52 protein-coding genes, 1 other RNA gene and 1 pseudogene (2 of these 54 cut by a window edge) are annotated in these 56233 nt (G+C 67.5%); 26 read left to right on the top strand and 28 right to left on the bottom strand.

Annotation, left to right across the window (positions count from 1 at the left end; genetic code table 11):
• The 4 genes from LGN10_RS18695 to LGN10_RS18680 all read left to right on the top strand — a co-directional run.
• On the top strand, positions 1 to 773 hold the 3' portion of the coding sequence (locus tag LGN10_RS18695; protein ID WP_059581144.1) for a THUMP domain-containing class I SAM-dependent RNA methyltransferase. Its footprint begins 529 nt before the window's first position; 773 of the gene's 1302 nt are visible here — the last part of the coding sequence; the start codon falls outside the window, past its left edge; the stop codon is at positions 771 to 773.
• Between the two features lie 314 nt (positions 774 to 1087).
• On the top strand, positions 1088 to 1492 hold the full coding sequence (locus LGN10_RS18690) for a VOC family protein (protein ID WP_104012433.1): 405 nt from the start codon (positions 1088 to 1090) through the stop codon (positions 1490 to 1492).
• Positions 1493 to 1565: 73 nt separating this feature from the next.
• Entirely contained in the window at positions 1566 to 2252 is a 687-nt protein-coding gene (locus LGN10_RS18685; RefSeq protein WP_059581139.1) for a helix-turn-helix transcriptional regulator, read from the top strand.
• A 544-nt stretch (positions 2253 to 2796) separates the two neighbouring features.
• A complete protein-coding gene (locus tag LGN10_RS18680; RefSeq protein WP_226224543.1) occupies positions 2797 to 3069 on the top strand; it encodes a T6SS amidase immunity protein Tai4 family protein in 273 nt (90 codons plus the stop codon).
• 108 nt (positions 3070 to 3177) lie between these two features.
• Here LGN10_RS18680 and LGN10_RS18675 read toward each other — a convergent pair whose 3' ends face one another.
• From LGN10_RS18675 to LGN10_RS18665, 3 genes are read right to left on the bottom strand one after another with little or no spacing between them, the layout of a single operon-like run.
• Positions 3178 to 4632 (bottom strand): NAD(P)(+) transhydrogenase (Re/Si-specific) subunit beta, encoded by a 1455-nt coding sequence (locus tag LGN10_RS18675; RefSeq protein ID WP_059581136.1) that lies wholly within the window; start codon positions 4630 to 4632, stop codon positions 3178 to 3180.
• A complete protein-coding gene (locus tag LGN10_RS18670) occupies positions 4629 to 4955 on the bottom strand; it encodes an NAD(P) transhydrogenase subunit alpha (RefSeq protein ID WP_006476884.1) in 327 nt (108 codons plus the stop codon). The genes LGN10_RS18675 and LGN10_RS18670 overlap by 4 nt, the downstream gene beginning before the upstream one ends.
• An 11-nt stretch (positions 4956 to 4966) precedes the next feature.
• Positions 4967 to 6106 (bottom strand): Re/Si-specific NAD(P)(+) transhydrogenase subunit alpha, encoded by a 1140-nt coding sequence (locus LGN10_RS18665; protein ID WP_059638152.1) that lies wholly within the window; start codon positions 6104 to 6106, stop codon positions 4967 to 4969.
• 282 nt (positions 6107 to 6388) lie between these two features.
• Between LGN10_RS18665 and LGN10_RS18660 the strand changes: the two genes are divergently transcribed.
• The 3 genes from LGN10_RS18660 (at position 6389) to LGN10_RS18650 (ending at position 9840) form a co-directional block, all read left to right on the top strand.
• Positions 6389 to 6898 (top strand): NUDIX hydrolase, encoded by a 510-nt coding sequence (locus LGN10_RS18660; RefSeq protein WP_059501004.1) that lies wholly within the window; start codon positions 6389 to 6391, stop codon positions 6896 to 6898.
• Entirely contained in the window at positions 6895 to 8100 is a 1206-nt protein-coding gene (gene mnmA, locus LGN10_RS18655) for a tRNA 2-thiouridine(34) synthase MnmA (protein WP_059581128.1), read from the top strand. Before LGN10_RS18660 ends, mnmA begins: the two co-directional genes overlap by 4 nt.
• A gap of 120 nt (positions 8101 to 8220) precedes the next feature.
• Positions 8221 to 9840, top strand: coding sequence for an FMN-binding glutamate synthase family protein (locus tag LGN10_RS18650; protein WP_059581124.1), 1620 nt, complete (start codon positions 8221 to 8223; stop codon positions 9838 to 9840).
• Between the two features lie 116 nt (positions 9841 to 9956).
• Here LGN10_RS18650 and LGN10_RS18645 read toward each other — a convergent pair whose 3' ends face one another.
• Positions 9957 to 10568: a glutathione S-transferase family protein gene (locus LGN10_RS18645; RefSeq protein WP_060313532.1), complete on the bottom strand. Its 612-nt coding sequence runs from the start codon at positions 10566 to 10568 to the stop codon at positions 9957 to 9959.
• A gap of 188 nt (positions 10569 to 10756) precedes the next feature.
• Here LGN10_RS18645 and LGN10_RS18640 point away from each other — a divergent pair, with 188 nt between their 5' ends.
• The 10 genes from LGN10_RS18640 (at position 10757) to LGN10_RS18595 (ending at position 21311) form a co-directional block, all read left to right on the top strand.
• Entirely contained in the window at positions 10757 to 12142 is a 1386-nt protein-coding gene (locus tag LGN10_RS18640; RefSeq protein ID WP_124861594.1) for an aminopeptidase P N-terminal domain-containing protein, read from the top strand.
• A gap of 37 nt (positions 12143 to 12179) precedes the next feature.
• On the top strand, positions 12180 to 13367 hold the full coding sequence (locus LGN10_RS18635) for a UbiH/UbiF/VisC/COQ6 family ubiquinone biosynthesis hydroxylase (RefSeq protein ID WP_089464545.1): 1188 nt from the start codon (positions 12180 to 12182) through the stop codon (positions 13365 to 13367).
• A 137-nt stretch (positions 13368 to 13504) separates the two neighbouring features.
• Entirely contained in the window at positions 13505 to 14572 is a 1068-nt protein-coding gene (gene dusB / locus LGN10_RS18630) for a tRNA dihydrouridine synthase DusB (protein WP_060312656.1), read from the top strand.
• The gene (locus LGN10_RS18625; RefSeq protein WP_006476892.1) at positions 14569 to 14802 is read left to right on the top strand and encodes a Fis family transcriptional regulator; all 234 of its coding nucleotides are present in this window, start codon (positions 14569 to 14571) and stop codon (positions 14800 to 14802) included. Before dusB ends, LGN10_RS18625 begins: the two co-directional genes overlap by 4 nt.
• A 44-nt stretch (positions 14803 to 14846) precedes the next feature.
• Positions 14847 to 16412, top strand: coding sequence for a bifunctional phosphoribosylaminoimidazolecarboxamide formyltransferase/IMP cyclohydrolase (gene purH / locus LGN10_RS18620; protein ID WP_089464543.1), 1566 nt, complete (start codon positions 14847 to 14849; stop codon positions 16410 to 16412).
• Positions 16413 to 16568: 156 nt separating this feature from the next.
• Entirely contained in the window at positions 16569 to 17111 is a 543-nt protein-coding gene (gene ruvC / locus LGN10_RS18615) for a crossover junction endodeoxyribonuclease RuvC (RefSeq protein WP_059638140.1), read from the top strand.
• A gap of 183 nt (positions 17112 to 17294) precedes the next feature.
• Positions 17295 to 17876: a Holliday junction branch migration protein RuvA gene (gene ruvA, locus LGN10_RS18610; protein WP_031402135.1), complete on the top strand. Its 582-nt coding sequence runs from the start codon at positions 17295 to 17297 to the stop codon at positions 17874 to 17876.
• A gap of 108 nt (positions 17877 to 17984) precedes the next feature.
• Positions 17985 to 19055 carry a Holliday junction branch migration DNA helicase RuvB gene (gene ruvB / locus LGN10_RS18605; RefSeq protein WP_059581103.1) on the top strand — a complete coding sequence of 357 codons (1071 nt, stop codon included), beginning with the start codon at positions 17985 to 17987 and terminating at the stop codon, positions 19053 to 19055.
• 24 nt (positions 19056 to 19079) lie between these two features.
• A complete protein-coding gene (locus tag LGN10_RS18600) occupies positions 19080 to 20033 on the top strand; it encodes an oxygenase MpaB family protein (protein WP_059638138.1) in 954 nt (317 codons plus the stop codon).
• Between the two features lie 153 nt (positions 20034 to 20186).
• The gene (locus LGN10_RS18595) at positions 20187 to 21311 is read left to right on the top strand and encodes a ParB/Srx family N-terminal domain-containing protein (RefSeq protein WP_226224556.1); all 1125 of its coding nucleotides are present in this window, start codon (positions 20187 to 20189) and stop codon (positions 21309 to 21311) included.
• Between the two features lie 61 nt (positions 21312 to 21372).
• Here the strand turns inward: LGN10_RS18595 and LGN10_RS18590 are convergent, their stop codons facing one another.
• From LGN10_RS18590 to tyrS, 3 genes are read right to left on the bottom strand one after another with little or no spacing between them, the layout of a single operon-like run.
• Positions 21373 to 22038 carry a histidine phosphatase family protein gene (locus tag LGN10_RS18590; RefSeq protein WP_226224542.1) on the bottom strand — a complete coding sequence of 222 codons (666 nt, stop codon included), beginning with the start codon at positions 22036 to 22038 and terminating at the stop codon, positions 21373 to 21375.
• A gap of 23 nt (positions 22039 to 22061) precedes the next feature.
• A complete protein-coding gene (gene dtd, locus LGN10_RS18585; RefSeq protein WP_226224541.1) occupies positions 22062 to 22520 on the bottom strand; it encodes a D-aminoacyl-tRNA deacylase in 459 nt (152 codons plus the stop codon).
• The gene (gene tyrS, locus LGN10_RS18580) at positions 22517 to 23758 is read right to left on the bottom strand and encodes a tyrosine--tRNA ligase (RefSeq protein ID WP_059581097.1); all 1242 of its coding nucleotides are present in this window, start codon (positions 23756 to 23758) and stop codon (positions 22517 to 22519) included. Before tyrS ends, dtd begins: the two co-directional genes overlap by 4 nt.
• Before the next feature lie 142 nt (positions 23759 to 23900).
• Here tyrS and LGN10_RS18575 point away from each other — a divergent pair, with 142 nt between their 5' ends.
• The gene (locus tag LGN10_RS18575) at positions 23901 to 25049 is read left to right on the top strand and encodes an anhydro-N-acetylmuramic acid kinase (RefSeq protein WP_089464541.1); all 1149 of its coding nucleotides are present in this window, start codon (positions 23901 to 23903) and stop codon (positions 25047 to 25049) included.
• 107 nt (positions 25050 to 25156) lie between these two features.
• On the opposite strand, the gene erpA is transcribed toward LGN10_RS18575, so the two are convergent.
• From erpA to rplM, 4 genes are read right to left on the bottom strand one after another with little or no spacing between them, the layout of a single operon-like run.
• The gene (erpA, locus tag LGN10_RS18570) at positions 25157 to 25528 is read right to left on the bottom strand and encodes an iron-sulfur cluster insertion protein ErpA (protein ID WP_034187117.1); all 372 of its coding nucleotides are present in this window, start codon (positions 25526 to 25528) and stop codon (positions 25157 to 25159) included.
• A 19-nt stretch (positions 25529 to 25547) separates the two neighbouring features.
• The gene (locus LGN10_RS18565) at positions 25548 to 25748 is read right to left on the bottom strand and encodes a hypothetical protein (RefSeq protein ID WP_185723027.1); all 201 of its coding nucleotides are present in this window, start codon (positions 25746 to 25748) and stop codon (positions 25548 to 25550) included.
• Between the two features lie 9 nt (positions 25749 to 25757).
• Positions 25758 to 26150 carry a 30S ribosomal protein S9 gene (rpsI, locus tag LGN10_RS18560; RefSeq protein ID WP_011883283.1) on the bottom strand — a complete coding sequence of 131 codons (393 nt, stop codon included), beginning with the start codon at positions 26148 to 26150 and terminating at the stop codon, positions 25758 to 25760.
• A gap of 11 nt (positions 26151 to 26161) precedes the next feature.
• The gene (rplM, locus tag LGN10_RS18555) at positions 26162 to 26590 is read right to left on the bottom strand and encodes a 50S ribosomal protein L13 (protein WP_009687896.1); all 429 of its coding nucleotides are present in this window, start codon (positions 26588 to 26590) and stop codon (positions 26162 to 26164) included.
• A 311-nt stretch (positions 26591 to 26901) separates the two neighbouring features.
• Between rplM and LGN10_RS18550 the strand changes: the two genes are divergently transcribed.
• Together LGN10_RS18550 and LGN10_RS18545 are read left to right on the top strand one after the other, a co-directional pair.
• On the top strand, positions 26902 to 27207 hold the full coding sequence (locus tag LGN10_RS18550) for a DUF1090 family protein (RefSeq protein ID WP_059581090.1): 306 nt from the start codon (positions 26902 to 26904) through the stop codon (positions 27205 to 27207).
• Positions 27208 to 27617: 410 nt separating this feature from the next.
• Positions 27618 to 28082 (top strand): OsmC family protein, encoded by a 465-nt coding sequence (locus LGN10_RS18545; protein WP_012492957.1) that lies wholly within the window; start codon positions 27618 to 27620, stop codon positions 28080 to 28082.
• 66 nt (positions 28083 to 28148) lie between these two features.
• Here LGN10_RS18545 and rnpB read toward each other — a convergent pair.
• The 3 genes from rnpB to pyrC form a co-directional block, all read right to left on the bottom strand.
• Positions 28149 to 28560, bottom strand: an RNA gene (gene rnpB, locus LGN10_RS18540) — RNase P RNA component class A.
• Between the two features lie 12 nt (positions 28561 to 28572).
• Positions 28573 to 29463 carry a DUF3025 domain-containing protein gene (locus LGN10_RS18535; protein WP_226224540.1) on the bottom strand — a complete coding sequence of 297 codons (891 nt, stop codon included), beginning with the start codon at positions 29461 to 29463 and terminating at the stop codon, positions 28573 to 28575.
• Positions 29460 to 30524: a dihydroorotase gene (gene pyrC, locus LGN10_RS18530; RefSeq protein WP_226224539.1), complete on the bottom strand. Its 1065-nt coding sequence runs from the start codon at positions 30522 to 30524 to the stop codon at positions 29460 to 29462. The genes LGN10_RS18535 and pyrC overlap by 4 nt, the downstream gene beginning before the upstream one ends.
• Positions 30525 to 30728: 204 nt before the next feature.
• Between pyrC and LGN10_RS18525 the strand changes: the two genes are divergently transcribed.
• Together LGN10_RS18525 and LGN10_RS18520 are read left to right on the top strand one after the other, a co-directional pair.
• Positions 30729 to 31643, top strand: a complete 915-nt coding sequence (locus LGN10_RS18525) for a class II glutamine amidotransferase (protein ID WP_179231711.1) — start codon at positions 30729 to 30731, stop codon at positions 31641 to 31643.
• Positions 31644 to 32260: 617 nt separating this feature from the next.
• Positions 32261 to 37492, top strand: a complete 5232-nt coding sequence (locus LGN10_RS18520; RefSeq protein WP_226224538.1) for an autotransporter outer membrane beta-barrel domain-containing protein — start codon at positions 32261 to 32263, stop codon at positions 37490 to 37492.
• A gap of 82 nt (positions 37493 to 37574) precedes the next feature.
• Here the strand turns inward: LGN10_RS18520 and LGN10_RS18515 are convergent.
• The 5 genes and pseudogenes from LGN10_RS18515 to LGN10_RS18495 all read right to left on the bottom strand — a co-directional run bounded on the left by LGN10_RS18515 (position 37575) and on the right by LGN10_RS18495 (position 42224).
• A pseudogene (locus LGN10_RS18515) lies at positions 37575 to 38298 on the bottom strand (amino acid ABC transporter ATP-binding protein).
• Positions 38295 to 38972 (bottom strand): glutamate/aspartate ABC transporter permease GltK, encoded by a 678-nt coding sequence (gene gltK, locus LGN10_RS18510; protein WP_059581074.1) that lies wholly within the window; start codon positions 38970 to 38972, stop codon positions 38295 to 38297. The pseudogene LGN10_RS18515 and the gene gltK overlap by 4 nt, the downstream one beginning before the upstream one ends.
• Positions 38972 to 39712, bottom strand: coding sequence for an amino acid ABC transporter permease (locus tag LGN10_RS18505; protein WP_059581071.1), 741 nt, complete (start codon positions 39710 to 39712; stop codon positions 38972 to 38974). The genes gltK and LGN10_RS18505 overlap by 1 nt, the downstream gene beginning before the upstream one ends.
• Before the next feature lie 84 nt (positions 39713 to 39796).
• Positions 39797 to 40690, bottom strand: a complete 894-nt coding sequence (locus LGN10_RS18500) for a glutamate/aspartate ABC transporter substrate-binding protein (protein ID WP_059581206.1) — start codon at positions 40688 to 40690, stop codon at positions 39797 to 39799.
• 247 nt (positions 40691 to 40937) lie between these two features.
• Positions 40938 to 42224: a Glu/Leu/Phe/Val family dehydrogenase gene (locus LGN10_RS18495; protein ID WP_059581070.1), complete on the bottom strand. Its 1287-nt coding sequence runs from the start codon at positions 42222 to 42224 to the stop codon at positions 40938 to 40940.
• 93 nt (positions 42225 to 42317) lie between these two features.
• Here LGN10_RS18495 and LGN10_RS18490 point away from each other — a divergent pair, with 93 nt between their 5' ends.
• A complete protein-coding gene (locus LGN10_RS18490) occupies positions 42318 to 42485 on the top strand; it encodes a hypothetical protein (RefSeq protein ID WP_226224537.1) in 168 nt (55 codons plus the stop codon).
• A gap of 21 nt (positions 42486 to 42506) precedes the next feature.
• On the opposite strand, the gene LGN10_RS18485 is transcribed toward LGN10_RS18490, so the two are convergent.
• Positions 42507 to 43472, bottom strand: a complete 966-nt coding sequence (locus LGN10_RS18485) for a LysR substrate-binding domain-containing protein (protein WP_059581067.1) — start codon at positions 43470 to 43472, stop codon at positions 42507 to 42509.
• A 254-nt stretch (positions 43473 to 43726) separates the two neighbouring features.
• Here LGN10_RS18485 and purB point away from each other — a divergent pair, with 254 nt between their 5' ends.
• Complete coding sequence (gene purB / locus LGN10_RS18480) at positions 43727 to 45115, top strand: adenylosuccinate lyase (RefSeq protein ID WP_059581065.1); 1389 nt, start codon at positions 43727 to 43729, stop codon at positions 45113 to 45115.
• A gap of 76 nt (positions 45116 to 45191) precedes the next feature.
• Here purB and LGN10_RS18475 read toward each other — a convergent pair whose 3' ends face one another.
• Positions 45192 to 46613: an NAD(P)/FAD-dependent oxidoreductase gene (locus LGN10_RS18475; protein WP_226224535.1), complete on the bottom strand. Its 1422-nt coding sequence runs from the start codon at positions 46611 to 46613 to the stop codon at positions 45192 to 45194.
• Positions 46614 to 46897: 284 nt separating this feature from the next.
• Here LGN10_RS18475 and LGN10_RS18470 point away from each other — a divergent pair, with 284 nt between their 5' ends.
• A complete protein-coding gene (locus tag LGN10_RS18470) occupies positions 46898 to 47545 on the top strand; it encodes a TetR/AcrR family transcriptional regulator (RefSeq protein WP_124861624.1) in 648 nt (215 codons plus the stop codon).
• Between the two features lie 76 nt (positions 47546 to 47621).
• On the opposite strand, the gene LGN10_RS18465 is transcribed toward LGN10_RS18470, so the two are convergent.
• The 4 genes from LGN10_RS18465 to edd all read right to left on the bottom strand — a co-directional run bounded on the left by LGN10_RS18465 (position 47622) and on the right by edd (position 52216).
• A complete protein-coding gene (locus tag LGN10_RS18465; RefSeq protein ID WP_059581058.1) occupies positions 47622 to 48125 on the bottom strand; it encodes a gluconokinase in 504 nt (167 codons plus the stop codon).
• Between the two features lie 13 nt (positions 48126 to 48138).
• On the bottom strand, positions 48139 to 49500 hold the full coding sequence (locus LGN10_RS18460) for a GntP family permease (RefSeq protein WP_059638118.1): 1362 nt from the start codon (positions 49498 to 49500) through the stop codon (positions 48139 to 48141).
• A gap of 213 nt (positions 49501 to 49713) precedes the next feature.
• The gene (gene eda / locus LGN10_RS18455; RefSeq protein ID WP_226224533.1) at positions 49714 to 50340 is read right to left on the bottom strand and encodes a bifunctional 4-hydroxy-2-oxoglutarate aldolase/2-dehydro-3-deoxy-phosphogluconate aldolase; all 627 of its coding nucleotides are present in this window, start codon (positions 50338 to 50340) and stop codon (positions 49714 to 49716) included.
• 19 nt (positions 50341 to 50359) lie between these two features.
• Entirely contained in the window at positions 50360 to 52216 is a 1857-nt protein-coding gene (gene edd / locus LGN10_RS18450; RefSeq protein ID WP_059638116.1) for a phosphogluconate dehydratase, read from the bottom strand.
• Between the two features lie 294 nt (positions 52217 to 52510).
• On the opposite strand from edd, the gene LGN10_RS18445 reads away from it, so the two are divergent.
• The gene (locus tag LGN10_RS18445; RefSeq protein ID WP_059581048.1) at positions 52511 to 53359 is read left to right on the top strand and encodes a MurR/RpiR family transcriptional regulator; all 849 of its coding nucleotides are present in this window, start codon (positions 52511 to 52513) and stop codon (positions 53357 to 53359) included.
• A gap of 88 nt (positions 53360 to 53447) precedes the next feature.
• Here LGN10_RS18445 and LGN10_RS18440 read toward each other — a convergent pair whose 3' ends face one another.
• The 3 genes from LGN10_RS18440 to holA form a co-directional block, all read right to left on the bottom strand.
• Positions 53448 to 53870, bottom strand: a complete 423-nt coding sequence (locus tag LGN10_RS18440) for a CopD family protein (protein ID WP_089464534.1) — start codon at positions 53868 to 53870, stop codon at positions 53448 to 53450.
• Between the two features lie 23 nt (positions 53871 to 53893).
• Positions 53894 to 55165: a glutamate-5-semialdehyde dehydrogenase gene (locus LGN10_RS18435; protein ID WP_060312644.1), complete on the bottom strand. Its 1272-nt coding sequence runs from the start codon at positions 55163 to 55165 to the stop codon at positions 53894 to 53896.
• A 166-nt stretch (positions 55166 to 55331) separates the two neighbouring features.
• Positions 55332 to 56233, bottom strand: the 3' portion of a protein-coding gene (gene holA / locus LGN10_RS18430) for a DNA polymerase III subunit delta (RefSeq protein WP_059581043.1). The gene runs 193 nt beyond the window's last position; 902 of the gene's 1095 nt are visible here — the last part of the coding sequence; its start codon lies off the right edge, out of view; its stop codon occupies positions 55332 to 55334.

The following is a 56233-nucleotide window of genomic DNA, read 5'->3' as shown; positions in this document are numbered from 1 at the left end:
GGCGCCTCGACAAGGGCGCGGCGCCGCTGCGCGAGAACCTCGCGGCCGGCATCCTGCGGCTGACGGGCTGGAAGCCCGGCACCGCGCTGTACGACCCGATGTGCGGCAGCGGCACGTTCCTCGCGGAAGCCGCGCAGATCGCGCTCGGCGTGGCGCCGGGCGTCGAGCGCCGGTTCGGCTTCGAAAAGCTCAAGCAGTACGACATCACCGCGTGGCAGGGGCTGAAGGTGCCGGCGCTCGACGCGAAGCGCGCGGCGCGGGCCCAGCGCGGCGAAGCGCTCGGCGTGTACGGCAGCGACATCTCCGGCGACATGCTCGAGAAGGCACGCGCGAACCTCGAGCGCGCGGGCGTGCCGTCGGTGTGGCTCAAGCAGGTCGACGCGCGCGGGATGACGCCGCCGTGCGACGGGCCGGGCATCCTTCTCGCGAACCCGCCGTACGGCGAGCGGATCGAAGTGCGCGGCCGCAGCGCCCGCGGCGAGGTGCGCGAGACCGGCCGCAACCGCGGCAACGACGACGCGTTTCGCCGCACGCACACCGACGCGCCGGACAGCGAGTTCTTCAACGCGCTCGGCGATGCGCTGAAGCAGCGCTTCACGGGCTGGCAGGCGTTCCTGCTGACGTCCGACCGTTCGCTGCCCGGCCAGTTGCGGCTGCGCGAATCGGCCAAGACGCCGCTGTTCAACGGCGCGCTCGAATGCCGGCTGTTCCGCTTCGACCTGATCGCAGGCAGCGTGAAGGCGCGCCCGGCCGCGCAGGAAGGCGACGCCTGACCCTGACGCGCCGAACTCGCGCGAACGTCGCGGCGGCCGCTGCCGCCTGCTGACACTCCGATGACGCCCGGCATCCGCCGGGCGTTTTGTTTTGCGCGGCACCGATGCAAGCGGGGCCGCGCCCGCTCCGCCCGCCCGGCCCCGTACGCGCCGCCGCCCGGGCGCACGCCGCCGATGCGGTCGACGGGGCCCTTTTGTCAGCACCGCCATCACTACTGACAGCACGCTGTCAGGAGCCCCCGCTCACACTGCAATCCCGGCGCAATGCAAGGCTGGTTTCCGTCCAGAACAACCCGAACAACAAGGAGCTCGTCATGACGTCCGCAACTGCAACCGCAACCCTGGAACGCGCGATCGCGTGGTTCGACATTCCGTCCCTCGATTTCGACCGTGCGATCCGCTTCTACGAAACCGTGCTGCAAACCACGTTGCAGCGCGAGGTCATCGGCGGCGTGCCGATGGCGATGTTCGATCACGAAGCGTCGAGCACGGGCGGCAGCATCGTGTTCGATCCGCAGCAGATCAAGCCGAGCGCGAACGGCGTGCTCGTCTACCTGAACGCCGGCGAATCGGTCGTCGCCGCGCTCGAACGCGCGAAGCGCGCGGGCGGCGTCGTGCAGGGCTCGGTCGTCGAGCTGCCGAACAACTACGGCTACGTCGGCTACCTGATCGACACGGAAGGCAACCGCGTCGGCCTGCACGCGCCGAAATGCCACTGAGCGCAGCGGTCAGCGGGCCGGCGCGGCGCTATCATCGCGAAGTCCCCGTAGCCAGAGGAATCGAGGTGCCGTCATGACCCGCCGTGCCGACCGTCTGTTCCAGATCGCCGAGCTGCTGCGCGGGCGTCGTCTCACGACCGCGCAGCAACTGGCCGACTGGCTGTCGGTGTCGCCGCGCACGGTCTATCGCGACGTGCGCGACCTGCAACTGTCAGGGGTGCCGATCGAAGGCGAAGCCGGCATCGGTTACCGGCTGAACCGCAACGCGAGCCTGCCGCCGCTCACGTTCACGGCCGAGGAGCTGGCGGCGCTCGCCACCGGCGCGCGGATGCTCGAAACCTGGGGCGGTGCGCGCTTCGCGAGCGGCGCGCGCTCGGCGCTCGCGAAGATCGCGTCGGCGATGCCGGCCGACAAGCGCACGGCGCTCGACCGGCTGCCCGTGTTCGCGCCGTCGTTCCACATCGACGAGACGTTTTGCGCGAAGGTCGACGCGATCCACCAGGCGATCGACACGCGCCACATCGTCAGCTTCGCCTATCGCGACCGGCTCGGCGCGCATTCGCAGCGCCGCGTATGGCCACTCGGGCTCGTCTACTGGGGCGGGCGCTGGACGATCGGCGCGTGGTGCGAACTGCGCGGCGATTTCCGCACCTTCGACATCGCGCGGATGGGCGACATCACCGTGCACGAGCAGTTTCCGGACATGGAAGGCCGGCGGATCGCCGACTACATGCGGATCGCGGAAGCGCCGATGAAGTGACGCATCGGGCGGTCGCGGAATGGAAAACGGCGCCGGGAAAATCGGCGCCGTCACTTTCGAATCTCTCTCTCGTTTTCATTCGAATTTCCGTACCGACCGCTTCTTGGAACGAAGCGGTCGGACGGAACCGTTCGTCGCACAATCAACGAAACCGGCGAGATTTTTCATACACGTCCATTTTCTGGATCGTCAGCACACTGCGCACAATCGAGCTTGCTTGTCGATTTTTTCACGGCACGATCCGCCCATGATCCTGAGGATTTGAGGAATCGGCTCGCGCCTCTCAGTCAATTCCGATTGGATTAACAACATGTCGAGACCGCCATTCTCCAGTGGATGGCACGCCTTCATGAGAGTCAAAGTTTCAGTCGATGAAGTCGGGACACGGATTCCGGAAACCGCATCGATATGGGTATTGCGCTGCAAGACCCGCTGCTCGCGCTCGCGATGGCTCTCGCAATCGGCCCCGTCACGGCCGCACCCCAAGCCACGGTCGCGGCCCCCCGATGCTCGCCATGCTGTCGAACAGCATTCGCAAAAAACGTTGCTGAAGAACTGGGCACTCAGCGTTTGCCTGGCCGGGATCGCGCACGATACCCGCGATCGTGACGACGCCAATGCCACCGCAAGCGCCTATCTGGAATTCAGCGATCAGCCAATCGAGGCCTGCGACGCGCTCCGCGCGCTCACGCAACGGTATGTCGAACGACAATACAGCGGATCGATTCCAGCGTCGTTCAATACGATGAAGTGCATCGACCTCTTCCACAGTCGGGAACTCGACGCGCTTTCCGATCGGCTGACAAAAGCGCGCTAGCGCTGCGCGGCGGGGGCCAATACGTGCGCCCCCTGCATTGCACATGTCATGGCATGCGCACGACCGCATTCGCTCCGTCATGAACGCAGCCGGCGCGCTGCCCTGTCGTCACTCGACGGCCTTCACCATGTCCTCGATGACCTTCTTCGCATCGCCGAACACCATCATCGTCTTGTCCATGTAGAACAGGTCGTTGTCGAGGCCCGCGTAGCCGGCCGCCATCGAGCGCTTGTTGACGATCACCGTGCGCGCCTTGTACGCCTCGATGATCGGCATCCCCGCGATCGGCGATTTCGGATCGTTCTTCGCGGCCGGGTTCACGACGTCGTTCGCGCCGAGCACGAGCACCACGTCCACCTGGCCGAATTCGCCGTTGATGTCCTCCATCTCGTGCACGATCTCGTACGGCACTTCCGCTTCCGCGAGCAGCACGTTCATGTGCCCCGGCATCCGCCCGGCGACCGGGTGGATCGCGTACTTCACGTCGATGCCCTTCTCGACCAGCTTGTCGGTCAGCTCCTTCAGCGCGTGCTGCGCACGGGCGACGGCGAGCCCGTAACCCGGCACGATCACGACCGATTCCGCGTTGCCGAGCATGAACGCCGCGTCGTCGGCCGAGCCCGACTTCACCGGCCGCTGCTCCTGCGCGCCACCCGCGCCGCCGGCCGCCGCTTCGCCGCCGAACCCGCCGAGGATCACGTTGAAGAACGAGCGGTTCATCGCATGGCACATGATGTACGACAGGATCGCGCCCGACGAGCCGACCAGCGAACCGGCGATGATCAGCATCGCGTTGTTCAGCGAGAAGCCGATGCCGGCCGCGGCCCAGCCCGAGTACGAGTTCAGCATCGACACGACCACCGGCATGTCCGCGCCGCCGATCGGGATGATGATCAGCACGCCGAGCACGAACGCGATCGCCGTCATGATGATGAACGGCAGCCACGCCTGCGTGATGAAGAACAGGATGCCGAAGCCGAGCATCGCGATCGCGAGCATCAGGTTGATCAGGTGCTGGCCCGCGTACACGACCGGCGCGCCCTGGAACAGCCGGAACTTGTACTTGCCCGACAGCTTGCCGAACGCGATCACCGAACCGGAGAACGTGATCGCGCCGACGAACGTGCCGATGAACAGCTCGACGCGGTTGCCGTACGGGATGAAGCTCGACGACACCGCGTCCTGCGGCACGAGCCCGAACGCTTCCGGCTCCGACACCACCGCATACGCGATGCACACGGCCGCGAGACCGATCAGCGAGTGCATCGCCGCGACGAGTTCCGGCATCTTCGTCATCTCGACGCGCGCGGCGACGAATGCCCCGACGCCGCCGCCGACGATCAGCGCGCCGAGCACGAGCGCGAGGCCGAGCGGCAGGTTCGCGCCGAGCCACGCGGCCTGCTTGACGATCAGCGCGATCGTCGTGAGGATCGCGATGGCCATCCCGACCATCCCGAACAGGTTGCCGCGCCGCGCGCTCTTCGGGTTCGACAGGCCCTTCAGCGCCTGGATGAAGCACACCGACGCGACGAGGTACAGCAGCGTAACGACGTTCATGCTCATCGCGCGCCCTCCTTGCCGCCCTCGACACGCTTGGGCTCCTTCTTGCGGAACATCTCGAGCATGCGCCTCGTCACGAGAAAGCCGCCGAACACGTTGACGGCCGCGAGCGCGACCGCGAGCGTGCCGAAGAACTTGCCGGTCGCGCCGACGGTGAGCGCCGCCGCGAGCATCGCGCCGACGATCACGATCGCCGAGATCGCGTTGGTCACGGCCATCAGCGGCGTATGCAGCGCCGGCGTGACGTTCCAGACGACGTGGTAGCCGACGTACACCGCCAGCACGAAGATGATCACGTTGATCACCGTGTGATTGATGACTTCCATGGTCTCCTCCGTTATTTGCGCGTGACTTCGCCGTCGCGGCACAGCAGCGTCGCGGCGACGATGTCGTCGGTCAGGTCGATGTTCAGCGTGCCTTCCTTCGTGACGATCAGCTTCATGAAATCGAGCAGGTTGCGCGCGTACAGCGCCGACGCGTCCGACGCGACCATCGACGCGAGGTTCGTGTAGCCGGCGATCGTCACGCCGTTGTGCACGATCACCTGGTCGGCGACGGTCAGCGGGCAGTTGCCGCCCTTGCGGCCGTCGAATTCCGGGCCGCGGCCGGCCGCGAGATCGACGAGCACCGCGCCGGGCTTCATCGACTGCACGGTCTCCACCGAGATCAACGTCGGCGCCGGGCGCCCCGGAATCAGCGCGGTGGTGATCACGATGTCGGCCTGCTTCGCGCGCTCGTGCACGAGCGCGGCCTGGCGGCCGAGCCACGACGGCGGCATCGGGCGCGCATAGCCGCCGACACCCTGCGCGGCTTCGCGCTCTTCGTCGGTTTCGAACGGAACGTCGAGGAATTTCGCGCCGAGCGACTCGATCTGCTCCTTCACGGCCGGCCGCACGTCGGACGCCTCGATCACGGCGCCGAGCCGCTTCGCGGTCGCGATCGCCTGCAGGCCCGCGACGCCCGCGCCGAGAATCAGCACGCGCGCCGCCTTCACGGTACCCGCGGCCGTCATCAGCATCGGCATGAAGCGCGGATACAGCGACGCGGCCACCAGCACGGCCTTGTAGCCGGCGATGTTCGCCTGCGACGACAGCACGTCGAGACTCTGCGCGCGCGTCGTGCGCGGCGCGGCCTCGAGTGCGAAGCCGGTCACGCCGGCCGCGGCGAGTTTCGCCGCCTGCTCGCCATTGAACGGCTCGAGCATGCCGACCAGCACGGTGCCGCGCTTGAGCGACGGCAGTTCGGCGTCGGTGGGCGCCTGGACCTTCAACACGATGTCGGCGTCGAAAGCGGCCGACTGGTCGGTCAATTCGGCGCCGGCGGCCGCATAGGCTTCGTCGGGATAGCTGGCCGCGGTGCCGGCCCCTTTCGCGATACTGACCCGATGGCCGGCCGCCGCGTATTTCTTCACGGTTTCCGGCGTCGCGGCCACACGCGCCTCGTTGGCCCGCGTTTCAGCAGGCACTCCAATATGCATCGTCAGTTCCTCCAGTCATTGTCAGTATTTCTTTTCTTGCGATCTTTTTACTGCGCAACGAGCCGGACAGGCTGACTTACCGGCTCACGAGCAACGGCGTTCACGCTGCACTTTAACCGAAAGCGATGGCCCCGCCAGCACTTTCCGCACGATCGTGCTCGAATGCGACGTCGGTTTGATCCGCGCCGCCATGTCCTGCCGGGGCCGACGAATCCGAAAGGGTCGGATTCGTCTAACGGAACGGCCGGCAGCGTTCGGGCGCAACCGGTAAAATGCCGAACCATGAAACCCGAAATCTGGACCCCGCATGTGACGGTCGCCGCGCTCGTCGAGCGCGCCGGCCGCTTTCTCGTGATCGAGGAAGAAACCTCGACGGGCCTGCGCATCAATCAGCCGGCCGGTCACCTCGAAGCCGGCGAAACGCTGGCCGACGCGGTGATCCGCGAAACGCTGGAGGAAACCGCGCACCCGTTCACGCCCGACGCACTCGTCGGCGTCTATCTCGCGCACTACGACCGCCCCGGCAGCGCCGGCGCGACCTACCTGCGCTTCACGTTCTGCGGCACGGCCGGCGAACCGGTCGCGGGCCACGTGCTCGACGACGGCATCGTCCGCACGCTGTGGATGACGGCCGACGAGCTGCGCGCCTGCAGCGAGCGCCATCGTTCGCCCGCGGTGATGCGCTGCGTCGACGACTATCTCGCCGGGCGGCGTATTCCGCTCGATTTCGTACACACGCACTCGGTCGCCCCGCGCCCCGAGGCATTCGAACGTCAGGCGGTCGGCAAATGAGCAAGCGCCGTGTAGTGGTGGGCATGTCGGGCGGCGTCGATTCGTCGGTGACCGCGTGGCTGCTGAAGGAACAGGGCTACGACGTGGTCGGCCTGTTCATGAAGAACTGGGAAGACGACGACGACGGCGAGTACTGCTCGACGCGCCAGGACTGGATCGACGTCGTGTCGGTGGCCGACCTGATCGGCATCGACGTGGAAGCCGTCAACTTCGCGGCGGAATACAAGGATCGCGTGTTCGCCGAATTCCTGCGCGAATACTCGGCCGGCCGCACGCCGAACCCCGACGTGCTGTGCAACGCCGAGATCAAGTTCAAGGCGTTCCTCGACCACGCGATGTCGCTCGACGCGGAAATGATCGCGACCGGCCACTATGCGCGCGTGCGCGAACGCGACGGGCGTTTCGAACTGCTGAAGGCGTTCGATCACACGAAGGACCAGTCGTACTTCCTGCATCGGCTGAACCAGGCGCAGCTGTCGAAGACGATGTTCCCGCTTGGCGAGATCCCGAAGACGAAGGTGCGCGAGATCGCCGCGCAGATCGGGTTGCCGAATGCGAAGAAGAAGGATTCGACCGGCATCTGCTTCATCGGCGAACGGCCGTTCCGCGATTTCCTGAACCGTTATCTTCCGACGAAGCCCGGCCCGATGAAGACGCCCGACGGCAAGGTGGTCGGCGAGCACATCGGCCTCGCGTTCTACACGTTCGGCCAGCGCAAGGGCATCGGGCTCGGCGGCAGCAAGAGCGGCAGCGGCGAGCCGTGGTTCGTCGCCGCGAAGGACATCGCGTCGAACACGCTGTACGTCGTGCAGGGCCACGATCATCCGTGGCTGCTGTCGCGCGAGCTCGTCGCCGGCAACGTGAGCTGGGTCGCCGGCGAGCCGCCGGCGGACGGCTTCGCGTGCGGCGCGAAGACACGCTACCGGCAGGCCGATGCGGCGTGCGTATTCGGTCGAGCCGCGACAGGTCGGGCCGCGCTAGGCCGGGCCGCGATCGACGCCGCGGCAGCCGGCCCGGCAGGCGAGGCGCGCTTCTCGCTCGCGTTCGACGATGCGCAGTGGGCCGTCACGCCCGGCCAGTCGGCCGTGCTGTACGACGGCGAGATCTGTCTGGGCGGCGGCATCATCGAATCCGCGGCGACCGGCCAGCCCGGTCAGGCTGCGGCGGCGGCCCACGCGCCGGCGCTCGCCGAAGCACGCTGACACCCATTCGGTTTAGACTTGCGGCACGCCGCGCCCGGCGGAACACGATTCCGTCGCGGCCGGCGCGCCGCCTTCGCAGCGTACGCATGGCGGTATCTCAAGATTCTTACGGAGTCCCCCATGCTTTCCAGACGCTACCTCGCGATGTGGTGCGCCGTCCTGCTGCTCGTCGCCGCGGCCGCACTCGCGTCGGTCCACCTCCTTTCCTGGCTGTGGATCGTCATCCCCATCGCCCTCGTCGCACTCGGCCTGTACGACCTGAACCAGGATCGCCACGCGATCCTGCGGAACTACCCGCTGTGGGGCCACTTCCGCTTCCTGTTCGAATTCATCCGGCCTGAAATCCGCCAGTACTTCGTCGAGGACGACACCGACGAAAAACCGTTCTCGCGCGCGCAGCGCAGCCTCGTCTACCAGCGCGCGAAGAACGTCGCCGACAACCGCCCGTACGGCACCGAACTGAACGTGAAGGCCGTCGCGCACGAATGGATCAGCCATTCGCTCGCGCCGACGAAGCTGCCGAACCACGATTTCCGTATCCGCGTCGGCGCGAATCGCGCGCAGCCGTACGACATTTCGATCTTCAACATCTCGGCGATGAGCTTCGGCTCGCTGTCCGCGAACGCGATCCGCTCGCTGAACCTCGGCGCGAAGAAAGGCGGGTTCGCGCACGACACCGGCGAAGGCTCGCTGTCGAAGTACCACCGCGAGAACGGCGGCGACATCATCTGGGAAATCGCGTCCGGCTACTTCGGCTGCCGCAACGACGACGGCACCTTCAACCCGGACAAGTTCGCGAAGCAGGCCGCCGATCCGCAGGTCAAGATGATCGAGGTGAAGCTGTCGCAAGGCGCGAAGCCCGGCCACGGCGGCGTGCTGCCGGCCGCGAAGATCACGCCGGAAATCGCGGAGACGCGCGGCGTGCCGATGGGCAAGGACTGCATCTCGCCCGCGACGCACTCGGAATTCTCGACGCCGCGCGGGCTGCTCGAATTCGTCGAACGGCTGCGCACGCTGTCCGGCGGCAAGCCGACCGGCTTCAAGCTGTGCATCGGCCATCCGTGGGAATTCTTCGGGATCGCGAAAGCGATGCTCGAGACGGGCATCGTGCCCGACTTCATCGTCGTCGACGGCGCGGAAGGCGGCACGGGCGCGGCGCCGCTCGAATTCACCGACCACGTCGGCGTGCCGCTGCAGGAAGGACTGCTGCTCGTGCACAACACGCTCGTCGGGATCGGCGTGCGCGACCGCGTGAAGATCGGCGCGAGCGGCAAGATCATCACCGCGTTCGACATCGCGCGCACGCTCGCGATCGGCGCGGACTGGGTGAACTCGGCGCGCGGCTTCATGTTCGCGGTCGGCTGCATCCAGGCGCAGCACTGCCATACCGACCGCTGCCCGACCGGCGTCGCGACGCAGGACCCGGTGCGCCAGCGGGCGCTCGTCGTGCCCGACAAGGCCGAGCGCGTGTACAACTTCCACCGCAATACGCTGCATGCGCTGCAGGAACTCGTGCAGGCGGCCGGCCTCGCGCATCCGTCCGAGCTGCGCGCGCACCATATCGTGCAGCGGGTCGCGCCGCACGAAGTGCGGCTGATGTCGCAACTGCTGAAATACCTGAAACCCGGTGCGCTGCTCGACGGCCAGACCTGCGGCTTCTCGCTGTACGACAAGTGGTGGCCGATCGCGCGCAGCGATTCGTTCACGCTCGGCGAAGCCGTGTACGCGTCGATCGAGTAAAGCGCACGGCAACCCCGTTGCGACGGCGGCCGGCCCGCGCCGCAAAAGCAAAAGCGCCCCGCGGGGCGCTTTTGCTTTTCTTTCGTCTGGCGAATGCGTGAAGGCCGGGCCGCGGCTCAGTTCTGCGGCAGCGTATCGGCGAACGACGGTCGCTGTTGCAGCTTCACGAAGTGCTTGTCGAGGTTCGGGTGGCGATCGCGCCAGTTGAGCTCGGGCATCCGGAAGTCGAGATAGCCGAGCGCGCAGCCGAGTGCGATGTCGGCGAGCGTGTAATGATTGCCGACGCACCACGTCTTGCCGCCGAGACCCTGCGACATCGCGACGAGCGCGTCGTCGATCTTGCGCTGCTGGCGCGCGATCCAGCTCGCGCTGCGCTGCGCTTCGTCGCGCAGCGTGTGTTCGAGACGGATCGCGACGGCCGCGTCGAGCACGCCGTCGCCCAGTGCCTCCCAGCAGCGCACTTCGACGCGCTCGCGGCCCGACGGCGGAATCAGCTTGCCGACCGGCGACAGCGTATCGACGTATTCGCAGATCACGCGGGAATCGAACACCGCGGCGCCATCCTCCATCACGAGGCACGGGACCTTGCCGAGCGGATTCGACGCGTGAATGTTCGTATCCGGCGCCCACACGTTCTCGAGCTCCAGCTTGTAGTCGATCTTCTTTTCGGCAAGCACGATCCGCGCCTTTCGGACGTACGGGCTGCTGAGCGAACCGATTAATTTCATCATCTGCCTTTTTAAGGGAACCGCCGCGAGTATACGTTGTCGCCGATCATAACCGGCCCGCGCGGCCGGGTAGAAAATCGGCCGTCCGGCCTGTGGATGGTTTGCAACAGCCGCCACGCGCGGCCCGGCCGGCGCGGCTTCCGGCCCCACACTCACGCACCGCGGCGCGCGGCGCTACAATCGCACGAATGAACGCGCCCCTCGATACCGCCATCGCCGTCGACGTCTACCGCCAGCGCCGTGAACGCGTGCTTGCCGCACTGCGTGCCGCGGGCGGCGGCGTCGCCATCGTCCCCACCGCGCCGGAAATGCTGCGCAACCGCGACACGGCCTACCCGTACCGGTTCGACAGCTACTTCCATTACCTGACGGGTTTCACCGAGCCGGATGCCGTGCTTGTGCTGAACGCGGCCGCGCCGCACGGCGCGCCGGAATCGATCCTGTTCTGCCGCGCCAAGAACGTCGACCGCGAAATCTGGGAAGGCTTTCACTACGGGCCCGATGCCGCGCGCGACGCGTTCGGCTTCGACGCGGCCTTCGCGGTCGACGTGATCGACACCGAAATGCCGCGCCTGCTCGCCGATGCGGGCACCGTGCATTACCGGTTCGGCGCGTCGGCCGAGTTCGAGCGCCAGCTCGCCGGCTGGATCGACGCGGTGCGCGCGCAGGCACGCACGGGCGTCGCCGCGCCGGACGCGCTGCTCGACCTCACGCCGCTGCTCGACGACATGCGGCTCGTGAAGGACGAACACGAACTCGCGATCATGATGCGCGCCGCGCACATCTCCGCGCTCGCGCACCGCCGCGCGATGCAGGCGTGCCGCCCCGGCATCCGCGAATACGAACTCGAGGCCGAGCTGCTGTACCTGTTCCGCAAGCACGGCGCGCAGGCGCCCGCGTACGGGTCGATCGTCGCGGCCGGCGCGAATGCGTGCGTGCTGCACTACCCGGCCGGCAACGCGGCCGCGCGGGACGGTGACCTGATCCTGATCGACGCCGCCTGCGAACTCGACGGCTATGCATCGGACATCACGCGCACGTTCCCGGCCAACGGCCGCTTCTCGCCCGCGCAGCGCACGCTGTACGACATCGTGCTCGCCGCGCAGCAGGCCGCGATCGACGCGACGCGCGCGGGCGTGCCGTTCGAGGCGCCGCACGATGCGGCCGTACGCGTGCTCGCGCAGGGGCTGCTCGATACCGGCATCATCCCGAAAACGCGCTTCTCGAACGTCGACGACGTGATCGCCGAGCGCGCATACACGCGCTTCTACATGCACCGCACCGGCCACTGGCTCGGGATGGACGTGCACGACTGCGGCGACTATCGCGAGCGGCTCGCCGCGCGCGACGCGAACGGCGCGCTGCCGTGGCGCACGCTGAAGCCGGGCATGACGCTCACCGTCGAGCCCGGCCTGTACGTGCGCGCGGCCGACGACGTGCCGCCCGAGTACTGGAACATCGGCATCCGCATCGAGGACGACGCGATCGTGCGCGAGCACGGCTGCGAGCTGATCACGCGCGGCGTGCCGGTCGCGGCCGACGAAATCGAGGCGCTGATGCGCGCGGACGCATGACCGGCCGCCGACCGTTACCTCCGTTTCACGAATCAAGATGACGACCGCTTCCTCGCCGGCCACGCCGGATTACGACCTCGCCATCGTCGGCGCGGGCCCCGTCGGACTCGCGCTCGCCGGCTGGCTCGCACGCCGCAGCGCGACCCAGCATGCGTCGATCGCGCTGATCGACGCGCGCGAACCTGCCGCGAGCGCGAACGACCCGCGCGCGATCGCCGTATCGCACGGCAGCCGCGTGCTGCTCGACACGCTCGCGTGGCCGGCCGACGCCACGCCGATCGAACATATCCACGTGTCGCAACGCGGCCATTTCGGCCGCACGCTGATCGACCGCGACGAACACGCGCTCGCCGCGCTCGGCTACGTCGTGCGTTACGGCTCGATCGTGCAGGCGCTCGCGGGCGCCGTGCGCGGCACGCGGGTCGACTGGCTCACGTCGACCACCGCACGCACGCCGCGGCAGGACGCCGACGGCGTCACGCTGACGCTCGACGGCCCTCAGGGCGAACGCACGCTGCGCGCGCGCATTGTCATCAATGCCGAAGGCGGGCTGTTTCATGAACGGCACGCCGATACGGGCAAGCATCGCCGCGATTACGGGCAGACCGCGATCGTGGGGACGGTCACGGTATCGGCACCGCGCCCGAACGTCGCGTGGGAGCGCTTCACGCACGAAGGCCCGCTCGCGCTGCTGCCGCTCGGCGGGCCGCGTCAGGCCGACTACTCGCTCGTGTGGTGCTGTACGCCCGACGAGGCCGCACGCCGCGCGGCGCTGCCCGACGACGCGTTCCTGCGCGAGCTCGGCGCGGCATTCGGCGAGCGGATGGGCCGGTTCGTCGCGATCGCGGGGCGGGCGTCGTTCCCGCTCGGGCTGAGCGCGGCGCAAACGCTCGTGAGCGGCCGCATCGCGATCGTCGGCAACGCCGCGCAAACGCTGCATCCGGTCGCGGGCCAGGGGCTCAACCTCGGGCTGCGCGATGCGCATACGCTCGTCGATGCACTCTCCGCGCAAGGCTTCGAAGCGACCGCGCTCGCGACCTTCAACGCGCGCCGCGCGCTCGACCGGCGCCTCACGATCGGCGCGACCGACACGCTGGCGCGCCTGTTTACGATCGACTCGGGCCCGCTTCCGCTGCTGCGCGGCGCGGCGCTCACCGCGCTCGAATTCGTGCCGCCGCTCAAGAAGGCGATCGCTCGCCAGATGATGTTCGGCCAGCGCAACTGACACGCGGCGCACCGTACGGCCCCTCCGGGCACACCAGGCAAACCGGGTCAAATCGGCGGGGCATGGGAATACGGTAAAATGCCCGTTTTCCGCCTTCCCTTCCCCTGCCCGCGCGTGTCGCGGGCGGCGCCATTGCGATGCCCGTTATCGGCCCTCACGTATTGCGTAACAACCTGTTCGTCGCCCCGATGGCCGGGGTGACGGATCGTCCGTTCCGCCAGCTGTGCAAGCGGCTGGGGGCCGGTTACGCGGTGTCCGAGATGGTCGCGTCCAACGCGCAGCTGTGGAAGAGCGCGAAGACGATGCGGCGCGCGAACCACGAAGGCGAGGTCGAGCCGATCGCGGTTCAGATCGCCGGCGCCGATCCGGCGATGATGGCCGAAGCGGCCCGCTACAACGTCGACAACGGCGCGCAGATCATCGACATCAACATGGGCTGCCCGGCAAAGAAGGTCTGCAACGTCGCGGCCGGCTCCGCGCTGCTGCAGAACGAGCCGCTCGTGCAGCGGATCGTCGAGGCCGTCGTGGCGGCGGTCGGCACCGGGCCCGATGCGGTGCCCGTCACGCTGAAGATCCGCACCGGCTGGGACCGCGAGCACAAGAACGCGATCACGGTCGCGCGCCTGGCCGAAGCGGCCGGCATCTCGATGCTCACCGTGCATGGCCGCACGCGCGCCGACCTGTACCGCGGCGACGCCGAGTACGACACCATCGCGGCCGTGAAGGCGGCCGTGCGGATTCCGGTCGTCGCGAACGGCGACATCACGTCGCCCGCCAAGGCGAAGGCCGTGCTCGACGCAACCGGCGCCGACGCGCTGATGATCGGTCGCGCCGCGCAAGGCCGGCCGTGGCTGTTCCGCGAAATCGATCATTTCCTGCAAACCGGCGAGCTGCTGCCCCCGCCGCGGATCGACGAGATCCAGCACGTGATGAACGAACACCTGGAAGACCACTACGCTTTCTATGGCGAATTCACCGGCGTCCGTACTGCGCGCAAGCACATCGGCTGGTACACTCGCGGCCTTTCCGGTGCCAACGGGTTCCGGCACCGAATGAACACGCTCGATTCCACCCGCGAGCAGCTCGCCGCCGTCAATGCATTCTTCGAGGCGCAAAAAGCGCTGTCGGACCACCTCGTCTACGTCGATGACGAAGCGGAAAACGGCCCGGGCGAGCCGGACGACCATAACCAGTTAGCAGCATGAGCAAGCACAACATCGAACAATGTGTCCGCGAGAGCCTGGACGTGTATTTCCGGGATCTAGACGGCTCCAATCCGCACGACGTCTATGAAATGGTGATGTCCTGCGTCGAAAAGCCGATGCTCGAGGTCGTGCTCGTACAGGCCGGCGGCAACCAGTCGCTCGCCGCCGAGTACCTCGGCATCAATCGCAATACGCTGCGCAAGAAGCTGCAGCAGCACGGCCTGCTGTAGGCGGCCGCCCCGTCCCCGTTTCCCTGGCTATTGGTGGTTCCATCATGATCAAGCAAGCGCTCATTTCCGTTTCCGACAAGACCGGCATCGTCGACTTCGCGAAGTCGCTGTCCGACCTCGGCGTCAAGCTGCTGTCGACGGGCGGCACCGCGAAACTCCTCGCCGACGCCGGCCTGCCCGTGACCGAAGTGGCCGATTACACGGGCTTCCCGGAAATGCTCGATGGGCGCGTGAAGACGCTGCACCCGAAAGTGCACGGCGGCATCCTCGCCCGCCGCGACCTGCCCGAGCACATGCAGGCGCTGGAGCAGCACGGCATCCCGACGATCGACCTGCTCGTCGTGAACCTGTATCCGTTCGTCGCGACGATCGCGAAGGACGACTGCACGCTCGCCGACGCGATCGAGAACATCGACATCGGCGGCCCGACGATGCTGCGCTCGGCCGCGAAGAACCACCGCGACGTGACGGTCGTGGTCGACCCGGCCGACTACGCGGTCGTGCTCGATGAAATGAAGGCGAACGGCAACACCGTCGGCTACCCGACCAACTTCCGTCTCGCGACGAAGGTGTTCGCGCACACCGCGCAATACGACGGCGCGATCACGAACTACCTGACCAGCCTGACCGACGAGCTGAAGCACGCATCGCGCAACACGTACCCGGCCACGCTGAACCTGGCGTTCGACAAGGTGCAGGACCTGCGCTACGGCGAGAACCCGCACCAGAGCGCGGCGTTCTACCGCGACCTCGCGGCGCCGGCCGGCGCGCTGGCGAACTACCGCCAGCTGCAGGGCAAGGAACTGTCGTACAACAACATCGCGGATTCGGACGCGGCGTGGGAATGCGTGAAGACGTTCGACGCGCCGGCCTGCGTGATCATCAAGCATGCGAACCCGTGCGGCGTCGCGGTTGGCAACGACTCGGCCGACGCGTACGCGAAGGCATTCCAGACCGACCCGACCTCCGCATTCGGCGGCATCATCGCGTTCAACCGCGAAGTCGACGAAGCGGCCGCGCAAGCGGTGGCGAAGCAGTTCGTCGAAGTGCTGATCGCGCCGTCGTTCTCCGACGCCGCGAAGCAGGTGTTCGCCGCGAAGCAGAACGTGCGCCTGCTGGAAATCGCACTCGGCGACGGCCACAACGCATTCGACCTGAAGCGCGTGGGCGGCGGCCTGCTCGTGCAGTCGCTCGATTCGAAGAACGTGCAGCCGCACGAGCTGCGCGTCGTCACGAAGCGCCACCCGACGCCGAAGGAAATGGACGACCTGCTGTTCGCATGGCGCGTCGCGAAGTACGTGAAGTCGAACGCGATCGTGTTCTGCGGCAACGGCATGACGCTCGGCGTCGGGGCCGGCCAGATGAGCCGCGTCGATTCCGCCCGTATCGCGAGCATCAAGGCGCAGAACGCGGGGCTGACGCTCGCCGGCTCGGCCGTCGCGTCGGATGCGTTCTTCCCGTTCCGCGACGGCCTCGACGTGGTCGTGGCGGCCGGCGCGACCTGCGTGATCCAGCCGGGCGGCTCGATGCGCGACGACGAAGTGATCGCGGCAGCCGACGAGCACAACATCGCGATGATCCTGACGGGCGTGCGCCACTTCCGTCACTGATCGCCGCATGCGGCCCGCGCGCGGCCGCTGCACCGGAACCCGGCGGCATCACCTCCGCCGGGTTTTTTATTGCGCGGCGCCTTCGCGCGCGACCGCGCGACCGGCTTGCCGCCCCATTCGTTGTAGTATCGCTGCATCACGCCACTCTCCTCACTCATGCGAATTCTCGGCATCGACCCCGGCCTGCGCGTCACCGGCTTCGGCGTCATCGACGTCAGCGGCCACCGGCTCGCCTATGTCACGAGCGGCGTGATCCGCACGCCGACGGCCGACCTGGCCACCCGGCTCGGCACGATCTTCCAGGGCATCTCGACGATCGTGCGCGAACACGCGCCCGACCAGGCCGCGATCGAAAAGGTGTTCGTCAACGTGAACCCGCAGTCGACGCTGCTGCTCGGCCAGGCACGCGGCGCCGCGATCTGCGGGCTCGTCGCGGGCGGGCTGCCGGTCGCCGAATACACGGCGCTGCAGCTCAAGCAGGCCGTGGTCGGCTACGGCCGCGCGACCAAGACGCAGATGCAGGACATGGTCACGCGGCTGCTCAACCTGTCCGGCCAGCCGGGCTCGGACGCCGCCGACGCGCTCGGCATGGCGATCTGCCACGCGCACGGCGGCAACACGCTCAGCACGCTGGGCGGGCTCGCGCCGGCGCTCGCGCAGAAAGGGCTGCGCGTGCGGCGCGGCAGGCTGGTCGGCTGACGCTGCCGCGCACCGCGGCCGCGCGCGTCGGCTCGACTCCGCGGGCTGCGTTGGCCGCCTCGATCGTTTCACCCACGCCCGACATGCCCGCGACACGCGCCGCTTCGGCCTGACGGCCGCGCCCATCGGCATCGCGCCGCGCGTGCGCTACACTCGCGCTTTCTTCCTCGCATCCCGTCCTCCATGATCGGTCGCATCGCCGGCATCCTGCTCGAAAAGAACCCGCCTCATCTGCTCGTCGACTGCAACGGCGTCGGCTATGAAATCGACGTGCCGATGAGCACCTTCTACAACCTGCCGCAAACGGGCGAACGCATCGTGCTGCTCACGCAGCAGATCGTCCGCGAAGACGCGCACCTGCTGTACGGCTTCCTGACGCCGCAGGAACGCACGACCTTCCGCGAGCTGCTGAAGATCACCGGCATCGGCGCGCGCATGGCGCTCGCCGTGCTGTCCGGCATGAGCGTCCAGGAGCTCGCACAGGCCGTGACGATGCAGGACGCCGCACGCCTCACGCGCCTGCCCGGCATCGGCAAGAAGACGGCCGAGCGCCTGCTGCTCGAGCTGAAGGGCAAGCTCGGCGCCGACCTCGGCGCGCTCGCCGGCGCGGCTTCGCCGTCCGACCACGCGACCGACATCCTCAACGCGCTGCTGGCGCTCGGCTACTCCGAGAAGGAAGGCCTTGCCGCGATCAAGAACGTGCCGGCCGGCACCGGCGTGTCCGAAGGCATCAAGCTCGCGCTGAAGGCGTTGTCGAAGGCGTAACGCGCGGTCGATCCGGCCGTCGAAGCCAGTGTCGCGCCGCCGCGCGGCGCGCGCCAGTCGGCCGTTCGGCCAGGTGGCCCGGGCTCCGTCGCGCGGTACAATGGCCGCATGATTGAAACCGACAAACTCGCCACCGAGCAGCGGATCATCGCCGCCACGCCCGCCTCGTCGCACGAGGAGGTGTTCGAACGGGCGCTGCGGCCGCGCCAGCTCGACGACTACGTCGGCCAGGAAAAGGTCCGCGGCCAGCTCGAGATCTTCATCGAAGCCGCGAAACGCCGCTCCGAGCCGCTCGACCACGTGCTGCTGTTCGGGCCGCCGGGGCTCGGCAAGACGACGCTCGCCCACATCATCGCGCGCGAGATGGGCGTGAACCTGCGCCAGACGTCGGGGCCCGTGCTCGAGCGCGCGGGCGATCTCGCCGCGTTGCTCACGAACCTCGAGGCGAACGACGTGCTGTTCATCGACGAAATCCACCGGCTGTCGCCGGTCGTCGAGGAGATCCTGTATCCGGCGCTCGAGGATTACCAGATCGACATCATGATCGGCGAAGGCCCGGCCGCGCGCAGCGTGAAGCTCGACCTGCAGCCGTTCACGCTGGTCGGCGCGACCACTCGCGCGGGGATGCTGACCAACCCGCTGCGCGATCGTTTCGGGATCGTCGCGCGCCTCGAGTTCTACGACGCCGATCAACTGTCGCGCATCGTGCGGCGCTCGGCGTCGCTGCTCAATGCGCAGATCGATCCGAACGGCGCGCTGGAAATCGCGAAGCGCTCGCGCGGCACGCCGCGGATCGCCAACCGGCTCCTGCGCCGCGTGCGCGACTTCGCGGAAGTGAAGGCCGACGGCCAGATCACCGCGGCCGTCGCCGATGCCGCACTTGCGATGCTCGACGTCGATCCGGTCGGCTTCGACCTGATGGACCGCAAGCTGCTCGAAGCGATCCTGTACAAGTTCGACGGCGGCCCGGTCGGCATCGACAACCTCGCGGCGGCAATCGGCGAGGAGCGCGACACGATCGAGGACGTGCTCGAACCGTACCTGATCCAGCAGGGCTTCCTGCAGCGCACGCCGCGCGGGCGCGTCGCGACGCTGCTCACGTATCGCCACTTCGGGCTGTCGGTGCCCGAGGCCCGCCGCACCGAACGCGACGAGTGGGATACTCCGGACGGGAAGTAGTCCGTCGCCCGAGTCGCACCCGCCATGACGACGCCGCCCAGCCACCACCCCACCGCACCCGCGCCGGGCCCGCGCTGGGCCGAGCCGATCCGCAAGCGGCTCGTGGCCGGCATCACGCACCTGACGGTGGGTGGCGGCGGCCCGTCGATCGATCTCTCTTCACCGCCCGGCGACCCCGGGCTGTTCGGCCCCGACGCCGTCTGCTGGCGCGTGCATGCCGATTTCACGTCGATGATGACAGGCGGCATCGCCGCGCTGCTGCTGCAGGCGCTCCACCCGCTCGCGCTCGCGGGCGTCTGGGATCATTCGTCGTTCCGCACCGATATCCTCGGCCGTCTGCGGCGCACCGCCACGTTCATCACGGGGACGACGTTCGGCAGCCGCGCGGACGCGCTCGCGCTGATCGAGCGCGTGAAGGCGATCCACGCGCACATCTCGGGCAACGCGCCGGACGGCCGGCCGTACCGCGCCGACGATCCCGCGCTGCTGACCTGGGTGCATGTCGCGGAAGTGTCGAGCTTCCTCGCCGCGCATCTGCGTTACGTGAATCCGGCGCTGCCGGGCGAACTGCAGGACCGCTATTACGCGGAGACGGCGCTGATCGCCGAGCTGCTGGGCGCCCAAGCGGTGCCGCGTTCGCGCGCCGAGGTGGCGGCCTATCTCGCGCGCATGCTGCCCGAACTCGAAGCCGGGCCGCGCACGTTCGACGTGATGTCCATCCTGCTGAATGTGCCGGTCGCGAAGCCGGCGCTGCGGCCTGCCGCGTCGCTGGTGATGCATGCCGGAATCGACCTGCTGCCGCCGTGGGCGCAGCGCATGCTCGGCGTGTCGGCGTTCGCGCCGGTGCGGCGCGCGCTGGTCCGGCCCGGCATACGCGCGGTCGCGCCCGTGCTGCGCTGGGCGCTCGTCAACGGCGCGTCGAAGCGTGCGCGCCGCCGCGCGACGGCCGCCCCGTCGGACGGCGCCCCGCCTGGCTGACGATCCGTTTCTTCGGATCATTTCAATTTACCGTCAAATACCTGTGGCAAGCTGACACGCTCGCACCCGCGCACGGTCGCACGTCCGGCTCGTCACGCACGCCGGTGGCCCGCGCGGAGTTCCGCCTACCCGCTACGACACCCGATGCCCGTGATGCCACGCCTGCCGATCCGTCTCGCCCTTGCCGCCAGCCTGTCCGGCGTCCTCGCCCTCGCCGCGTGCGGAGGCGACGATGTCGCCGCCGTCGCACGCACGGATGCGCAACTGCCGTCCGGCGGCACGACGACGCCGGCTCCCACGCCGCCCGCAACCACCACGCCGCAAGCGGGCAAGTGGAAAGCCGCCCGCGCCGGCGATCTGCTCGACGTGACGCTAGGCGATCTCCATCCGACGCAGGGCGCGATCGGCTACGACCAGATTTACTACAAGCTCGGCCGCTACGAACTGCAGCCCGACAAGAAGTTCGACGACTTCTGCGCGGACGAGGGCCTCGGCGGCATCGCATCGGGCGGTTACACGACCCGATCGTCGCTGCGCGATCCGGCGAGCTACACGTGCGCGACGACCGACGCGACCGCCCGCGACCGCTCGGTGCTGAACCCCGTCGTGATCGGCCCGAACGGCGATACGCTGTACCTGACCGACGGCCACCACGGCCTGTCGACTTACTACGAGACGCCCGACGGCGGCCCGGCGCTGCACGTGCACGTCGTCGTCAAGGACAACCTCGGCGACTACTCGGGCGACGCGTTCTGGCAGCAGATGCAAAGCCGCGGCTATCTGCGCCTGAAGGACGGCGAAGGCAAGCCGATCGCGACCGCGCAACTGCCGAGCGGCCTCGGCCTGACGCTCGGGATGACGAACGACCGCTACCGGTCGCTCGTCTATTTCACGCGCGACATCGGCTACAGCAAACCCGCACAAGCAACCGACTACCTCGAGTTCTACTGGGCAGACTGGCTGCGGGCGCAGCCGGGCGCGTTCGCGCTGGCGAGCTACGACCTGACGCGCGGCGGCACGACCGTTCCCGATCCGGCGAAGGCCGACACGGGCTACCTGAATGCGGTCTGGAATGCGTCTGCGCGGATGGTCGCGGCCACGGACCCGGTGATCGACGGCAAGACGGGCGCCGAGCTCGGGCGCGCCGATGCGATCAACGGCGGGAAGAAATACAGCAAGGGGGAATTCGACAAGCTGCGCCAGCCGATCACGGCCGACAAGCCCGGCAAGATCGCGTACGCGCTCGACTACAAGACGCGTCACGGGCTGCCGCAGTAAGGGTCACGCCGGAAGAAAGCACGACCCCGGGAGCCGGCCAGGCCGGACGCGATTGGCGTGCTCAGAGCACCTTGCGGTACCCGTCGTCATCGTCGCTCGCGGCTTCGAGATGCGACACGTCGGCCCACCGCACGACCTGCGCGCGACCATCGACGTAATCGACGACGTTGATGCTGGTGTTGAGCAGTTGATAGTTGCGCGGCGCCGACAGCTCGATCCCGTTCGCGAAGCGATACACGCAATCGAGCACGCCACCATGCGCAACGCATGCGATCCGGCCGCCCGGATGCGCGGCGACGATCGGTTCGAGCGCATGCAGCACGCGGTGATAGAACGCACGCTGCGACTCGCCGCCCTCCGGCGCGAAACCCGGATCACGCGTCTGCCACACCGCATACGCGTCCGGAAACAGCGCCTCGATCTCGGTGCTGTCGTGCCCCTGGAACGCGCCGTACGAGCGCTCGCGCAACCCTTCGCGCAGCAGCAGCGGCAGCCCGAGCGCATCGGCGAACGGTTGGGCGGTCTGTTGCGCGCGCATCAGGTCGCTCGAATACACCGCGTCGATCCGCGCGCCGTCGCGGGCCTCGCGCGCGAGCCGCGCCGCCAGCCGCTGCGCCTGTGCGAGGCCCGTGTCGGCCAGCGGGATGTCGATATGCCCCTGGATGCGCTTGATGCGGTTCCAGGCCGTCTCGCCATGGCGGATGAAAAGAATCTGCGTGGTGGCCATCGCGGCGCGCCTCCGGGAAAGAATCAGGGCCGCACTTGCAGCCAGAACGTCACGGGGCCGTCGTTGACGAGCGACACCTGCATGTCGGCGCCGAACTCGCCCGTCTCGACGACGGGATGGCGCGCCCGCGCGGCCGCGACGAAATAGTCGAACAGCCGCGCGCCTTCGTCGGGCGGCGCGGCCGGCGTGAAGCTCGGACGCAGCCCGCTGTTGGTATCGGCCGCCAGCGTGAACTGCGACACGAGCAGCAGCCCGCCCGCGCGGCCTTCGCCGTCGATGTTCGACACCGGCAGGTTCATCTTGCCGGCTGCGTCGCTGAACACGCGGTAGCCGAGCAGCTTCGCGAGCAACTTGTCGGCCGCGGCCTCGGAATCGCCGCGCTCCGCGCAGACCAGCGCGAGCAGGCCCGCGCCGATCTCGCCCGTCGTGCGGCCGCCGACGCGGACGTCGGCGCGCGTCACGCGCTGGATCAGCGCGATCATGCGGTCAGCGTGACGCGTGCGAAGCGGCGCTTGCCAACCTGCACGACGAACTCGCCGGCCTCGACCTTCAGGCCCTTGTCCGACACGGTCGCGCCGTCGATCTTCACGCCGCCCTGCTCGATGTTGCGCAGCGCTTCGCTCGTCGACGGCACGAGGCCGGCCTGCTTCAGCAACTGGCCGATCGCCAGCGGCGCGCCGGCCAGCGTGACCGACGGAATGTCGTCCGGCACGCCGCCCTTCGCGCGATGGTTGAAGTCTTCCAGCGCACGCTCGGCATCGGCTTGCGAGTGGAACCGCGCGACGATTTCCTGCGCGAGCAGCACCTTGAAATCGCGCGGGTTACGGCCGCCTTCGGCCTCGCGCTTGAAGCCAGCGATCTCGTCGAGGCTGCGGAACGACAGCAGCTCGAAGTAACGCCACATCAGCGTGTCCGAGATGCTCATCAGCTTGCCGAACATGTCGGTCGGCTTCTCGCTGATGCCGACGTAGTTGCCCTTCGACTTCGACATCTTCTCGACGCCGTCGAGGCCTTCGAGCAGCGGCATCGTCAAAATGCACTGCTGTTCCTGGCCGTACTGCTTCTGCAGTTCGCGGCCGACCAGCAGGTTGAACTTCTGGTCGGTGCCGCCGAGCTCGAGATCGGCGTTCAGCGCGACCGAATCGTAGCCCTGCATCAGCGGGTACAGGAATTCGTGGATCGAGATCGGCACGCCGCCCTGGAAGCGCTTCGTGAAATCCTCGCGCTCGAGAATCCGCGCGACCGTGTAGCGCGACGCGAGCTTGATCATCCCGTCCGCGCCGAGCGGCATCGACCATTCGCTGTTGTAGCGGATCTCGGTCTTGTCGCGATCGAGCACGAGCGCGGCCTGCTCGAAGTAGGTCTTCGCGTTCGATTCGATCTGCTCGCGCGTGAGCGGCGGGCGCGTCGCGTTGCGGCCCGACGGATCGCCGATCAGCGACGTGAAATCGCCGATCAGGAAGATCACCGTGTGACCGAGGTCCTGCAACTGCCGCATCTTGTTCAGCACGACCGTATGGCCGATGTGGATGTCCGGTGCGGTCGGGTCGAGGCCGAGCTTGATGCGCAGCGGCGTGCCGGTGGCGGCGCTGCGCGCGAGCTTCTGCGCGAACTCTTCCTCGATCAGCAGCTCGTCGACGCCGCGCTTCGTGACGGCGAGCGCATGCCGGACTTCGTCGGTGATCGGGAAAACGGGCTTGGAACTGGGTTCGGTGCTCATCGGTGCCAGGAAGAATGTCGCAAAAACAGGGATTTTCCCATAACTTGCGCGCGCATCGCTTAACGACGCGTCGCGTTGCGCGGATAATCGGGCGCAAGGCGCGCGGCACCGGCCCGCGCCGCACGATCCAGGAGAATCCAACGTGCCGCAACGACAGCCGCAGCATGCCGATCCGGCAGACGGCATCTACTTCGGGCTGATGTCGGGAACCAGCATGGACGGCGTCGACGGTGTCGCCGTGCGTTTCGAGGCCGGCCGCGCGCCGGTCGTGCTCGCCGAAGCGTTCGTCGGCTTCGCGCAATCGCTGCGCGACGCACTGTTCGCGCTGCAGCAGCCGGGCGACAACGAGATCGACCGCGAATCGCTCGCGGCGAATGCGCTCGTCGCGCGCTATGCGGTGTGCTGCCATGAATTGCAGCGCACGGCCGGGCTGTCGCGCGACGAGATCCGCGCGATCGGCGTGCACGGCCAGACGGTGCGCCACCGCCCCGAGCGCGGCTACACGCGCCAGCTCAACAATCCGGCGCTGCTGGCCGAGCTGACCCAGGTCGACGTGATCGCCGATTTCCGCAGCCGCGATGTGGCGGCCGGCGGCCACGGCGCGCCGCTCGCGCCGGCCTTCCACGCGACGGTGTTCGGCGCGCCGGGCGAAACGCGGGTCGTGTGCAATCTCGGCGGGATCAGCAACATCACGATCCTGCCCGGCGCGGGCGGCGACGTGCGCGGCTTCGACTGCGGCCCCGCGAATGCGCTGATCGACGCATGGGCGACCCGCCATCTGGGCAAGCCGTACGACGACGGCGGAAAGTTCGCCGCACGCGGCGCCATCCACGCGGCGCTGCTCGATGCGCTGCTCGACGAACCGTATTTCACCGCGCCGCCGCCGAAGAGCACCGGGCGCGACCTGTTCAATCCCGCGTGGCTCGATGCGAAGCTCGCCGCATTCCCGCAGGTGGCGCCGGAGGACGTACAGGCCACGCTCACCGCGCTCACCGCCGTGTCGGTGGCGCGCGAAATCGCGCAGCACGCACCGGGCTGCAAGGCCGTTTTCGTCTGCGGCGGCGGCGCACGCAATCCGGTGCTGCTCGACGCGCTTCGGCACGCGCTAGGCGAGGCCGGCGTGCCGGCCACCGTCGACACGACGGCCGCGCTCGGCGTGCCGCCGCAGCAGGTCGAAGCGCTCGCGTTCGCGTGGCTTGCGTACCGCTTCACCGCGCGCCAGCCCGGCAATCTCGCGACGGTCACCGGCGCGGCCGCCAACCGCGTGCTCGGCGCGCTCTATCCGCGCTGATGCGGTACCCGGCCTGTCGCGGGCGCTGCAGGACGAGCGCGCATTAAAAAACGGGGCACGAAGCCCCGTTTTTCATTCCGGCGAACCGGCGCGGATCAGTCGTGCGTTCAGACCGAGAACGACGAACCGCACCCGCAGGTGGTGGTCGCGTTCGGGTTCTTGATCACGAACTGGGCGCCGTTGAGGTCGTCCTTGTAGTCGATCTCGGCGCCGACCAGGTACTGGTAGCTCATCGAGTCGATCAGGAGCTGGACGCCGTTCTTGTCCATCACGGTGTCGTCCTCGTTGACTTCCTCGTCGAACGTGAAGCCATACTGGAAGCCCGAGCAGCCGCCACCCTGCACGAACACGCGCAGCTTCAGGTCGGGATTGCCCTCTTCGTCGATCAATTGCTTGACCTTGTCGGCCGCGGCGTCGGTGAAGACGAACGGCAGCGGCATATCGGTCGTCGTTGCTGCGGATTCGGTAACAGCGTTCATTCGAACTCTCCAAAAAGCTTTAGCCGCTATTGTAGGGCCGATCAGAAGATCGTGCTGATGTCCATGAAATCAATAGGTTCTTGTCGATTTCGTCAAGCGTGCCTGCACGGGCGGCCGCCACGGCGGCCCGGGCGTGGGTAAACCAGCGGGCATAAAAAAACCGCCAGCGTGAAAGCTGGCGGTTTTCCCGGCGGACGCCGCCCGAAAGCGGCGAGGCCATGAAGCGGAATTAACGCTTCGAGAACTGCTTCGCGCGGCGTGCCTTGCGCAGACCGACCTTCTTACGCTCGACTTCACGTGCATCGCGCGTGACGAAGCCTGCGTTCGACAGCGACGGCTTCAGCGTCGCATCGTAGTCGATCAGTGCACGGGTGATGCCGTGGCGCACTGCGCCTGCCTGACCCGTTTCGCCGCCGCCGTTGACGTTGACCTTGATGTCGAACGTCTGGCCGTGGTTCGTGAGTTCCAGCGGCTGGCGCACGATCATCAGCGACGTTTCGCGCGAGAAGTAGTCAGCGATGGGCTTGCCGTTGACGATGATGTCGCCCTTGCCAGCCTTGATGAAGACACGTGCGACTGCGCTCTTGCGGCGGCCCGTGCCGTAGTTCCAGTTACCGATCATGTGGGCTCCCCTTAGATCTCGAGCGCCTTCGGCTGTTGAGCCGAATGCGGATGCGTCGCTTCTGCGTAGACCTTCAGCTTCTTGATCATCGCGTAGCCGAGCGGGCCCTTCGGCAGCATGCCCTTGACCGCCTTCTCGAGCGCGCGGCCCGGGAAGCGTTCCTGCATCTTGCCGAACGTCGTTTCATAGATACCGCCCGGGTAGCCCGAGTGACGGTAGTACTTCTTGTCCAGCGTCTTGTTGCCCGTGACCTTCAACTTGCTCGCGTTGATGATGATGATGAAATCACCAGTGTCGACGTGCGGGGTGAACTCAGGCTTGTGCTTGCCGCGCAGACGGCGTGCCACTTCGCTGGCAACACGGCCGAGAACCTTATCCGTCGCGTCAATCACGTACCATTCGCGCGTCACCTCATGGGCTTTTGCGGAAAACGTCTTCATGATCGATCCAAAAAAAATGCTTTGCCCGATGTGTTCTTCCTGCTTGTCTGTGTGCGCTTCGAGGCGCGGTGCAGGCTCTCCCTGTTCTTTTTCCGTGGGCATGAATGCGGAAAAGCCCTGAATTATAAAGGAAATACGGCTGCGTGGTCAAAGAGAATCCACGCCCCGTGTTCGCGGCGGCCGAAATGGGCCAAAATTCGATCGTGCCCCGACAAGCCAGGCGAACCGAGCGCCTGAGGCGGCACCCATCGACGCGCGGCACATGACCTTGCCGCGCCAGACCGGCCGAACCCGAAAAACAACAAACCAGCATGATGAAACAACGACTCACGCCCTTCCTCGCGGCCGCCCTGGTGGCCGCGGCGGCGCCCGCCGTCGCCGCCGGCTCCGGCTGCGAAGCCAAGCTCGAGGCGCTCGATGCACGCATCGCCGAAGCCCGAACCGCCCACGCCGAAGACCGCATCGCGCGCCTGCGCGCGGTGCGCGAACGCGTGCGCCACTTCTGCGCACGCGGCCACGGCGACGCATCGGCTGCCCATGCGCCGGCGACCGATGCCGGCTCGCGCGGCACGCCGCCCGACGCGACGTCGCAGCCGGCCGCGCGACAGCCGGCGTGACGATCGCGGCGCGCGCAAACCGTGCGCCGACGTTTGCATGGGACGAAAAAAAGCCCGAACGGCTGGTTCGGGCTTAATCCACCTTAGGAGGAGGGTGGAGGAGACATTCGGAGGTTGCCGCAGCGCGACAACCAATGGATCTCATTATACGAATACCCCGCCGACTTCGCAAGAAAATTTGCATTGCGAAATAGGATCTCACGATACGAGATATCGGCCGACGCGTTCATAAAAACAAATTCCTGTTGCAAATCAAAGGCATAAATACGTCAGACATGATTCAAAATCGCCCGCACCTAGAGCAAAACCCCTAAATCCGACAGGGAAATCGCCACGCGTCGCTCCGCTCGCGATGCACGGGCATTGCACGTCGTGCAGCGCATCAGCCGACCGTTGCGCCACGGGCTACAATGCCGGATCGAATCCGAATCAGGCAACGCTGGAGTGCAAGCATGGAATGCAAAGTAAGCTGGATGGGTCAGGACGGCATGGCGTTTTCCGCCGAGACCGGCAGCGGCCATCTCGTCACGATGGACGGCGCGCCCGAAGGCGGCGGCCACAACCTCGCGCCGCGTCCGATGGAAATGGTGCTGCTCGGCACCGGCGGCTGCACGGCCTATGACGTCGTGCTGATCCTGAAGAAGAGCCGCCAGGAAGTGACCGGCTGCTCGGTCACGCTGAAGGCCGAGCGCGCGAGCGAGGATCCGAAGGTGTTCACGAAGGTGCATTTCCACTTCACGGTCACCGGCCGCAACCTGAACCCGGCCACGGTCGAGCGCGCGATCAACCTGTCGCACGACAAGTACTGCTCGGCGTCGATCATGATCGCGAAGACGGCCGAACTCACGCATTCGTTCGACATCGTCGCCGCCTGAGCACAGGGCGCGCGCATGAGAAAAGGGCCGGCGCCCCGTGGGAGCGCCGGCCCTTTCGCATTCGAACGGCAAAGCAGGCCGATAAGCCGGATTCTGTGCACGCTGCGCACCGGAGCGCGCAACGCGTGGCAGTCATTCCTCTAGGCGCGCCATTGCTGACGCGCTCAAGCTTCCTACCCGCAGACGAGACGGGGGCCCCGTCCTGCATCCGAAGATGCGCGCCTGCCTACTTGGAATTGCTCCGGGTGGAGGTTACCGTGCCGGCGAACGTCGCCGTCGCCGCGGTGCGCTCTTACCGCACCGTTTCACCCTTACCTGATCCCGGCTTGCGCCGGGCCATCGGCGGTTTGCTTTCTGTTGCCCTGTTCCGCGTGTCGCCACGGATGGCCGTTAGCCATCACCCTGCCCTGTGGAGTCCGGACTTTCCTCGCCCCCGCGCGCCCGAAGGCGCCGAGGCCGCGACTGCCTGGCCTGCTTTGCGACGCGCATTCTAGCACTGCGCGCCGCCGTCGGCAGCGCGCGAGCGGCGGCCGCGGCGAAACACGGCCGGATCGTCGTAGAACGCGGGGTCGGCGTTCGCCGCCCACCAGCCCGGCACGCCGAGCACCGGCAGCGGCGCGAAATCGCGGGGCGTCAGCGCGCGCGTCGCGAGTTCGGCGGCGATTCGCGCGTCGACGTGCGCGATCCGTTGCGCGTCGGGCCATGAAAAATAGTCGGCGCTCACTTCGACGATCCATGCGTGCGCGGTGCAGGACTTGTAAGGCGCGACGAGCTGTTCGAGGAGCGCGTGGCCGACGAGCCGCGCCTCGCAGCGCGTGCCCCACGCACCGCGCGCGGCCACCAGCAGCCGCGCCCAGTCGAAGCCGCGGAGCGCATCGGCGAGCGTGCGCTCGGCGGTGACGAACAGCGCGCCGTTCTCGTCGAACAGCGTGAGTGCATCGCGCAACGTGCCGCGTACGGGGCCGACGCCGCCCGCCGCGTCGATCGCGGCGGCCTGGCGGGCGTTCAGCGCGGCCTTGGTGCGCGGGTACGCGAACCAGACGAGCGCATTGAAGAAGTCGTGAAGATTATGGCGGGTCGGCACGCCGCCGGTGCTCGCGATATGGGTCTCGTACGCGACGCCGGCCGGCAGCCCGGCCTGCGGCACGAAGCGCAGCGGCCTGCCGCGACCGGTGACGCGATCGCCGCCTCGCGACACGCCGGCCAACGCGCCGTTCAACGCATCGAGCAGCGCGGCCTCGCCCGCACGGGCGGCCGCCTGCCACACGCGGCCGGGCTCCGCGTACGGCGCGAGCCACGGCGCGGACCAGTCGATCCGCGCGAAATCCGCCGCCGGGCGCCCGGCCGCGGGGCCGGATCCGCGCGGCGGCGCGCCGCTCACACGAGCTTCCAGCCGATCGTCTCGCCGCCGCGCAGCGGCACGACCGGCGTGTCGCCCGCGAAGATCTCGCGCGGCAGCTCCCATGCCTCACGGTGCAGCGTGACCGTCTCCGCGCTGCGCGGCAGCCCGTAGAAATCGGCGCCGAAGAAGCTCGCGAAGCCTTCCAGCTTGTCGAGCGCGCCGGCCGTGTCGAACGCTTCCGCGTACAGTTCGAGCGCGTGCAGCGCCGTATAGCAGCCCGCGCAGCCGCACGCGGTTTCCTTCGCGCCGCGCGCGTGCGGCGCGCTGTCGGTGCCGAGGAAGAAGCGCGGGTTGCCCGACGTCGCGGCCTCGACCAGCGCCACGCGATGCGTCTCGCGCTTCAGCACCGGCAGGCAGTAGTAATGCGGGCGAATCCCGCCGACGAACAGCGCGTTGCGGTTGTACAGCAGGTGGTGCGCGGTGATCGTCGCGCCGAGCAGGCCGGGCGCCGCGTCGGCATCGCGCACGTAATCGGCCGCGTCCTTCGTCGTGATGTGCTCGAACACGACCTTCAGGCCCGGGAAATCGCGGCGCAGCGGCGTCATCACGCGGTCGATGAACACCTTCTCGCGGTCGAACAGGTCGATCGACGCATCGGTCACCTCGCCGTGCACGAGCAGCGGCATGCCGGTTTCCTGCATCGCCTCGAGCGTCTTCGCGCATTTCGCGAGATCGGTGACGCCGTGGTCGGAATTCGTCGTGGCGCCCGCCGGGTACAGCTTCACGCCGTGCACGAAGCCGCTTTCGCGCGCGCGGCGGATTTCGTCGGGCGGCGTATTGTCGGTCAGGTACAGCGTCATCAGCGGTTCGAACGTCATCCCGGCCGGGAGCGCGGCGAGGATGCGCTCGCGATAGGCCTGCGCCTGCGCGGTGGTCGTGACGGGCGGCTTCAGGTTCGGCATGACGATGGCGCGGCCGAACTGGCGGGCGGTGTGCGGCAGCACGGCGGCGAGCATGTCGCCGTCTCGCAGGTGCAGGTGCCAGTCGTCGGGACGGGCGAGCGAAAGCGTCGCCGGGGAGGAAGCGTTCGAGGCAGTCATAGGAGGCGTCGTGAGGAACGGGCTTGCCATCGGCGGGGCCGGAACGCGCGTGCGCGGGCCGACTGACGGCAAACCGCAACACGGGGCCTTTGGCCAGCGGAATCCGCTTTTTACCGCTCAGGGCTCGGTGATATGCTAGAAGCCGCATTGTACCGGGGTTCGCCCGGTTCGTTACCCCCGCTTCAGCCTGCCGCCCCACGTAAAATGTGCCAACTCCTTGGAATGAACTGCGCCGCGCCGACGGACGTCACATTCTCCTTCACAGGTTTCGCGGCCCGGGGCGGGCTCACCGATCACCATGCCGACGGCTGGGGCATCGCGTTCTTCGAGGACAAGGCCTGTCGCCTCTTCATCGATCACCAGGCATCGGCCACGTCGCCGATCGCCGAAATGGTGAAACGCTACCCGATCAAGTCCAAGAACACGATCGCGCACATCCGCAAGGCGACGCAAGGGCACATCCTGCTCGAGAACAGCCATCCGTTCATGCGCGAGCTGTGGGGCCGGCACTGGATCTTCGCGCATAACGGCGACCTGCAGGACTACGCGCCGGACATGGACGGCAGCGTCTATCATCCGGTCGGCACGACCGACAGCGAACAGGCGTTCTGCGTGCTGATGCAGGGGTTGCGCGAGGCCTTTCCCGGCGCGCAGCCGCCGCTGCCCGAGCTGTTCGAGCGGGTCGGCGAACTGACGCGCGGCATCACCGATCACGGCGTGTTCAACTTCCTGATGTCGAACGGCCAGGCGCTCTTCGCGCACTGCTCGACGCGGCTGCACTACCTCGTGCGGCGCTGGCCGTTCTCGACCGCGCATCTCGTCGACGAAGACCTGTCGATCGATTTCGCGAAATACACGACGCCCGAGGATCGCGTCGCGGTGATCGCGACGCAGCCGCTCACCGACAACGAGGTCTGGACCGCGTTCGAGCCGGGCGAGCTGATCATGTTCCAGTGCGGCGACGTCGCCGCGCGGATGCGGATTCCGGTGCCCGAGCGCGTGCTCGAGAAGCTGCGCAACCCGTCGCTCGACGCGTCGGCATCGGCGCCGCGCACGGCGGTTCGCGAAGCGCTCGCCACCGCGGCCGACGGCGACGCCGACGACGCGATCGATTTCTGAAACCCGGCGCGGTACCGGCCGCGCCTGCTTTCTGCTCATTTCCTGCCTGCTGCGCGAACTTCATGCCGCGCAACCGGCCACGCCCGCCATCGGCGCAAATCGCCCGCTCCAGCCAATACGGTTTCACTTCGGCCGCCGACCGGCGCAAATCGCCCGATGCCGCACGACATTCGCTTGATTTTATTAATTGACGAGCGAAAGTAAAATAGCAGAGGGAATCAAATAAATAACCCTCAATTAAAACAGGATCCCGCACCGGCATTTTAGCGTATCGCGCCTGCGGGAACCGTGCGCTATCCCACCTACTCCTGCAACCCTTCCGGATTTTCACGCACCGCCCCAACCGCCGCCCCCACCACGGCTTTCGGTTCGATTAACCACACAAATCAAAAATACCACGCATTACGGTTCGCATCATTACAGTTTCCGGCTTATCGATAATCGACGGCCACTCGAATCAGTAGACTCCGCCCATCCTCGGTGTCAACGAAACACGATTGGCGCGACACGCAGCCATAGCCGCCGCACGCCCCCTTCGGATCATTTCTCCACCGCGGAATGCGAATTCGCCGAATGGCGGCGAATACCACGTCAAAAAGAAGAAAGAGGGGTATGTCGTGAATCACTCATTTCGATCGATATGGAGCGAAGCCGCCGGCTGCTGGGTCGCGGTGGCGGAAACGACTCGCGCGCGCGGCAAGCGCTCGGGCGCCGAATCGGGCACGGGCCGTCGCGCAGCGGCACTCGGCGCGTTGCTGGCCGCGCTGTCGGTCGGCGCCGCGCATGCATCGACGTGCGGCGGCGGTACGGCCATCGCGAACGGCGGCACCTGCGCGCTCGACAGTTTCAGCCCGACCCTCAACGACAACCTGGCCGGCTCCGCCACCGTGTCCGGCGGCGATACCGTCGGCGTGTCGGGCGCATGGAGCGCCGCCGCGGGCGACCCGGGCTACGCGCTCACGCCGATCGGGAGCACGACCCTCGTGTCGGGCAACCCGAACCAGGCGCTGCTGTCGCTCGGCGGCAAGACGCACAGCGTCAGCACGCCCGACTCGATCACCCGCACCCACACGTCGGTCGCGACCTACGATTCGTCCGCGTTCTCCGCGTCGACGGCCGGCGCGACCGAGGTGCCCGTCTACCACGACGTGAACGGCGATCAGTATGTGAACACGCGCATCGGCACCGTCGCCGCCACCGGCGGTACGCTCAACGTGTCGATCGGCAATGCGGCGAATGCCCCCGATGCGCCGGGCAACGCGATCTCGATGGCCGCGAAGGCGACCGACCTTACCGTCGCGGACGGCACGGGTGCCGCGGCAAGCACCGTCAACTGGAATTCGCGCAACCAGATCCGGTTCACCACCGGCGACTACCTGGCGGACGGCGGCGCGGTCGGCACCCGCCAGCTCGACGTGCCGGCCTACGCGGGCACCTTCACCGCATTCGACGGCAGCACGTGGCAGGTGACCGACGCCGCGTCGCTCGCCGCGTACAACGATTTTCTCGTGCGCTCGGTGCAAAGCGGCGCGCTCGGCTCGCAGGCCGCCTACGACAGCGCGTTCGGCCAGGCCGTCACGTTCTCGCAGCAAGCCTTCCAGTATCGGAACGACGTGTCCGCGGGCGACAAGAACACGCTGCCGATCGATTTCCTGTCGGTGATGCACGGCACGGGCGCGAACGCGACGCTGCAGATCGGCAAGGACGGCCAGATCGACTTTCGCGGCACCAACACGATCGTGTCGAGCTCGGCCGTCCTCGCGGAAAACGGCGCGCACTTCATCAACGACGGCCGCCTGTCGGGCGACTTCACGCTGGTGCGCCTGCTGAGCGGCGCAAGCGGCGTCAACAACGGCGTGATTTCGTCCGGGTACGCGTCCGGCGACGACTTCGACACGAGCGGCAGCGCGCCGCCGAACAACTTCAACTACAACGCGTACACCGAAGGCGCCGGCGTGTTCGCGAACGGCGCGGGCACGTCGTTCGTCAACAACGGCGTAATGAACGTCGGCGCGTGGACGCTGGACGGCAACCGGCCCGACCTGCAGAACTACGCGGTCGCCGTGACGGACGGCGCAACGGCGTCGAACGCCGGCACGATCAATGTCGGCGTCAATGCGACGACGCTCGACAGCCAGGTGATCGGCGGCCTCGTCGCCGGCGGCCGCTTCACGAACGAAGCCGGCGGCACGATCTATCTGGGCCGCGCCGCGCAGTACGCGCCCGGCCAGACGGCAAACGACGTCGCACTCGCCGCGCACGCGTACGGCATCCTGCTCGGCGCGTCGGGCACCGCGAGCAATCTCGGCACGATCGTGATCGGCACGCAGACGCAAAACGGCGCCGCGCTGGCGAGCATCGGCTCGAGCTCCGGCACGCTGACCAACGCGGGCGCGATCGTCGTCAACGGCGCCGCGCCCGGCACGCCGCTCGCCAACGTCGGCATGCTGGCCGTCGACACCGCCGCGACCGTGACCAACACGGGCACGATCACGCTGAATGGCGTGAACGGCATCGGCATCATGGTCGTCGGGACCGGCGCGAACGCGACGGCCGCGACGTCGACCGGCACGATCGACGTCGCCGGCGGCCTCGATCCCGCGTCGGGCACGCGCAACTACGGCGTCTGGGCCGAAGGGCCGCGCGCGAAGGCCACGCTCGACGGAGCGCTGAACCTGACGGGCACCGGCGCGATCGGCGTGCATGCGCGTTCGGGCGCGACGATCGACGTCGGTGCGAACGCCGTGCCGGCCTTCATGTCCGGCACGAACCAGATCGGCTTCTACGCATACGGTGCAGGCTCGAAAATCAACGTCGCCGCGCAGCATCTGGGCGTCGACACCGACGATTCGACGCTGTTCCGCGTCGCGGGCGGCGCGGCCTACACAGGCGCGTCGGCGGCCGGCGCGCTGACGACCGACGTCAACGGCCAGCGGGCGCGCGGCGTACTCGCGACCGACGCCGGCACCACGCTGTCGACCGGCAACGCGGTCTACCACGTCAACGGCGCGAACGGCATCGCGATCGCGGTCGAAGGCGGCGCGAAGGGCTCGATCGACGCCGGTGCGACGATCAACCTGAACGCGGCCGGCGCGACCGCAGGCGTGGTGGACGGGCAGGCGCACGACCTCGCCGGCGCGAATGCCGGCGCGCCGGTCGCGACGACGCTCACCAACCACGCCGCCGTCACGTCGTCGACCGCCGGCGTGACCGGTTTCATCGCGCAGAACCTCGGCACGCTCGAGAATCGCAGCACGATATTGCTGACCGGCGCCGGCTCGACGGGCGTCGTGGCCGGCACGCTCGGCACGGTGAACAATGCGTCGACGATCCGCGTCGCCAACGGCACCGGCGCGCTCGTGCAAGGCGCGTCGGCCACGCTCGCCAACGCAGGCTCGATCGAGGCCGACGACGGCGTCGCGGGCGTGCGCCTGACGGGGGCCGGCGCATCGGTCGCGCTGTCGGGCGCCGGCACCGTCGTCGCGAACGGCAGCGCCGACGGCGTGCTGATCGACTCGACCGTCACGGGCGGCGGCATCGCGGCCGGCGCGACGTCGATCGCGGTCGGCGGATCGGGCAGCGCGATCCGCAACCTCGGTGCGAATGCAACGATCGCGCTGTCCGGCACGCAGATCGCGACGACCGGCAACGGCGCCGCCGGCCTCACGTCGACCGGCGCGGGCGCGCGCATCGCGACCGATGCGGCCACGGTCGTCCGTACGACGGGCGCCGATGCGCGCGGCCTGTTCGTGTCGGGCGCCGATTCCACGCTCGCGGCCAACGGGACGACCGTCGCGACGACCGGCGCGAACGCCCATGCGATCGTCATGGACGGCGGCGCGACGGCCCTGCTGTCGGGTGCGAAAGTCGCCGCGTCGGGCAATGCGGCCGACGCCATCGTCGCGCAAGACGGCGGGCGCATCGCCGATACGGGTTCGTCGCTCGCCAGCGCGGCCGGCAACGGCGCAACGGCGAACAGCGGCGGCGTGCTCGCATTGACCGGCACGACGCTCACGGGCGCGACGGCCGGCGTACTGACGTCGGACACGCTCGCGAACGGCGCGACCAGCTCGGTGCTCGTCGACGGCGGCAGCGTGACGTCCGTCACCGGGCCGGCCTTCGCCGCGCGCGGCGGCACGGCCGACATCGCGGTGCGCAACGGCACGGTCGTGACGGCCGGCAACGGCACGCTGCTGAACCTCGCGAACGGCAGCAACGTGACGTTCGACGCATCGGCGGTGAACCTCGCGGGCGACATCGTTTCCGACGCGTCGAGCACCGGCAACGTGTTCCTCGCGAACGGCACGACGCTGACCGGGAAGATCGACCCGGTCGCGCTGACCGTCGACGGCACGAGCACGTGGCGCATGACGGGCAGCTCGGTGCTGAGCAGCCTGAACAACGCGGGCCTCGTCGCGTTCGCCGCGCCGACCGGCTCGCCGACGCTGACGGGCAGCTACAAGACGCTGACGACCGGCGGCTACGTCGGCAGCGGCGGCACGATCGCGCTGAACACGTATCTCGGCGCCGACGCGTCGCCGACCGACCGTCTGATCGTGAACGGCGGCACGGCGAGCGGCACGACCGGCCTGAAGATCGCCAACACGGCCGGCACCGGCGCGCAGACGACCGGCGACGGGATTCCCGTGGTCGTCACGGCCAACGGCGGCACGACCGCCGCGTCCGCGTTCCATCTCGCCGGCCCGGTACAGGCCGGCGCGTACGAATACCGGCTCTATCGCGGCGGGCAAGGCGATGCGAACGGCTGGTACCTGCGTTCGCAGCTCGACCCGGCCGACCCCGGCGACCCGATCCACCCGTCCGGCGGCGGCGACGGCGGCACCAACGGAAACGGGAATGGCAACGGCGGCGCGCTCGCGTATCGTCCGGGCGTCTCCGGCTACGCGATGACGCCGCTGCTGAACGCCGACTACGGCTTTTCGACGCTCGGCAGGCTGCACGAGCGCGTCGGCGACGTCTACAACGTCGAGAAGCAGGCGCCGGGCAATCGCGACGGCGTGTGGGGGCGCATCGGCGGCCAGAGCCTGGATGCGAACGCGGGCCGTTTCTCCGCCGACGAGCGCACGTTCTTCGCGCAATTCGGCAAGGACTGGACCCTCGACCAGGCGCCGGACGGCGCCGGCAGCACGCATGCGGGCGTGACGGCCAGCATCGGCGTGTCGAACGCGAGCTTCAGCGACATGGCGCGCGCCGGCTCGCCCACCCTGTCGACGTCGACGGGCTCGGTCGAGATGCACGCGCAGAGCGTCGGCGGCTACTGGACGCGCTACCTGTCCGACGGCACCTACTTCGACAGCGTCGGCCAGGTCACGCACTACGGCAACCGCTACCGCGACAGCTACGGCAACGAAGCGTCGCAGAACGGCTTCGGCGTCGCGCTGTCGCAGGAAGTCGGCAAACCGTTCGCGATCGGCACGCTGCCGGTCGCGGTCGAGCCGCAGGCGCAATTGATGGTTCAGTACCTGAAGCTGAACGGGTTCAACGACAACGTGTCGGCCGTATCGGGCACGACGTCGAATGCGCTGCGCGGCCGCGTCGGCGTGCGCATCTTCCGGCCGAACCTCCAGTCGGACGCGGGCGGCGGCGCCGCGACGCCGTACTTCACGGCCGACGTGCTGCACGACTTCCTGTCGCCGGGGCAAACCGTGGTCGGCGGCACGCCGTTCGCGACGCATCTCGGGCGCACCTGGTACGAGCTCGGCGTCGGCGTGACCGCCGGCTTCGGCAAGTCGGGCGAGCTGTACGCGAATGCGAAGATCGCGCGCAACATCGGCGGCGATTACCGGCGCGGGATCGTCGGGCAGGTCGGCTACCGGTACAGCTGGTAACGCCCGGCGGCGGACGAAAAAAAACCGCCCGGCTACGTGCCGGGCGGTTTTCGCATGGGTGCGCGCGAAAACGCGCGAACGCTCAGTGCAGGATCTTCGCGAGGAAGTCCTTCGCGCGTTCCGATTTCGGATTCGAGAAGAAATCGTCCTTGCGGTCGTCCTCGACGATCGCGCCCTTGTCCATGAAGATCACGCGATGCGCGACCTTCTTCGCGAAGCCCATCTCGTGCGTGACGACCATCATCGTCATCCCTTCCTGCGCGAGTTCGACCATCACGTCGAGCACTTCGTTGATCATTTCCGGATCGAGCGCGGACGTCGGCTCGTCGAACAGCATCGCGATCGGGTCCATCGACAGCGCGCGCGATCGCGACACGCTGCTGCCGGCCGCCCGACAACTGGCCCGGAAACTTGTGCGCATGCGCCTTCAGGCCGACGCGATCGAGCAGCTTCATGCCCTTCTCCGCCGCTTCGTCCTTGCCGCGGCCGAGCACCTTGATCTGCGCGAGCGTCAGGTTCTCGGTGATCGACAGATGCGGGAACAGCTCGAAATGCTGGAACACCATCCCGACCTTCGAGCGCAGCTTCGACAGGTTCGTCTTCTTGTCGCCGACCGACTGGCCGTTCACGAGGATCTCGCCCTGCTGGAACGGCTCCAGGCCGTTCACGGTCTTGATCAGCGTCGACTTGCCGGAGCCCGACGGGCCGCACACGACGACCACTTCGCCTTTCTTGACCTCGGTCGTGCATTCGGTAAGGACCTGAAACTGGCCGTACCACTTCGAAACGTTCTTGATGGAAATCATCTTGTGACCTTTTTCTGGAGACCCTTGACGAGAGCAGACGCCAACGAGCAAATCACGAAATAGCATGCGCCGGCGAACAGGACCATCTCGACGGTCGTGCCGTCGCGATCGCCGATGTTGGCGGCCGTGCGGAAGAAGTCCGCGAGACTGATCACGTACACGAGCGACGTATCCTGGAACAGGACGATCGCCTGCGTGAGCAGCAGCGGCACCATCGCGCGGAACGCCTGCGGCAGGATCACGAGGCGCATCGCCTGCGCGTAGTTCATGCCGAGCGCGAACGCGGCATTCACCTGCCCGCGCGGCACCGCCTGGATGCCGGCGCGGATGATCTCGGAATAATACGCGGCTTCGAACAACGAGAACGCGACCATCGCCGACGCGAGGCGGATGTCGATCGTCGGCGACAGCCCGAGCACGCCCTGCAGCACCTGCGGCACGATCAGGAAGAACCACAGCAGCACCATCACGAGCGGGATCGAGCGGAACACCGTCACGTACGCTTTCGCGAACCACGCGAGCGGCTTCACGCCGGACAGCCGCAGCAGCGCCAGCAGCGTGCCCCAGACGATCCCGACCACGATCGCGATCAGCGTGATCTTGAACGTGACGATCGCGCCCGACCACAGCGTCGGCAGCGCGCCGGGAATACTACTCCAGTCGAACTGATGCATCACTTGCCTCCGATATAGCCGGGCAGCCGCGTACGGCCTTCGATCCAGCGCATGAACGCCATCACGACGAGGTTGATCAGCACGTACGCGAGCGTGACCGCGATGAACGACTCGTAGGTCTGCGCGGTGTAGTCGACGAGCTGGCGTGCCTGCGCGGACAGATCGAGCAGGCCGATCGTCGACGCGACGGCGGAGTTCTTGAAGATGTTCAGGAATTCCGACGTGAGCGGCGGCACGATGATCCGGTACGCCACGGGCAGCAGCACGTAGCGATACGTCTGCCATTGCGTGAAGCCCATCGCGAGGCCGGCCGCGCGCTGGCCCTTCGGCAGCGCGTTGATGCCCGAGCGCACCTGTTCGCATACGCGGGCACCCGTAAACAGGCCGAGACAGACGATCGACGCGGTAAAGAACTGCGTGCCGGGCGGCAACTGCTTGATCCACGTGCCGATCGACGCGGGCAGCAACTCGGGTATCACGAGATACCAGACGAAGAACTGCACGATCAGCGGGATGTTCCGGAAGATCGACACGTACACGGTGCCGATCGCGGCGAGCCATTTGTTCGGCACGGTGCGCAGCACGCCGAACAGCGATCCGACGATCAGCGCGATGACCCAGGCGACGAGCGACACCTCGATCGTCACCCAGAAGCCGGACAGCAGCCAGCCGAAATAGGTCGTCGGCTCGCCGGTCGACACGGGGCTCAGAAAGATGCCCCAGTTCCAGTGGTAAGACATGGGCAAGACTCCAGCAAAAAGAAACGGAAGAAGCATGGCCTCTTCCGTTTCAGTAGCGTCATTTCTGCGTCAACGGCCGCGTGGTCAGTCGAGCGCCTTGTCGTTCGGGTTCGCGTACAGCTTCTTCATCGAATCGGACAGCGGGAAGTTCAGGTTCAGCCCCTTCGGCGGGATCGGGTTCTCGAACCACTTCGCGTAGATCTTCGCGGCTTCGCCCGACTTCTCGACTTGCGAGATCGCGTCGTCGACGACCTTCTTGAAGTCGGCGTCGCCCTTGCGCATCATGCAGCCGTAAGCCTCTTCCGATTGCGGCGTGCCGACGATCACCCACTCGCCCGGCTGCTTCGCCTTCGCGCGCTCGCCCGCGAGCAGCGCGTCATCCATCATGAACGCGACCGCGCGGCCCGATTCCAGCGTGTTGAACGAATCGCCGTGATCCTTCGCGCTGATGATGTTCATGCCGAGCTGCTTGTCGTTGTTCATCTTGCGCAGCAGGCGCTCCGACGTCGTGCCGGCCGTCGTCACGACCGTCTTGCCCTTCAGGTCGGCGAAATCCTTGACGCCCGAATCCTTCTTCGTCATCAGGCGCGTGCCGATCACGAAGATCGTGTCGGAGAATGCAGCCTGCTGCTGGCGCTCGAGGTTGTTGGTCGTCGAGCCGCACTCGATGTCGACCGTGCCGTTCTGCACGAGCGGAATGCGGTTCTGCGACGTGACGGGGATGTTCTTCACCTGCAGGTTCGGCAGGTTCAGCTTCTTCTTCACCGCGTCCACGATCTTCATCTGGAATTCGCGCGAATAGCCGACCACCTGCTGGTTCTGATCGTAATAGGAGAACGGAATCGACGATTCGCGGTGGCCCAGCGCGATCACGCCGGTGTCCTTGATCTTCTTCAGCGTGCCCGTCTCCTGAGCATGCGCGCCGCTTGCGAACGCGCAAAGCGCCGCGACCATCAGGACTGCCTTGTGGTATTTCATTTTGGTCATCTCCTTGGCTAAAACCCGCGCCAGTGTATCAAAGTAATATTTTTGAAAGTACTGGTTGTTAACCGCACTACGAATCGCCCTGCGAGAAGCCGTCCTCCCGGCTTCGGGCGCCCCGAATGCGCGCGCGGGCGATGCCGGATTCGGCATCGCCCGCGAGGGTTCATTTCCGCAATCGGGTGGATTGCATCATGAATCGATCATGGTCGTTGATCAGGGACGCCCGGTCAGGGACGCCCGATCAGGGGTAGAGGCCGCGCATTTCGCGCGCCATCAGGATGCGCTTGCACGCGACGATGAACGCCGCCGTACGCACCGTCACCTTGTGCTCTTCCGCGACCGCCCACACGCCGGCGAACGCTTCGCGCATCACGCGCTCGAGACGATGGTTGATCTCGTCTTCCGTCCAGAAGAAGCTCGAGAAATCCTGCACCCACTCGAAGTACGACACCGTCACGCCGCCCGCATTCGCGATCACGTCGGGGATCACGAGCACGCCGTTCGCGCTCAGGATGTCGTCGGCCGCCGTCGTCGTCGGGCCGTTCGCGCCTTCGACGATGATCTTCGTGCGGATCTTCGCCGCGTTCTTCTCGGTGATCTGGTTTTCCAGCGCCGCCGGGATCAGGATGTCGGTCTCGACCGTCCAGAACTCGTCGTTCGGCATCGGCTCCGCGCCTTCGAAGCCCGCGACACCGCCCGTGCGGGCGACGTGGTCGAGCAGCTTGTTCGAATCGAGGCCGGCCGGCTGGTAGATCGTGCCCGTGTGATCCTGCACCGCGATCACCTTCGCGCCCGCTTCCTGGAACAGCTTCGCCGCGATGCCGCCGACGTTGCCGAAGCCCTGCACCGCGATGCGCGCGCCTTCGATCTCGAGGCCCTTCTTCTTCGCCGCTTCCGAGCCGACGACGAACACGCCGCGGCCCGTCGCTTCCTTGCGGCCCAGCGAACCGCCGAGCGCGATCGGCTTGCCGGTCACGACGCCGGTCGACGTCTGGCCCTGGTTCATCGAGTACGTGTCCATCATCCACGCCATCACCTGTTCGTTGGTGTTGACGTCCGGCGCCGGAATGTCGGTGTTCGGGCCGATGATGATGCCGATTTCGCTGGTGTAGCGGCGCGTCACGCGCTCGAGCTCACCGCGCGACAGCTTGCGCGGGTCGACGCGGATGCCGCCCTTCGCGCCGCCGTACGGCACGTTCACGGCCGCGTTCTTCACCGACATCCATGCCGACAGCGCCATCACTTCCGACAGCGTCACGTCCTGGTGGTAGCGCACGCCGCCCTTGCCCGGGCCGCGCGACACGTTGTGCTGCACGCGATAGCCCTCGAAGTGCGCGACGGTGCCGTTGTCGAGCTCGATGGGGCAGTCGACGACCAGGATGCGCTTCGGACGCTTCAGCGTTTCGAGCCAGCGCGACAGCGAACCGAGGTACGGCGCGACGCGATCGACCTGCTGAAGGTAGTTGCCCCACGGGCCGAGATCGTCGGCGTGCAGGTAGGACGGGATGGACTGCTGTTGCGAAGACATGGAAGCTCCAACGTTCAACGGATTGCGCCCATTGTCGAAAAAGCCGTTTTTTTTATCCAATGCCGTTTGTTTATTCGATTATGCGTTTCTTGCATGATCGCGATTTTCCGCAAATCCGCGGTCGATCTGCGCAAGAACGCCGGCGATCGGCCGGGCATCGCGTTCGAGGAAAACCGGATCGGCCAGGCACGGGCGGGGCTGCGGACGGCCGTCCGACAGGCGCCGCAAGGCCGCCGTCAGCCGGGCGGCCGGCCGGATTAACCGTCGGCGGTCAACCGTCGGTCAACCGGCGGTGTCGCCGGCAGTCTCGCGCAGTTCGTCGCGCACGACGTCCCACAGCGCGCGCACGAGCTTCTGCCGCGGATCGTCGCCCTGCAGCGCGAGCTTGTCGCAGTACAGCCGGATCTCCATCGTCAGCGTGAACGGATGCGCGCCGCCGCGCGCCGACCGGTCGAGGCGGATCAGCCGGCCGCCCGCGACCGCATCGTCGGCCGCGCTGTGCGGCAGGAACGCGACGCCGTGGCCGGCGAGCGCCATCGCCTTCAGCCCTTCGGCCATGTCGGTTTCGTACACGCGATCGAGAAACAGCCGGGTGGGCGCGTTCGCGATGATGACTTCGGTCATCCGGCCGAGATACGCGTTCGGCGTATACGACAGGTACGGCACGCGCGCGTCGGCCGCGCCCGGCAGCGTATGGCGCGGCCGGCCCGCGCGGCCGGGCGCGGAAAACGGGCTGATCGGCTCGCTGCCGAGGACCAGCATGTCGTAGCGGGCCGGGTCGAGCGCGACCGGGTGACTCGGGTGGTGGTAGCCCATCACGAGGTCGCAGCCGCCCTCGACGAGCGACAGCACCGCGTCGTGCACGTTCAGCGCGCGCAGCCGCGTGTGGACCTGGCCCATCTTCGCCTCGATCCGCTCGAGCCAGCGCGGGAAATACGTGAGCGACAGCGTGTGCGGCACCGCGAACTCGATCGTCGGCACCGGCGCGCCGACGTGGCCGCGCAGCAGCGTCCTTGCCTCGTGCGCCTGCGACAGCATCGTCAGCGCCTGCTCGTAGAAGATCTGCCCGGCCTGCGTGAGCCGCGTCGGATACACCGAACGATCGATCAGCTCGGTCGCGAGCCACGCCTCGAGCGCCTGGATGCGCCGCGAAAACGCCGGCTGCGACACGTGCCGCAGCTCGGCGGACCGGCTAAAGCTGCGCGTTTCCGCGAGCGAGACGAAGTCTTCGAGCCATTTCAGTTCCATGCAGGCGGGCGCGGCGGGCGGCGGTCGGGAAGAAGCCTGCATTCTACCGGCGGGCAGGCCCGGCCGGCGGCTTGGCGCGCGGCCCGGCGCGCCTGGGCAGGCGCGCGCCGGCACGCCATTCGCGCGCCGTCGAGCATCGCTCGACCGTGGCGCCCGCGACCGGACCGATTCGGTCGGGAGCGACGCGCGCCAATGGTAAAATGCCGGATTCTCCTCCCCTCGTTCGCCCCGGCCCCAAAAGGCCCTGCCCGATCATGTCCGACACTCGTCCCGATACGCTTTTCGCCCTCACCGCGCTCTCGCCCATCGACGGCCGCTACGCCAGCAAGACCGAGGCGCTGCGCGACTGGCTCTCCGAAGCCGCCTTCATGCGCCACCGCGTCACCGTCGAGGTGCACTGGCTGATCGCGCTGTCGCGCGCCGGCTTCGCCGAAGTCCCGCGCTTCTCGGAAGCCTCCGAGCAATTCCTGCTGCAGCTCGCCGAGCGCTTCACCGCGCACGACGCCGCGCGCATCAAGGAAATCGAGCGCGTGACAAACCACGACGTGAAGGCCGTCGAATACTGGCTGAAGGAATCGGTGAAGGGCCAGGCCGAACTCGAGAAGGCGAGCGAGTTCATCCACTTCGCGTGCACGTCCGAGGACATCAACAACACGTCGCACGGGATGATGCTCGCCGGCGCGCGCGAACACGTGATCCTGCCGGCGCTGCGCACGGTCCACCAGCGCCTCGTCGCGCTCGCGCACGCGCATGCCGACCAGCCGATGCTGTCGCGCACGCACGGCCAGCCGGCCAGCCCGACGACGCTCGGCAAGGAGCTCGCGAACGTCGCCGCGCGCCTCGCCCGCGCGATCGCGCGCATCGAGAAGGTCGAGATCCTCGGCAAGATGAACGGCGCGGTCGGCAACTTCAACGCGCACCTGTCCGCGTATCCGGAATTCGACTGGGAAGCGTTCTCGCGCGACGTGATCGAAAACCGCCTGAAGCTCACGTTCAACCCGTACACGATCCAGATCGAGCCGCACGACTACATGGCCGAACTGTTCGACGCGGTCGCACGCGCGAACACGATCCTGCTCGACCTCGACCGCGACGTGTGGGGCTACATCTCGGTCGGCTACTTCAAGCAGAAGACGAAGGCCGGCGAAATCGGCTCGTCGACGATGCCGCACAAGGTCAACCCGATCGACTTCGAGAACTCGGAAGGCAACCTCGGCCTCGCGAACGCGACGCTGCGCCACCTCGCCGACAAGCTGCCGGTGTCGCGCTGGCAGCGCGACCTGACCGACTCGACGGTGCTGCGCAACATGGGCGTCGCGCTCGGCTACTCGCTGCTCGCGTACGACTCGCTGATCCGCGGCCTCGACAAGCTCGAAGTGAACCCGCAGCGCCTGAACGAAGATCTCGACAACTGCTGGGAAGTGCTTGCCGAGCCGGTGCAGACGGTGATGCGCCGCTACGGCATCGAGAACCCGTACGAGCAACTGAAGGAACTGACGCGCGGCAAGGGCATCACGCGCGAAGCGCTGCAGGAATTCGTCGGCACGCTGGCGATCCCGCAGGATGCGAAGGATCGCCTGCTGGCGATGACGCCGGCGTCGTACATCGGCAAGGCCGTCGAACTCGCGAAGCGGATCGCGTAAGCGCCGCGTCGCCGGACGAAAAAAAGCCCGATGCGAAGCGATTCGCATCGGGCTTTTTGTTGCCTGCCGCAGCCGGTCAGAACGAAATCATCCGCCCCGGGTTCAGCGCGGTCATCACGCTCATCGCCGCCTTCGCGGCCGGGATCGCGATCGGCGACAGCTGCCGGCCGAGCGGAATCGCGCGATGGTCGATGCCCGTGAGCATCGAGAAATCGTCGTTGCGGCCGACGAAATCGTCGCAGATCGCCTTGCCGATCCGCACCGTCTGCGCGACGCCGTGCCCGCTCCAGCCTTGCACCATGTACATCGGCACGCGGCCGTCGGTCTTGCGGCTGTCGGTGGCGCCGTTCAGCGTGAAGTCGCTGACGCCGCTCCAGCAGTAGTCGAGCGCGAAGCCGCCGTCGTGCTGCGGAAACACCGTGTTCAGCCGCGTCAGCAAGTACGCGTTCACGTCCGACTGCGCCCAGCAGCTGCCGGTGCCCTGCCCGCCGAACAGCAGGCGATTGCCGCGCACCGGCCGGTAGTAGTCGATCTGGAACTGCGTGTCGTACACCGGCATGCCTGCCGGCATCAGCGTCGCGACGTCGACGTCGAGCGGCGCCGTCACGCTCACGTACGTGAAGAACGGCACCGTGGTCGCCGCGCCGTCGTCGAGCAGGCGGAACGTCGTGTTGTGCAGTGCGAGCACGACGCCGCGGCGCGCGGTGATCGTGCCGCCCGGCGTCGTCGCGACGACGCCCGCGGGCGTCTCGTCCAGCTCCAGCACCTCGGTGCCCTCGAACAGCGCGCCGCCGTTCAGCCGGAAGCCGTGCACGAGGCCACGCACCAGCGCGAGCGGATGGAGCTGGCCGCCGACCGCGTCGACCGCCGCGCCGTGATACAGCCCCGAGCGCACGTATTCGTCGTGCAGCTGATGGCGGCCGACGAGCGTCACGCCCGCGTCGCCGAGATGGCGGCGCGCATCCGCGCCGTCGAGCAGCGCGCTCATGTGGCCGGGGTGAACCGCCGCGGTGACGTGGCCGCGCTTGCGGTCGAGATCGAGCGCGTAACGCGCGCCGATCCCGTCGATCAGGTCCATCGACTCGGCCGATGCGAAGCGCCACAGCCGCTTCGCATCGTCGTGCGACAGGTTCTCGATCATGTCGGCCGCTTCCCAGCGCGCGAGGCCCGGCGTCAATTGGCCGCCGTTGCGGCCCGACGCGGCCGAGCCGACGTGATGCTTGTCGACGAGGATCGTGTCGACGCCCGCTTCCGCGAGATGCAGCGCGGCCGATGCGCCGAGCAGCCCCGCGCCGATCACGAGCACGTCGCAGACGGCGTCTTGCGCGAGCGGCGCGCTGTTTTCATGGCGCGACAGCGACGCCTCGTACCAGTTCGCCGGGCGCTCGCCGTCGTAGCGGGCCGGATCGCACCAGTTCCAGTTGTCTTTCTCGATATTCAGTTGCGTTTGCTCGAAACGCGATTCGCCCTGGATCAGGGGCTTGTGATTGGAAGTCATGATTGCACTTGCATGGTCTTGGCCGCCTGTCGAAGCGCCCCGTTGCTTCGGGGCTTCGCGGGTGGGGCAGCCGGTTCCACTTGGGTGTCAACGAGATAAGGGCGCGATGGCCCGTGTTGACGGCAGACACGCTCGCGTCTGCCTGAATCCCGGACTGTGCGAAAGCACGTATTGAGAGGTGCCGGGACACCCAATTTCTACACCGCAGAAATAATTCTACAGTGTAGAATAAGCTTTCGTCAAGTTTACAGTCGGCGCGATGCCGCGCCTGCCAGCCTGCCTCGATGAAAGACACACCCACCCAGGGGCCGCGCGGCCTCGACAAGGACGCGATCGTCGCGGCCGCGCTCGCGCTGCTCGAAGACGTCGGCGAGGCCGCGTTCAGCGTGCGCAAGCTCGCGCAATCGGTCGGCTGCGACCCGATGAGCGTGCTGTATCACTTCAAGTCGAAGGACGGCCTGAGCCGCGCGATCGCGAATGCGCTGTCGCGCTCGCTCGTGCCGGTCGATCCGTCGCAGCCGTGGCGCGAACGGCTGCGCGACCTCGCGCGCCAGTACCGCGCACTCGCGCTGCGCTACCCGGCCGCCTTCGCGCTGCTGCAGCGGCACATGAGCACGGGGCCGGCCGATCTCGCGCACATCGAGGCCGTGCATCGCGCGCTGACCGACGCCGGCATCCCGCGCGCGGCGCTGCCGTCGGTATGCGTCGGCTGGTACGCGGCCGTGATCGGCCTCGCCGCCGCCGAAGCGGGCGGCCTCACGCGCGCCGCGAACGACGTCGAGCTCGCGGAAATGCACGCGCTGTCCGACACCGCGCATCCGCTTGTCAAGTCGGCCGCCCCGCTCTATGCGCAGCTCGATCCGGCCGTCGTGCACGACACGATGCTCGACGTGCTGCTCGACGGCATCACGCAACGCGCGCGCGCGGCCTGACATCGGCATACGCGCCGCCAACGAAAAAGGCGCCCGAATGAAGGCGCCTTTCCATGACGATGGCCGCGAACCGCGCTCAGTGCTGATGCGCGAGGCCGATCTTCAGCATGACCTGATCGACGATCTGTTCGGGCGTCAGCTCGATGCTGACCTCGATCGCTTCATCCGGGCCCGGCTCCTCGAGCGTATCGAGCTGGCTCTTCAGCAGCGACGGATCGAAGAAATGGCCGGTGCGGCTCTTCAGGCGCTCTTGCAACACCTCGAACGAACCCTTCAGATACACGAACCGCACGTCGGTGTCGGTGCCGCGCAGCACGTCGCGGTACGACCGTTTCAGCGACGAGCACGTGAACACGGCCGTCTCGCCGGCGCGCTGCTTTTCCTCGATGGCCGCGCGAATCGTGCGCAGCCACGGCCAGCGGTCTTCATCGGTCAGCGGAATGCCGTGGTGCATCTTTTCCTTGTTCGCCGCGCTGTGAAACGCGTCGCCGTCGGTATAGCTGCACGACAGGCGTTCCGCCAGCATTTCGCCGATTCGCGACTTGCCCGCGCCCGACACGCCCATTGCGATCAGAATCATTGACTACCCCTTGTTACAGAACCAGGCTCAGCAGCAGCGTAAAGCTCAGACCGAGCACCGAGATGATGGTTTCAAGCAGCGACCAGGTCTTGAACGTCTGCCCGACCGTCATCCCGAAATATTCCTTGATCAGCCAGAAGCCGCCGTCGTTCACGTGCGAGAAGATCAGCGAGCCCGAGCCCGTCGCGAGCACCAGCAGCTCCGGGCTGACCGTCGTGCCGGCCGCCGCCGCGATCGGCGCGACGATGCCGCAGGCCGTCGTCATCGCGACCGTCGCCGAGCCCGTGGCCAGACGCATCAGCGCCGCGACGAACCAGCCGAGCAGCAGCGGGGACAGGTGCGCGTGCTTCGCGGTCTCGACGATCTGCTGCGAGATCCCGCTGTCGCGCAGGACGCCGCCGAAGCCGCCGCCCGCGCCGACGATCAGCGTGATGCCGGCGATCGGCGCCAGGCACTCGCCGCAGAATTTCTGGATCTGATCGCGGTTGAAGCCCTGCTTCGCGCCGAAGGTCCAGAAGCTCACGAGCACGGCGATCAGCAGCGCGACGTCCGAGTTGCCCGCAAAGCGCAGCAGGTTGTTCGGCAGCGACTTCGGCGTGAACACCAGGTCGGCCCAGCTGCCGACGAGCATCAGCACGACGGGCAGCAGGATCGTGAACAGCGTGATGCCGAAGCTCGGCAGTTCGCGCTTGCCGCCATCCGCGCGCGAATCGACGAATTGCGCGGCGAGCGGGTTGTTTTCCGGCAGTTTCACGAACTTCGAGATCACCAGCGCGAACAGCGGACCGGCGATGATCGCGGTCGGCACGCCGACGATCAGGCCGAACGCGATCGTCTTGCCGATATCGGCGCCGTATTGCTGGACGGCCAGCAGCGCGGCCGGGTGCGGCGGGATCAGCCCGTGCACGACCGACAGGCCTGCCACCATCGGCAGGCCGACGACGAGCAGCGACTTGCCGGTGCGCTTCGCGACGTTGAACGCGATCGGGATCAGCAGCACGAAGCCGACTTCGAAGAACACCGGCAGGCCGACGATGATCGCGACGAACATCATCGCCCAGTGGATGTTCTTTTCACCGAACCAGTCGATCAGCGTGGTCGCGATCCGTTCGGCGCCGCCCGATTCGGCCATCATCTTGCCGAGCATCGTGCCGAGGCCGACGACGATCGCGATGTGGCCGAGCGTGCCGCCGGTGCCCGTCTCGAACGACTTGACGATCTTGTCCATCGGCATGCCGACGACGAGGCCGAGGCCGAGTGAAACGATGATCAGCACCAGGAACGGGTAGATCTTGTAGCGCGCGATCATCAGGATCAGCGCGGCAATCGCGATCAGCGTGAATACGAGCAGCATGCTGCCTTGGACGGCCGCCATGTGGCACTCCTCCTAGAATTGTTCGAACCGGGCGCGTTGCGAGTATGCCCGGCTATGCAGGTCTCCGAAACACGGGGGTACCCCCCGTCAGGACGCTGAATTTTACTTATCTTTGCGATCCGCGGATAGAACCGGTTCCATCAGCAAAAACCCTCGGTAAAACAAGCACTAACGCTTGTTTTCCGAGGGCTCGTTCCTCATTTCATACAAGGATCAGCGCGGCAACTGGCTCGCCGCTTGCGCGAGGCGCGTGACTTCGGCCCAGTCCTGCGCGGCGAGCGCGGCCTTCGGCGTGAGCCACGAGCCGCCGACGCACACGACGTTCGGCAGTTTCAGGAAGTTCGGCGCGGCGTCGACCGTGATGCCGCCCGTCGGGCAGAACTTCAGCGCCGGGAACGGGCCGTGGAACGCCTGCAGCATCGGCACGCCGCCCGCCTGCTGCGCGGGGAAGAACTTCACGATGTCGTAGCCGAATTCGAGCGCCTGGATGATGTCGCTCGGCGTCATCACGCCCGGCAGCAGTGGCAGGCCCGCGTCGAGCGACGCGAGGTGCAGGTCCTTCGTCAGGCCCGGCGACACGCCGAACGTGGCGCCCGCGCGCTTCGCCTGCGCGCAGTGCTCGGGCTTCGTGATCGTGCCGACGCCGACGACGATGTCGTCCGCGAGCTGGCTCGCGCGCTGGATCGCCTCCAGGCCGGCCGGCGTGCGCAGCGTGATCTCGAGCACCTTCACGCCACCCGCGTGCAATGCACGCGACACGTTTTCGCCCTGCTCGACCGAGTCGAATGCGAGCACCGGAATGACCGGGCCCAGCTTCACGATTTCAGCAATCGTCTTCATTGAATTGGCTCCTTGAAATTCATGCGGCGACGCCGACGGCCGTTTCGCCGACCAGCGTCCCGAAAACCGATGCGCCCTGCTCGGCCGGCGCCGCGGCCGCGCGGAACACGCCGAACAGTTCGCGGCCGAAGCCGACTTCGTTCTCGGCCTGGTGCTGCGGCTGCGCGACCGGGCGCGCGAGCCATTCGGCGTCGTCGACCTCGATGTCGAGCACGCCCGCTTCCGCGTCGATCACGAGCATGTCGCCCGTCTTCACCTTGCCGATCGGGCCGGCCAGCAGCGCTTCCGGCGACACGTGGATCACGGCCGGCACCTTGCCCGACGCGCCCGACATGCGGCCGTCGGTCACCAGCGCGACGTGGAAGCCCTGATCCTGCAGCACGCCGAGCAGCGGCGTCAAACGGTGCAGCTCGGGCATGCCGTTCGCGCGCGCGCCCTGAAAGCGCACCACCGCGACGAAATCGCGCTTCAGCTCGCCGCGATCGAACGCTTCCTGCACGGCTTCCTGCGAGTCGAACACGATCGCGGGCGCCGTCACCTTGCGGTGCTCCGGCGCGACCGCCGAAATCTTGATCACGCCGCGGCCGAGCCGGCCCTGCATCAGGCGCAGGCCGCCGTCCGGCTGGAACGGGTCGCGAATGCCGCGCAGCACCTTCGTATCGTGGCTCTCGGCCGTGCCGTCGACCCACGTCAGCTTGCCGTCGATCAGCTTCGGCTCCTTCGTGTAGTGCGACAGGCCCTTGCCCGCGACCGTCGTCACGTCCTCGTGCAGCAGCCCGCCTTCGAGCAGGTTGCGCACCAGGAACGCGACACCGCCCGCCGCGTGGAAATGGTTCACGTCGGCCTTGCCGTTCGGGTAGATCTTCGCGAGCAGCGGCACGACGGCCGACAGTTCGTCGAAATCGTTCCAGTCGATCAGGATGCCGGCCGCGCGCGCGATCGCGACCAGGTGCAGCGTGTGGTTGGTCGAGCCGCCCGTCGCGAGCAGTGCGACGATCCCGTTGACGATCGCCTTCTCGTCGATCACATGGCCGATCGGCGTGTACTGGCCGCGCTCGACGGTCAGGTCGAGCACGCGGCGCGCGGCCTCGGCCGTCAGCGCGTCGCGCAGCGGCGTGTGCGGATGGATGAACGCCGAGCCCGGCAGGTGCAGGCCCATCAGCTCCATCAGCATCTGGTTGCTGTTCGCGGTGCCGTAGAACGTGCAGGTGCCGTGGCCGTGATAGGCGGCCGATTCGGCTTCGAGCAGCGCGTCGCGGCCGACCTGGCCGGTCGCGAACTGCTGGCGGATCTTCGCCTTGTCGTCGTTGGACAGCCCGCTCGTCATCGGGCCGGCCGGCACGAAGATGGTCGGCAGGTGGCCGAACTGCAGCGCGCCGATCAAGAGGCCCGGCACGATCTTGTCGCAGATGCCGAGGCAGAGCGCCGCATCGAACATGTTGTGCGTGAGCGCGATCGCCGTGCCCATCGCGATCGCCTCGCGCGAGAACAGCGACAGCTCCATGCCCGGGTTGCCCTGCGTGACGCCGTCGCACATCGCCGGCACGCCGCCGGCGAACTGCGCGACGCCGCCGTTCTCGCGCGCGGCCGCCTTGATGATGTCGGGGAAATTCTTGTACGGCGCGTGCGCGGACAACATCTCGTTGTACGAGGACACGATACCGATGTTCGGTTCGCGAATCGCCTTGATCTGGAACTTGTCGTTGCCCTCGAGGCCTGCGAAGCCGTGTGCGAGGTTCGCGCACGACAGCGCGCCGCGGGCCGGGAACTTGCCTTGCGCACCGTCGATGCGCTGCAGATAGGCGGAACGGGTCGATTGGCTGCGGGCGATCACGCGTTCGGTGACCTTCGCCAGGGTGGGGTGCAGCGACGTCATGCTGGGCGCTCCTGTATGCCGGCCGACACCGGCGGTTGGAATCGTGGGGACGGTCGCGCTTCGTCGACCGAACGACGCAAGTCTAGTAGAAAAACTACATGCACGCAATGTAGATCGACGCGTGTGCAACCCTTATTCCCGCCACCAGCAAGGCTTTAATCAGTAAAAACCCTAATTCGGCTCGCCAGACCCGCATGGCAACGCTCGCAATTCCGCTAGTATTTTCATGTAGATTTTCTACAATTCGATTGCGATACACTCGCTCATCCGAACCCGATTTCCACGTGCCGTCCCATGCTGCCCCGCATTGAAGCGATCCGCGCCGAGTTGCGCCCGTCCGAGCGCAAGCTCGCCGACTACATTCTCGCCGCACCGCGCGAGGTGCTCGACCTCGCGATGACCGAGCTGTCGGCCCGCGCGGGCGTCAGCCAGCCGACGATCGCGCGCTTCTGCCAGGCGCTCGGCTGCAGCGGCTTTCGCGAATTCAAGATCCGGCTCGCGCAGAGCGTCGCGCCCGGCGTGTCGTCGGTGTATCGCGACGTCGAGCCCGATGAGCCGGCGCCCGGCATCATCGGCAAGGTGTTCGACCGCACGATCGGCGCGCTGATCGAGGTGCGCAACAGCCTGTCGGCGGGCAGCGTCGCCGACGCGATCGCGCTGCTGTCGAACGCGTCGCGCATCGAGTTCTACGGCGCCGGCGGCTCGGGCATCGCCGCGCAGGACATCCAGCACAAGTTCTTCCGGCTCGGCGTGCCGAGCGTCGCGTATTCGGATCCACACACGTTCTCGATGTCGTCGGCGCTGCTCGGGCCGCACGACGTCGTCGTCGCGATCTCGAACACCGGCCGCACGCGCGATATCGTCGACGCCGCGCGCTCCGCGCTCGCGTGCGGCGCGAAAGTCGTCGCGATCACGCAGAGCCATTCGCCGCTCGCGAAGCTCGCGACGGTCAGCCTCGCGTCGAACGTCGCCGAGGAAACGGACGTGTTCTCGCCGATGACGTCGCGGATGTCGCATCTCGCGATCGGCGACATCCTCGCGGTCGGCGTCGCGCTGTCGCGCGGGCCGGCGCTGATGGAACGCGTCGGCCGCGCGAAGGAAGCGATCACGCGGCGCCGGATCGACGATCCGGTGAAGGATTGAGCCGGAGCGGGACGCCGCGCGTAAACGAACAACGGCGCCCCGAGGGGCGCCGTTGCACATCGATCGCCGGCCGCGCGTTGCGGCGAACTCAGAACGGCTTGATCACCACCAGCGCGACCGCGGCGAGCATGCCGAGCACCGGCAGCTCGTTGAACACGCGATACCACTTGTCGGTGCGGCGGTTCTCGCCGCGCTCGAACACCCGCAGCAGGTGCCCGCAATACGCGTGATAGACGATTAGCAGCAGTACCACCGTCACCTTTGCGTGGATCCAGCCCTGCCCCTGCCCGATGCCGATCACGAGCCAGAGCCACAACCCGCAGGCCAGTGCCGGCACCGCGATCATCGTCATGAAGCGGAACAGCTTGCGCGCCATCAGCAGCAAGCGCCGCACCGCGGCCGGATCGGTCTCCATGGCCAGGTTCACGTAGATGCGCGGCAGGTAGAACAGCCCCGCGAACCACGCGGCGATCAGAACGATATGAAACGTCTTGACCCAGAGCATTGCCATCGGTTGTGCGCCTCGCGGTTGACTTACTGACGGCCTTCGCCGTGCCCGAGCACCACGTACTTCAGCGACGTGAGCCCTTCCAGGCCGACCGGGCCGCGTGCGTGCAGCTTGTCGTTCGAGATGCCGATTTCCGCGCCGAGGCCGAATTCGAAACCGTCCGCGAAGCGCGTCGACGCGTTGACCATCACGCTCGCCGAATCGACTTCGCGCAGGAAGCGCATCGCGCGGTCGTGATCCTCGGTGACGATCGCATCGGTGTGATGCGAGCCGTAATGGTTGATGTGCTCGATCGCGGCGTCGAGGCCGTCGACAACCTTGATCGCAAGCACCGGCGCGAGATATTCGGTGTGCCAGTCTTCTTCCGTCGCGTCGACGAGCGGGCCGACGCCCGCATCGGCGAGCACCGCGCGCGCGGCTGCATCGACGCGCAGTTCGACCTGCTTGTCGCGATACAGCTTGCCGAGCGGCGGCAGCAGCTGCGCGGCGATATCGCTCGCGACGAGCAGCGTCTCCATCGTGTTGCAGGTGCCGTAGCGGTGCGTCTTCGCGTTGTCGCAGACGGTCAGCGCCTTCGCGAGATCGGCGCGGTCGTCGACATACACGTGGCAGATGCCGTCGAGATGCTTGATCATCGGCACGCGTGCCTCGTTGATCAGCCGTTCGATCAGGCTCTTGCCGCCGCGCGGCACGATCACGTCGACGTACTCGGTCATCGTGATCAGCTTGCCGACCGCCGCGCGATCGGCCGTCGCGACGACCTGCACCGCATCCTGCGGCAGGCCTGCCGCCTCGAGCCCTTCGCCGATGAGCTTCGCGAGCGCCGCATTCGATTCGAGCGCTTCGGAACCGCCGCGCAGGATCGTCGCGTTGCCGGACTTCAGGCACAGCGCGGCCGCGTCGATCGTCACGTTCGGGCGCGACTCGTAGATGATGCCGATCACGCCGAGCGGCACGCGCATCTGGCCGACCTGGATCCCGCTCGGCCGGAACTTGAGGTTGCCGATCTCCCCGATCGGATCGGCCAGCGACGCGACCTGGCGCAGCCCTTCGACCATCGTGTTCAGCGCCTTGTCCGACAGCGTCAGGCGGTCGACGAACGCCGCATCGAGCCCCTTTTCGCGGGCGCGGGCGACGTCGCGCGCATTCGCGTCCTTCAGCGCCTGCGCGTCGCGTTCGATCGCGCGGGCCACGGCGTCGAGCGCCGCGTTCTTCGCGGCCGTGCTGGCGCGCGCCATCGCGCGGGAAGCGTGCCGGGCGCGACGGCCCAGGTCGGTCATGTACTGATCGATATCCATCGTGTGACTCGAGAAGCGAGCCGCGCGGAGCGGCATGAATTCGTGGGGAAGCGTGGGCGGCCATCCGTGCGCGGTGGCGGCCGCCAGACGGCGCCGCGCAGTGGCGCCCGGTCATCAAAACATTGTAAGCGGGTTGCGCAGCGCGCGCTGAAGGCCCGAACGGGACTTAGCGTCGCACGCGACCCGCGGTCGGCGGTCGCTCGCCGCGCTCGCCCGCGACCGTCATCGCAAGCTGGAACAGCCCGTCCCACGGGTCGGGCGGCGGTTCGTCCTGCGTACGGCGGCCCGGCGCGACGGCCGTCAGCCCCTTGACCTGCCGGTCGAGCTTCGCGGCGAACGCGAGCGCCTTTTCGAGCACCGCTTCCGACACGCGGTTCAGCGCGGGCGCGATCAACCGCTCGCGCGGCCCCCACACGCGGTTCTCGCGCAGCAGCGTCGCGAGCGGCTTGCCGGCCGTCGTGCCGCGCTTGATCCGCAGCAGCGTGCGCAATTCCTCGACGACGGCCCACATCACGAGCACGATCGCCTCGCCCTCGCCCTTCAGGCCGTCGATCATCCGCGCGAGCCGCGCGGCATCGCCGGCGAGCATCGCCTCGTTCAGCTTGAACACGTCGTAGCGCGCGACGTTCAGCACCGCGTCGTGCACCTGCTCGAACGACAGCGCACCCTGCGGATACAGCAGCCCGAGCTTCTGGATTTCCTGGTGCGCGGCGAGCAGGTTGCCCTCGACGCGCTCCGCGATGAACTGCAGCGCGCGGCGCCCGTCGTCGCCGGATGCGACGCGCTGGCCCTGCATCGACAGGCGCTGCCCGATCCAGTTCGGCAGTTGCGCGCGATCGACCGGATCGATCTTCAGCGCGACGCCGCCGTTCTGCAGCGCGGTAAACCATGCGGATTTCTGCGTGGCCGCGTCGAGACGCGGCAACGTGACGAGCATCAGCGCGTCGGGGTTCGGCGTGGCCGCGAGCGTCTTCAGCGCGTCGGCGCCTTCCTTGCCGGGCTTGCCCGACGGAATGCGCAGCTCGATCAGCTGGCGCTCGCCGAACAGCGACATCGCCTGGGTCGCGC

The sequence above is a fragment of the Burkholderia sp. AU32262 genome (assembly GCF_020419985.1).
Taxonomy (GTDB): Bacteria; Pseudomonadota; Gammaproteobacteria; order Burkholderiales; family Burkholderiaceae; genus Burkholderia; species Burkholderia semiarida.
This window is presented reverse-complemented; position numbering and strand designations above follow the sequence as displayed.

Bases quoted from the DNA above. Each gene is read 5' to 3' on its own strand.
- LGN10_RS18690 (WP_104012433.1), top strand. From the start codon at position 1,088: ATGACGTCCGCAACTGCAACCGCAACCCTGGAACGCGCGATCGCGTGG.
- LGN10_RS18685 (WP_059581139.1), top strand. From the start codon at position 1,566: ATGACCCGCCGTGCCGACCGTCTGTTCCAGATCGCCGAGCTGCTGCGC.
- LGN10_RS18675 (WP_059581136.1), bottom strand. From the start codon at position 4,632: ATGAGCATGAACGTCGTTACGCTGCTGTACCTCGTCGCGTCGGTGTGC.
- LGN10_RS18670 (WP_006476884.1), bottom strand. From the start codon at position 4,955: ATGGAAGTCATCAATCACACGGTGATCAACGTGATCATCTTCGTGCTG.
- LGN10_RS18665 (WP_059638152.1), bottom strand. From the start codon at position 6,106: ATGCATATTGGAGTGCCTGCTGAAACGCGGGCCAACGAGGCGCGTGTG.
- LGN10_RS18660 (WP_059501004.1), top strand. From the start codon at position 6,389: ATGAAACCCGAAATCTGGACCCCGCATGTGACGGTCGCCGCGCTCGTC.
- mnmA (WP_059581128.1), top strand. From the start codon at position 6,895: ATGAGCAAGCGCCGTGTAGTGGTGGGCATGTCGGGCGGCGTCGATTCG.
- LGN10_RS18650 (WP_059581124.1), top strand. From the start codon at position 8,221: ATGCTTTCCAGACGCTACCTCGCGATGTGGTGCGCCGTCCTGCTGCTC.
- LGN10_RS18645 (WP_060313532.1), bottom strand. From the start codon at position 10,568: ATGAAATTAATCGGTTCGCTCAGCAGCCCGTACGTCCGAAAGGCGCGG.
- LGN10_RS18640 (WP_124861594.1), top strand. From the start codon at position 10,757: ATGAACGCGCCCCTCGATACCGCCATCGCCGTCGACGTCTACCGCCAG.
- LGN10_RS18635 (WP_089464545.1), top strand. From the start codon at position 12,180: ATGACGACCGCTTCCTCGCCGGCCACGCCGGATTACGACCTCGCCATC.
- dusB (WP_060312656.1), top strand. From the start codon at position 13,505: ATGCCCGTTATCGGCCCTCACGTATTGCGTAACAACCTGTTCGTCGCC.
- LGN10_RS18625 (WP_006476892.1), top strand. From the start codon at position 14,569: ATGAGCAAGCACAACATCGAACAATGTGTCCGCGAGAGCCTGGACGTG.
- purH (WP_089464543.1), top strand. From the start codon at position 14,847: ATGATCAAGCAAGCGCTCATTTCCGTTTCCGACAAGACCGGCATCGTC.
- ruvC (WP_059638140.1), top strand. From the start codon at position 16,569: ATGCGAATTCTCGGCATCGACCCCGGCCTGCGCGTCACCGGCTTCGGC.
- ruvA (WP_031402135.1), top strand. From the start codon at position 17,295: ATGATCGGTCGCATCGCCGGCATCCTGCTCGAAAAGAACCCGCCTCAT.
- ruvB (WP_059581103.1), top strand. From the start codon at position 17,985: ATGATTGAAACCGACAAACTCGCCACCGAGCAGCGGATCATCGCCGCC.
- LGN10_RS18600 (WP_059638138.1), top strand. From the start codon at position 19,080: ATGACGACGCCGCCCAGCCACCACCCCACCGCACCCGCGCCGGGCCCG.
- LGN10_RS18595 (WP_226224556.1), top strand. From the start codon at position 20,187: ATGCCACGCCTGCCGATCCGTCTCGCCCTTGCCGCCAGCCTGTCCGGC.
- LGN10_RS18590 (WP_226224542.1), bottom strand. From the start codon at position 22,038: ATGGCCACCACGCAGATTCTTTTCATCCGCCATGGCGAGACGGCCTGG.
- dtd (WP_226224541.1), bottom strand. From the start codon at position 22,520: ATGATCGCGCTGATCCAGCGCGTGACGCGCGCCGACGTCCGCGTCGGC.
- tyrS (WP_059581097.1), bottom strand. From the start codon at position 23,758: ATGAGCACCGAACCCAGTTCCAAGCCCGTTTTCCCGATCACCGACGAA.
- erpA (WP_034187117.1), bottom strand. From the start codon at position 25,528: ATGAACGCTGTTACCGAATCCGCAGCAACGACGACCGATATGCCGCTG.
- LGN10_RS18565 (WP_185723027.1), bottom strand. From the start codon at position 25,748: ATGGCCTCGCCGCTTTCGGGCGGCGTCCGCCGGGAAAACCGCCAGCTT.
- rpsI (WP_011883283.1), bottom strand. From the start codon at position 26,150: ATGATCGGTAACTGGAACTACGGCACGGGCCGCCGCAAGAGCGCAGTC.
- rplM (WP_009687896.1), bottom strand. From the start codon at position 26,590: ATGAAGACGTTTTCCGCAAAAGCCCATGAGGTGACGCGCGAATGGTAC.
- LGN10_RS18550 (WP_059581090.1), top strand. From the start codon at position 26,902: ATGATGAAACAACGACTCACGCCCTTCCTCGCGGCCGCCCTGGTGGCC.
- LGN10_RS18545 (WP_012492957.1), top strand. From the start codon at position 27,618: ATGCCGGATCGAATCCGAATCAGGCAACGCTGGAGTGCAAGCATGGAA.
- pyrC (WP_226224539.1), bottom strand. From the start codon at position 30,524: ATGACTGCCTCGAACGCTTCCTCCCCGGCGACGCTTTCGCTCGCCCGT.
- LGN10_RS18525 (WP_179231711.1), top strand. From the start codon at position 30,729: ATGTGCCAACTCCTTGGAATGAACTGCGCCGCGCCGACGGACGTCACA.
- gltK (WP_059581074.1), bottom strand. From the start codon at position 38,972: ATGCATCAGTTCGACTGGAGTAGTATTCCCGGCGCGCTGCCGACGCTG.
- LGN10_RS18505 (WP_059581071.1), bottom strand. From the start codon at position 39,712: ATGTCTTACCACTGGAACTGGGGCATCTTTCTGAGCCCCGTGTCGACC.
- LGN10_RS18500 (WP_059581206.1), bottom strand. From the start codon at position 40,690: ATGAAATACCACAAGGCAGTCCTGATGGTCGCGGCGCTTTGCGCGTTC.
- LGN10_RS18495 (WP_059581070.1), bottom strand. From the start codon at position 42,224: ATGTCTTCGCAACAGCAGTCCATCCCGTCCTACCTGCACGCCGACGAT.
- LGN10_RS18490 (WP_226224537.1), top strand. From the start codon at position 42,318: ATGATCGCGATTTTCCGCAAATCCGCGGTCGATCTGCGCAAGAACGCC.
- LGN10_RS18485 (WP_059581067.1), bottom strand. From the start codon at position 43,472: ATGGAACTGAAATGGCTCGAAGACTTCGTCTCGCTCGCGGAAACGCGC.
- purB (WP_059581065.1), top strand. From the start codon at position 43,727: ATGTCCGACACTCGTCCCGATACGCTTTTCGCCCTCACCGCGCTCTCG.
- LGN10_RS18475 (WP_226224535.1), bottom strand. From the start codon at position 46,613: ATGACTTCCAATCACAAGCCCCTGATCCAGGGCGAATCGCGTTTCGAG.
- LGN10_RS18470 (WP_124861624.1), top strand. From the start codon at position 46,898: ATGAAAGACACACCCACCCAGGGGCCGCGCGGCCTCGACAAGGACGCG.
- LGN10_RS18465 (WP_059581058.1), bottom strand. From the start codon at position 48,125: ATGATTCTGATCGCAATGGGCGTGTCGGGCGCGGGCAAGTCGCGAATC.
- LGN10_RS18460 (WP_059638118.1), bottom strand. From the start codon at position 49,500: ATGGCGGCCGTCCAAGGCAGCATGCTGCTCGTATTCACGCTGATCGCG.
- eda (WP_226224533.1), bottom strand. From the start codon at position 50,340: ATGAAGACGATTGCTGAAATCGTGAAGCTGGGCCCGGTCATTCCGGTG.
- edd (WP_059638116.1), bottom strand. From the start codon at position 52,216: ATGACGTCGCTGCACCCCACCCTGGCGAAGGTCACCGAACGCGTGATC.
- LGN10_RS18445 (WP_059581048.1), top strand. From the start codon at position 52,511: ATGCTGCCCCGCATTGAAGCGATCCGCGCCGAGTTGCGCCCGTCCGAG.
- LGN10_RS18440 (WP_089464534.1), bottom strand. From the start codon at position 53,870: ATGGCAATGCTCTGGGTCAAGACGTTTCATATCGTTCTGATCGCCGCG.
- LGN10_RS18435 (WP_060312644.1), bottom strand. From the start codon at position 55,165: ATGGATATCGATCAGTACATGACCGACCTGGGCCGTCGCGCCCGGCAC.